A 57671-nucleotide genomic window follows, 5' to 3' on the forward strand; every position below is an offset into this window, starting at 1 on the left:
TGCCTCCCCCAGCAGTGTATCTGTGTAGACAGGCATATGAGGTCCATGCTGCTCAATGGCACCTACAGGAAGGACGATCAGCACATCCTCCTTCGGCATCGTTTTGATTTCCTGAGTCGTCAGTCTTGGTAGAAAATGGCGATCAAAAGCATTTCCGTTATATCTGAATCCCAAACTACTCACCTCATACTTCAAATTTTAAATATGTTACATAATATAACATAGTAGCACGAAATTGTTCTCCTATTCTGGTGAATGCTGATATTTTAAGCTGCATTCAGTATTCGGAGTCACTTAAAATAACATTTGTATATCATATATATCACACAAACGAAAGCTTGCATAGCATTAATTCACATCAAACGAACATAATTTCTCAATTTCTTACTGACAACTGAACATTTGAAAGATATAATTGTTAAAAATACTGGTAAAAATGCGATTATACTGATTTAGGGGAGGAATCATCACATGCTCATGGGAACAAGACAACATGAAATCATGAAGTTGCTTGAGCTTAAGCAACAAGTAACGATCATAGAACTTGCAGAGGTGTTCAAAGTCTCGCAGATGACTATACGCCGTGATCTGGACCAATTGCATTCTGAGGGCAGAATTCAGCGTTCCCACGGTGGAGCGGTTAAGGTCAAAAGATTTATGGGCGCCGATTACGATCAACGGGCGAACGAAAACAAAGCTGAGAAACTTGCCATTGCAAGGGAAGCCGTGAACCATATCGAGGATGGGATGAGCATTATTCTGGATGCAGGGACAACGGTCGCGGGGATGGTGGAAGAATTAGAGAAGTTCAAAGGTCTAAAAATCATTACCCGTGATTTGCACACGGCACTGCTTCTCTCCAACGAAGAGAGATTCGGCAGTTTCGACGTCTACTGTACGGGAGGCCGGTTAAGCAAGTGGGCTTACAGCTTAGACGGCATCTATACGGAGAAGATGCTTGCTTCTTTGACAGTGGATGTGGCCTTCCTTACTTGTGAAGCCATTTCTCATGCCAAGGGAGCTATGGCCTGGTCGCCCGTGCTAGTGGGTGCTAGACAGAGCGCGATGAACGCGGCTGATAAGAATATTCTACTGGTCGATTCGACCAAGTTCAGTTATAACTCACTCGCGATCTTCGCCAGTCTTGACTCATTCGATGAGATTATTACGGAGAGTGGACTTGATGAAGACGAAGCAGATGTTTATACGAATGCTGGCTACCCGCTTCGCATCGTGCCTGTCACGTAGTCGCCCCAACAGAAACTAAACCCAAAAGAAGACTGTAGACAAATAGGGTATTCAGAACTTGTCCCTAAGTGCTGATACCCTACAAAATGAGGAAAATGACTGTAAAAGCACATATGGTGAAATCCTGCGAATTCATGAGCCTGAGTGAGAAAACTAAATCATATTAAGGGAGCTTAACATGAATAAGCAGATAGTTTAGTTTAGTGTCGGACACAGTAAATAGGCACGAGGCGACCCACATATTTTTCTTATTTCACGTTGTGTTTCAGTCGGCTATGATAGTTGTTCATGTTCTGAACGCCCGCCATGAATCCGTACTAAGTACGTTCTAATTTGATAAATGACCGCCAATCGCTTCATCCATTATTTAGTCCGAATATGTCCTCCTCCTCCCCCAACTCCCAGAATGGCTTCTGTAGTATCAGCAAGCGTTCCCTATCGCAAATCCATATCGTAACATATATGCCATAGTTTATATAAAATAAGCTGAATACGCTTTCGTTCCTCCCGTATGATATACAGTCTGATCTTATCAACAAGACAATAAGGAGGAGAACGAATGTCGTTTAGCCTGAAAAAGCTTGGCAAGGTTCTTTTAGTATGTGTGCTGCTTGTAGGTGGATACGCCTACTCGGGAAGCAGCGTTAAGGCTGAAGGTGGCGAGGGGTACTATCACACCGTAGGCAACAAAATCGTGGATTCAGCCGGAAACACGGCTGTATTTAACGGACTGAACTGGTTTGGTTTTGAGACCGGGAATTATTCACCGCATGGGTTATGGTCGCGCTCTATGGATGATATGCTGGATCAGGTGAAAGCGAAAGGTTATAATCTGATCCGTCTACCTTTCTGCAGTCAGATGTTCGATGCCAGTTCACAAGCTAATAGTATTGACTATGCCAAGAATCCCGATCTGGTAGGATTGAAGCCCATTGAGATTATGGATAAATTGATAGAAAAAGCCGGCAACCGCGGTATACGGATCTTCTTGGACCGTCACCGTCCAGACTCCGGCGGACAATCGGCATTGTGGTATACCCCTGCCTATCCGGAAACGCGGTGGATCAGCGATTGGGTCATGCTGGCAGGGCGGTATCTTAACAATCCAACAGTCATAGGGGCGGATCTGCACAATGAACCGCACGGCGATGTCAGCTGGGGCACCGGGGATACCGCGACCGATTGGCGTCTCGCCGCCCAGCGGGCGGGCAACGCGATTCAGGCCGTCAATCCACACTGGCTGATTATAGTCGAGGGCATCGAGAAGAACGTGCAAGGCAATACCAGCAGCTATTGGTGGGGCGGAAATCTGACCGGAGTACGGAACTATCCCGTCGTGCTGAATGTGCCCAATCAAGTCGTATACTCCCCGCATGACTACGGTCCAGGCGTCTCTTCACAGACCTGGTTCAGCGATCCTAATTTCCCTGCCAATATGCCGGCACTGTGGGATGCAACTTGGGGATATATCAGCAAGGAAGGCATCGCGCCGCTGATTGCCGGCGAATTTGGTGGCCGCAGTGTAGATACCGCTTCGGTGGAAGGTCAGTGGCAAAATAAGCTTGTTGATTATATCAACACAAACCATCTGTACTGGACCTACTGGTCGCTGAATCCGAACAGCGGTGATACCGGCGGGCTGCTGCTTGATGACTGGGTTACCTGGAATGCTCCCAAGCAACTGATGTTAGACCGTATCATGAAGCCGGTTGTATTTAATCCAGTCGGCGGCATTCCCGGCGGAGAACCGCAAACGGATGTGGTTCATGTCACCCCACTCTACCGCATCGGTGAGACCGGAACCACTGTCAATTCAATAAGAGCCAACCTGCAGCTTAGTAGCAGTTCAACGATCTCGATTCCGCTAAGCGAGCTGTCCGTCCGCTACTGGTATACGAGCGATGGAGGCACGGGCCAGACTGTAGAAATCGACTACGCCGCTATGGGAAAAAGCAATCTCAACACATCTATCGTTCCGCTAGGCACGCTGATTACCGGAGCAGATACTTACGCTGAGTTTTCTTTTGGAACGGGTGCGGGTACACTTTCGGCTTCAGGCAATAGCGGTGATATCCAATTCCGCATTTATAAAAATGACTGGTCTAACTATAATCAGGCCAATGACTATTCCTTCGCTCCCACTTTGACGAGCTATACCGCCAACAATCGGATTACGATTTACCACAAGGGTGTTTTGATTTATGGCGAAGAGCCGAAATGAAACAAACGTTGTTGAGCAAAAGGGCACCTGCTAGTTCCAAAGATAGCGAGAGTCTGATGCGGCTGCAGAATCTGTATGACAGGTGCAGCCGGAGGCCGTGTTTGTGGGAGGCGTCCACTGACTCCGATCGGTATGACGGTGGCTGATTTTTACTCCTATAATTAAAAAAACCACGCTAGGCGTGGTTCACAAAAGAGATATATAAGTTACCCGCAGGCATAAACGCTCACCTCCCTGGTGTGCTGCCTGCGGGTATTACTATTTTCCAGCAATAAAATCTAACTAGAACAAGGTCAACTGCGTTATTTTCTGCGACTTTGCCGTCCTGTCGGTAACCAAATGGTCAGGGTTCGGCTCCCCAATCAAAATGGGTGATTTTTTATTGTGTTGCCGCATATTTTTCAACACGGTATCTTGGCTTGTCGTGGCGTAGCAATACATACAGCCGTAGGAGCAGCTGTCATAGCTGCCTATATCAACACTTTCTACACATCCGCAGGCCATACGTTGATTTGGGTCTTTTTTAGCACGAATGGGGCAGCCGATTATCTCCTCCACCATACTTTGATCAATACAAGCAGCATGAGAAATTCCGAATGAGCTAAGATCAATCGTCTCCGAACAGGTAGATAAGCTTAGCTGATATTCACTTGCGATTGTGGAAAAGCCTTCGGCGATGCGGTTCATATTCAACTCATTTACCTCATCCTCCACTATGCCCTTCACCCTCTTCTGAACCTTTGGATAAAGGTCAATATAGCTGAAAATACACCTGTGGGTATACTTTCCAAGCTCATCAGCCATCTTCCCAAAGGCATCCAGATGATACTCCACACTGAACTCCGTATTAATTATCACAGGATCATAACGCCAAACTATTCGCTCGGGACCGATCTGGTCACTAAGTCTTTTGAAGGTTTCCATAAGCTCAGCTTTAGGAGGCAAACCTTTCTCAACCTTTGTATCATAGGGTGTTAGCGTATATTGAAAGTAAAATGGGTAGCCCATTTTTTCTATGATATCCAGCTTTTTAAGCATCGGTTTTGGATTTTTCGTCCAGAACACGAGGCAGTCTATTACTTCAGGGTTTAAATTGATCCGACTGGTGCGGTTTGGATTTCTCGGATTTTTCACTAGAACATACCCTTCCTGGAGCCGATTCATGAACCAATCTGAATAAAAACCAGGAATATCTGTTCGTCTGCTCGCACTAATGATCAGTTTCATCACCTCATTTCATTTCTTTGATTCCGCTGTTGATTTGCGTTTCATGCTGCAAAAGTCTAATAGTTCTCATCTATTTGTTCAAATATCTGTGTTCTGATCGATTTCCCCACTACTATACTACTCCTTGTCATTGATTTCGGCAGCCTTACACTACTTCGTTTGGTCTGATATATGCCGTCCCTTGTTCCAAATTCAGCAGTCGGGACTTCATGTCCAGACCCCCTCGATAGCCAGTAAGGTTGCCATTCTTGCCAATAACGCGGTGGCAGGGAACTGTAATCAGGAGCGGATTTGCCCCAATCGCCGTTCCCACAGCACGGACAGAAGTTGGTTTCTCAATATGCAGGGCAATGTCCGAATAGGACCAGGTCTCTCCATAAGGTATTTCACCGAGCGCTTTCCATACCATTAGCTGGAACGGCGTTCCACGGAAATCAGCCGGAAGTGTAAAGTTCCTCCGCTCTCCTTCCAAATATTCGATCAACTCTCCCACATACGGCTGGAGCTTGGCATCATCCTGAGTCAATGGGCTGCCCGGGAAACGGGGGTTGAGCCATGCTTCCATTTCTGAAAAAGGTTTGTTCTGGGAGCCAATGTAGCTCAACCCATGGTCTGTCGCGGCCATATATAAGTTCCAGTCCTGATATGCCAACAAAGTCCAATATAACTGTGAGTTTATTTTAGTATTCATGATTAGCTACCTCCAATTTTTATTGTATCGCGTTACTCGCTTCCTGCTGGTGCTGCTGACGATACTGAGTAGGCGTACAGCCCGTTCTTTTTTTGAACAGAGTTGTAAAATAGGGGGTATTCGGAATTCCAACCTTCCGCGCAATATCAGTCACAGCCATATTTGTATGGACCAGATACTCGGAAGCCTTCTCGATTCTCTTTTGCTGTATATAGTCCAGGGGAGTCTTTTCCATAATATTCTTAAAGGTGCGGTGTAAATGATACGGACTGCCGTGGCAGGTTTCGGCTAGGATCTCAAGCGTTAGAGGCTCTGTAAAGTTGTGCTCAATATACTCCGTTATGACGGAGACCCATTCCTTGTCCGGTAGTCTTTCTCCGGTTGGCTTACATCGTTTGCAAGGCCGATACTGGGCGCTTAATGCTTCTTGTGCATTCTCAAATATACGAACATGTTCTTGCTTAGGCAGTCTGGACTTGCAGGAGGGTCTGCAGAATATTCCAGTCGTCTTAACCGCATAGAAAAATTCTCCATCGCATGAAACATCGTTATTCAGTATAGCCTGCCATTGTTCCTCGCTCAACTTCTGTTCTCCATTGGTCATCACAATTACCTCCATTGACGACAGTATACCCCTGCCAAGGGGCATTTGTACGCATTTTGGAATGTAAGAGCAAGATAGTGAAATACAAGAATTAGTGTTGTAAAAAAAAAGAAAACCCGCAATTTATGCGGGTTCCAGTAAACACGTGGTAGGAGAACGGTTATGTAGTGTTAATCATTTGGGGGCGTTTTTTTTCAAAGGGTTGTTGAATGATCTTGTGTACGTGCTACTGCCTGAATCCATGCGGCATAAAGGCGACCCATTGCTCTTAGGAACAGCGGCACCAGCAAGACTAGAACCAGCCCGATACCGCCGACTGCCCAGGCCCGTTCGGATGCATCCAGGTCTGTAAACAGAAACGACAGTACAGGGTCGTAGGAATTCAGATCAAAGGGAAGTGACCATTCTGTACTGATCTTGAAGGCTAGAGGGGTCAGCATTACGGCAACCGCCGTAACTGGCAGAACGATGGCAATGGTAAAGCTCGCAATCCCTATAGGAAGTTGCGCTAAACTGTACACAACCGCCCGATATGTCCGTGCTTGACTGAGGACAGTGACTAATGACCGCCATCCCTGCCAACGCAGTTCCGATAGATGATCTGTGGAGGATGGTTGCTGCTCTTTGTTGGTGAGCCACCGTCCCACCTGTTCCCCTTCTTTGGTCATCATCCGTTGACATGTCTTAAGTGTCAATGCCAGTAAAGGCAGTCCTACCCATAACAGGATTAACGGCAAGCTGATACAGATGCCGGCTACCGCGATCACAAAGGCTAAGATTCCCTTCGGCAGGGACATCAAAAGCATCGACCAGCTATGTAGAGCACTTTGTTTCTTCATATACGAAAACCCTCCTCTTACCAGTTAACTTAAGTATAGAGGGGGATTTATGTTAAAGCATCTACCTACAGACGGATCTTATTCTAGACTTAAGTCTAGGATGAACAATATCATCCACTGCTGGATTGAAGTAAAGGATCTATTCGACCTTTCAACAAAAGAGGTCATCGGACGAGTAACTCTTGCAAACGCAAAGATACTCAGATTGCCATTGCAACAGGCTGCACAGCGATGATTAAGCCCAACGAACTTAGCGCAATCCAGACGCAATTAATTACTGAATGTTGTTATTAAGCTACAATCAGTAAAGAAACCCACCAGGACCTGGTGGGTTTCAATGTTACACTATCAAGTTAGCTATTTGTAAAGATTTAACTCCGATACAGACCACCACCACGCGGGTGCTTCCTTCGTTTGAATAATTTTTACATAACGAGCGCTCTGCAGCGGGAAGGTTTCCACGATAGACTTCGAGGCTGCTTCATTCTCCGCTACCAGGCTCCAGTTGACTCCGTCTTTGGACACAAGAACTTGGTAACCCCGGCCGTAGTCATTCTCACTATTGCCAGAGTTTAGAGTCAGTTCACGGAAGTTTTGTAAACTGCCCAGATCTAACTGAATCCATTGGCCTGCCGTTTGTGGGGCTCCGGTAGTCCAGCGGCTGCCCTTATCGGCATCCAGCATGTTAGCTGCTGGGGCATCACTGGCATACGTGGATGCCGTTACTGTCCATGGGGAGCGATCGAGCGCAATTGGCTCGTCAAGCACTTCCTCAGGCAGATCGTCATCCTTAGTAAATACCTTGAGTTCGGAAATGGACCACCAGTGAGAATCTGCTGCCGTTTGTACTACCTTAAGATAGCGGACGGTCTGCAGCGGGAACGCTGCAGTTACGAAGGAATTCTTGCCTTCACCCGAAGCGACAGTACTTCCCCAGTTTTTCCCGTCCTTTGAGACGTAAACCTCATATCCATGGGCATAATCATCGCGATTGCTCCCGCTGTCCATGACGATTTGATCAACCGCTTGTTCACTTCCCATATCAAGTTGAATCCATTGGCCATTGGTCTGCTCATGGCCTGAAGACCAGCGTGTATTTTTGTCACCGTCCAACATAGCGGCAGTACTTTCACCGCTCGTTGTGGATGAAGTCAACAGCCAGCCATTTGATGCAACAAGCTTTTGTTTACCAATGCCATAATTATGGACGGTAAGCTCGGCGACCGACCACCATTTGTTCGCTTCACCCGTTTGCAGGAGCTTAATATAACGAGCGTTTTGTGTCTTAAAGGATAACGCCATCGTACCCGGCGCACCCTTGCCGGAAGCTACCGCAGTTCTCCACTGCTCCCCGTCATCGGAAACCACAATCTTATATCCACGAGGATAGTCATCAGCGGAATTTCCAGGGTCTAAAACGATAGAATCAAAGCTCTGCTTGGACCCCAGATCGATTTGAAGCCATTGGCCATTCGTCTGCTCACGACCGCTTGACCAAAGAGTGGCTGCCGAGCCATCCAGTATATTTGCTGTAATGTCAGAAGCATACGTGGAGGAAGCGGTGATCTTCCAACCTGAACGATCTTCGAGCGAGCTTTCAGGATGTTCGATCAATTTTTTGCCGAATTTGGCAATCTTCAGTTCAGCGATGGACCACCAGTTGTCAGCAGAGTCCTTTAGAGCAATTTTAATGTATCTTGCCGTTTGGGGAGTCATCGCTACTGCCAGACTTGGAGAAGTGCCTTTTCCGTTTGCAACAGCATCCCCCCAGTTCACACCGTCACTAGATACCAACACTTCGTAGCTATTCGCATAATCACCGTAGCTGGTACCTGAATTCATAAACAGTGTGTCAAAGGTTTGTTCAGAACCCAAATCAATTTGGAGCCAATCCGCCCCGTTCTGCGCCCGTCCTGATGACCAGCGCGTATCCAGCTTACCGTCCACCAGATTGCTGACCGGTTCAGAACCTGCGGAAGTGGTGATCACCCAGTCGGAGCGGTCAAGGTATTGAACGCCATTTGACGGATCTGGAGCATCCACAACCGTAACTTTTGTCGGATCAACAGAAACCAATGCGTTTGGATACACGGTTGCAGAGCCTAAGACACCAGTCGCATTGTAAAAATGAATTGTTTTGGAGCTTCCCGAAGGATTCCAGATTTGCGCAGTATAGCTGTCTGCTTTTTTATAGACTGTTACCGCCGGGTCGTCTGCCCAAATATCCATCGTCCGGCTGCCCAGTGTCGCCATGCTGTGAACGAACCAATAGGCGTTAAATGCTTCATTTTGCTGCATGTTAGTCGTATCCCATTTATCCAGTACCGTTTGCGGATCACTAATCGATTCAAAAGGCCAGATAATATGCTGCCATGTATTTTCTGGTTGGCCGAGATCCTTGATTAAGCCTGTATACAAACTTGCAGCCTTTTCAGGCTCACGTCCATAATAGGTCATCCATTCCGCAGGCGGTAGCCAATGAATGCCATATATGCTCTGCGGATCTCCGGAGAAGAACGTACCAAACAGATAGGCACTTCCGTACACCTGCCCAACCGTGGCATGATCATAGCCTTCCACCCAGTTGTCATGGTCATAGTTGAACCAGTATTGCTCTACTGCCTTCTCTTCTGTCGTAAATCCCCAGATGCCAGCATCCCGATAGGTGTTATTCTCGGTGACCAGCCCCCACATGTATTCGCCAACCCAGCTAAACAAGGCTTCACCTGCAGCCTCTTGGTTATTACCGCTGCGGTTGTCGGCGTAGCCACCAGCCCATGAATGGCCTTCATAAGGATCGAAATTACGGAACCATGGGAATTCGCTATCCGTTTTGGACGGATTAGCATAGTCGCGAATCAGTGTTTCTACCATATCGCCATAGTCGTTGAGGAATCCCTTATCATATGTGGCAAGAACAGCAGAAGCAAAGATGTAGTACCCATATGTAAAATGATGATCAGTTAATCCGGTATTTACGCCAAAGCCGCTGGCATAAGGAAATACTGAGCCCCATTCCTGCGAGTAGTGAAAATAATACGAATGAAGCGGCTCATCCGGTGAATAAGTGTACCAATCGGTCAAAATGGTCTTCAAATCAGCAAGATAGCGGTCTCTGCGTTCGGTGTCACCCAGTTGATCGCTTATAAGCACTGCCAGCGATAATGGATGCAGCTTCTTCCCTTGCCAATATGGATCGGCGATCATTAAATTCCCGGTCAAATCCGCATCCAGTTGATCCAAATAAGCGATCAATTGAGCTCGGGAATATGTCGAATCATCGGGTTCCACGAACTGGGGGATTATTCCGTAGAAGCGGTCAGAGGTTGTAAAAGTATTGCCTTCAGCAACCTTGAGAACGCCACGGATGGATGGATACGTCATCTCTGTTAGAGGTGTGGATGAAATTTTCCATTGATGCGGCAGCAGTGCCATGATCGTATCCTTGGAGAATCCCGGCCGTTTCAGTTCCGTAACGGAATGAAAGCTTGTGGATACCATCGAAGAAGCTTGATCATATTGGTAAGCAACTTCTGTATTGGATACGAAAGCATAGGCATGTTGATAAAATTCATTTAATTCAAGAGCAGAAGGTAGCGTAGCAAGCGATAAATAATCGCCATCCCCACTGAGCTTGATTTTAATCGTATTGCCAAGCTTCATAAATACAGTTCCCGGAGGAGCAAATATACCGTAGCTGCGGACGAATGTCTGCGGAGTAGGCGCTTTGTCCTTATTGGTCACTTCGATTCCGATGTGATCTGCTGTCACAACATCACCGTCATTTACCAAGACAGGATTGTTATTGTCGTCAAACAGACGAGTCATTACCGGTGATTGAATAATTATTGCATCGGGATTCTCGAACGTATTGTAGAGAAACGGGGAACCTTTGACAAAAGTAGTACTCATCTTTGCCGTATCGTCATCACTTAAGATGACACTGGCCGAATAATCGCCATAACCGGAAATTTTCGTTTCCATATCCGCCGGGTTAATGGTGTTTGTCGACAAATACAGATCTGGATCGCCATCAGCATCCATCGAACCTCCATCAGCGGAAGCATAACCGGCACCGGGATTCAGTATAGCCAGCCCCTGTTTGGTGTAGCGGTTTTTAAACGGCAGTGTAATCAGACTATTACCATCCCCAAGTTTGGAGATTAGGATCGATTGCCACCAGTCGTTGGATGGAATCGGCGCATCAATGTCTGATGTCCGGTATTTAGGATTTTTGGGTTCAAGCTGGGTGATATCATTAATCTCATAACTGCCTGCTCCGACCTGAACCTTGGAGGCAACAGGAATGTCCGGAATCTCGTAAGTAGATTTTGGATCTCCGTCACGGTATGTATGCACCTCAAAGTCAAACAGGGAATAACCATTAGTACCTGCGCGCCCGATACCCACCATTTTCACATAACGCGCTTTGGCATAAAGGGGGATCGTCTCCTTACCGCCAGATCCATTTAATTGACGGTAAATCGTTGTCCAGCTTTGTGCGTCATCAGATACCTGAATATCGTAGGCGCGACCATAAGCTGCTTCCCAATTAAATACGACGCTGCCGATTTCACTTTTCTTGCCCAAATCGACGTAAATCCACTCATTCTCTTTGAAAATAGACGCCCAGCGGGTATTCGAATCCCCGTCTGCGGCGTTGATAGCCAAATAATCCTTTTCCTTCATCTTGGCTTTATCCTCAGCCGATCGGCTAGGCTCATCAATCTCCAAAGAAGAAGCAACTACTGGCTTATTCTTAGCAATATTGGCAGCATCCGGTTTTGGAGGCAAGTTGATGCCGCCGGTTCCATAAACATTGAACTCCCAAATGGAGATGCCGTAGTTCTGCTGTGCACGTTTCGAGCTGTATACACGGACATAGCGCCCCTTTGCCGAAACAGCCTCATCGGTTAGTCCACCCTTGCCTTCTACAGTGGAATAGATAGGACTCCAGTTGATTTCATCTTCGGAAGTCTGAAATTCAAAAGCTGTGGAATATGCACCTTCCCATTGAACTGAAACTCTGGATATCGAAGCACTGGCTCCAAGGTCCACATAAATCCATTGCGGGTCCTTCTGCCAGACACTTTCCCACCGCGTAGAATTATTTCCATCTACGGCCAAATCCGGGGTGCCCCCGCCAAGTGAAGAAGAAGCATACACGGGCCTGTTCAACGACAGCAGATAATCCGTAGCCTCTGCGTGAACAGCTGTGGCAGGTACAGCTGGGACACTGCCGATCAACAAAAGCAATGTAATTAAAATATGTGCCCACAAAAAGTGGGGCTTTCGCTTGTGTGTAAACGAGTTCTTCATGAGTTCTCTCCTGTATCCAGTAGTGAGCAGTTGATTTCGATGAATTCAACTGCTCCAAAACAGTTTATCGGCTGGCAGGAGGATAATGTTGGTAGTTGAGAGGTTTATTTTGGGAAAAACAGGATATAAGAACTAATAACAGGAGAAAGGAACTATATCTGTTTATCAACCTGTAAAGGGAGCATATTCAAAATGTCTTTTAATCGATCCAGATCAATACTCGTTTTGATTCCTGTAGGGTGCCAATGCTGGATACAGCCCGAATTATGGAGCAGCACACATTGGGGCTGATATCCCATTTCTCTGGCTTTATATCCTCCTGAGATGAGATTCAGTACGCAAGCTATGCCAACAATTCCAACCTCCCCCTCTCGGACACGCTGATGACCGAATGCCGTGGAGGCATGGGGGATAATTAACACCTTACAGTCATATTCTTTGGCCATAGCGGTGATCATATTAACCTGGCAGTCCTTGGAGCAGCTTTTGCAGAGGTATCCCTCCCCTTCTTTTACTGCTTTACAGACTTCACCTGACTTATTTCGCATGCAGACGGGAAGGAACACTCTTTTTTCTTTGGTTGCGGCAAAACTGTCGTGAAACGCCCGATTCATGATCTCCGCACCCACCATATTCAAATGATATTCCACCCTTTTACGGCTGCAGAAGATGCGGTTTTCCTTCCATGTTAGCCGTTCAAGGTTATTCTCAATATAAGCATCTACTCTCAACGTATAACAGCCTAACCGTTCCTCACTTCTCTGTTCAAACCAGTTGGCATGTCGCACAGCTCTTAGCAGCTTATTTTGACTTTCGCGTGGCGTGTTTGCTGTCAAATAACCGAACCAGATTGCCAAGCGTTTGCTCTCTTGTTCAAATTCTCCGCTTGCCTGCAGCCAACCCAGCAGCCTTCCGAATTGCTTCAAATCAATTGTGCATTCATGCTGTCTGTTTCTTGCCAAAATCGTTGTACCCGCAATTCCCTTCAGCCGGTCTATCGCACTTCTTGCAATTGTACTTCTGCTTCTTAGACTATAAACGGATGAAAGCAGCTTACCTACATACATACTTCCTGCAGCTGCTCTACGCCCATACACTTTCCACAATACGCCAATCATAAGGAATTCCAGGCCATATACAGCGGAATCCATCGGTTCCAGTTCTTTTTCAGCAAGGTAATGGTTGAATTCTTCTATCGACTGTTCTTTGCGTATTCTTTCCATGTATTCATCGGTAAACGAAGCAACATCCACGTAATAGCTATCTGTTTCAGTGCCATTTCCGTATAAAGAGTAGGTTACTGTCTCTTTAACCCCTTCACTCACTCTTAGCACCTCCAACCTTCTTGAGAAGTTAGCATTTCCTCTTTTTATTGTCAGTGATATTAAAGATCCATTATAGTTATTCTTAAACTCAGTGAAATATTGTTCGTCGTTTAAAAAAGGGTTGGTATTTCAGGTTTAGCGCTATATAGTACATTTATGAGCAAAACTAGTAAGTATAACTCTATCCATGAGGTGTGAAACTATGAAACTGCAATTTAACCTTTTTCCAGGCGGAATGTCCAAAGCACTCACGATGAGCTATGATGACGGACAACACTATGATATTCGACTAGCGGGTATTTTTGATAAGTATGGAATTAAAGCTACCTTCCATCTGAACAGTTCAATGCTGAATGCCCCGGGATTCTTAACCGTGAAAGACGTACAACGTATTTTCAAAAATCATGAGGTGTCAGCGCACTCCGTTACCCATCCACATTTAGAAAGACTGCCATTGCCAATGGTTGTCGATGAACTGCTTGAAGACCGTAAACGTCTGGAGCCTTTAGTTGATTATCCAATCCGCGGGATGTCCTATCCATTCGGAACCTATTCGCCAGCAATTATCGCTCCACTTCAATCCGCAGGGATCGAGTATAGCCGGACCGTCTCCTCAACTTATCATTTTGACCTTCCGCTCAATTTTATGGAATGGCATCCCACCTGCCATCACAATGAGGATATTCATACTATCTGGGAACGCTTTACGCTGCAAGGACCCTCACAGAAACTGAACCTCTGCTATATTTGGGGCCACAGCTTTGAGTTCGAGCGACAGAGCAACTGGGAACTGATCGAAGCTTTTTGTCAAAAGGCCGGGGGGCACTCGAATATTTGGTATGCGACTAATATCGAGATCTATGATTACGTCACCGCGCTGCATTCTTTGAAGATTAGTGCTGACCACACCATGATTCGCAACAACTCGGCAATAGACGTATGGGTTTCCATTGAAGACAAGCCAGTTCATATTAAAGGCGGCACCACACATTACTCCCATACTTCACATTAGGACAAATAGGCAAAAAAAGATTGATCATCTATTGCGGATGATCAATCTTTTTGTACTTATACTCCGCCGCGGATAAACGGAGCAACCTGATTCTGGTAGAAGCTACTCAAACGGTCCATTTCTTCCGGTGCAAAAGAAGGAACATTCAGTGTTGAGAGGTTATCCTCTACTTGCGCTTCATTCTTAAATCCAGGAATTACACAAGTAACTGCAGGGTGATCAAGAATCCAGCGCATTGAGGCTCTCGCCATATTGCCGCGTCCATCCGCAATCCACTCCAGTTCGCGAGCCAATTCTACACCTTTGACGAATGGAAGTCCGGCAAAGGTCTCTCCCACATTAAATTGTTCACCATTTGCGTTAAAATTCCGATGATCATTCGCTTGGAACGTGCTGTTTTCCTTAAACTTACCTGTTAACAATCCGCTGGCTAGAGGTAGACGAACGAGTATGCCCACCCCGTTGGCCTGTGCCTGCGGCAACAGTAACTCCGCTGGTTGTTGACGGAAAAGGTTGAAAATCACTTGGAGCGCCTTCACACCTGGAGACTTCATGCATAACAGGCCTTCTTCTATCGTCTCCACACTTACGCCATAATGGCGGATCTTGCCCTCTTGCTTTAACTTATCCAGCACAGCGAAAATACTTCCATCCCGCATAATCTCAATGGGTGGGCAGTGAATTTGATACAGATCAATCCGTTCTCTTTGTAAGCGTTTCAAACTTTGTTCGCAATATTCCCTTACCTTTTGCTCTGTATAGTTCTCTGGATCATGAATGTCGCCGAAGCGGCAGAATTTAGTGGCAATATGTATACTGTCCGCTTTACCTTTAGTAGCCTTGGCAAGCAGTTCCTCAGCATGACCGGAGCCGTATACATCCGCGGTATCAAAGAAATTGACGCCCTGCTCCATAGCAAGAGCAAGCCCTTTTATTCCGTCCTCATCCCGATTGGTACCCCAATCACCACCAATAGCCCACGTGCCGAAGCTGACCTCACTTACCTTTAACTCGGTATTGCCCAATTGACGATAGTTCATGTTTCTTATCCTCCTAAAATAAATTTATCTATCATCAGTGTAAGCCAGATGCTGAGATTCAGCAATCCTACGAGGGGAATTGATAAAATCACTATCTTAATACTCTTTTCAATTCCCGTGAGGTGCCCATGCTGAATACAGCCCGAATATTGGAGCAGCACACATTGATATTTTAGTTGTCGATACGCTGTGGCTGTAGAATCGCCTGCAACTCATTTTTATTCAAGAGTAAATCTTGAAGTGTATATTCGCTAAGTACATTTAAATACGCATGCAGTGCTCTGCCAAGAACCCCTTTTAGCCCGCAGACTGGGGAGATCGGGCAGCTGTTAGTGGCAGAGTTGAAACATTCGACGAGGTGAAAGTCATCTTCCATCCGGCGTATGACCTCCCCGATATTAATCTCTTCAGGTGCATGAGCCAGCCGGATGCCCCCTCCCCGTCCCCTAACTGTTTCGATGAACCCCGCTTTGCCGAGTTCATGGGAAACTTTCATCAAATGATTTTTGGAGATATGATACGCCTCCGATATATCCTGTATAGTTGACAGTTCACTTCGCTCTTTTGCCCCGAGGTAAAGTAGAATTCGCAAGGAAAAGTCGGTGTACATAGTAAGTCTCATTTTTTCTCTCCACCTATGGCTTTAGTATGTGATCTATATTACATAAAAGAATATATTATTTGTCTATTTCGTTAAAGTGGTATTTTAAATATATCTTTTAGGTGGAGATAAGTATATATTAAATTCATAGTAATGAAAGGAGTGGTTTATATATTATCCCAAGAAACACGAGATATCGTCAAATCAACCGCACCAGTCTTAGCGGAGCATGGCACAACTATTACAAAAGTGTTCTACCAGAATTTGTTCAACGCTCATCCTGAACTCCTTAACATATTTAATCACGCCAACCAGGCACAGGGCCGCCAGCAGGCCGCACTCGCGAATGCAATATACGCAGCGGCTGTCCATATCGATAACCTAGAAAACATTTTACCTTCAGTTGTCCAGATCGCCAATAAACATGTCAGCCTGGGGATCAAGCCGGAGCATTACCCGATCGTCGGCGAATTTTTACTGAAAGCGATCAAGGAAGTATTAGGCGATGCTGCAACAGCTGAAATTCTTACTGCATGGGAAGAAGCCTACGGCGTTATTGCGGAAGCCTTTATCGGTGTAGAAGCAAATATGTACAAAGAAGCGCGGGAACAAGAAAATGGCTGGAACTTCTTCAAACCGTTTACAGTCGTTTTAAAGAAACAGGAAAGCGACATTATTACCTCATTCTACTTGAAACCGGCAGACGGCTCCAACGTACCGGAATTCAAACCAGGTCAGTACATCTCCCTCCGCGTTTTAATTCCAGGCGAGGAATATACTATGATTCGCCAGTACAGCCTGTCACAGGCAACAAGACCGGACGAATTCCGGATCTCTGTGAAACGCGAAGCCGACAATGATCCGAATGGCGTCGTCTCTGTGTTTCTTCATAAGCAGATCCATGAGGGAGACACTGTCGAAGTGAGCGCCCCTGCCGGTGAATTTTTGCTTGATGTAACACAAACTACACCATTAGCTTTTATCTCAGCTGGTGTCGGCATCACACCCATGATGAGCATGCTCGAAACAGTAGCGACCAGAACGCCGGACCGGCCAACTGTTTTCCTACATGCTGCGCGGAATGAAGCACTCGCCGCTTTTCGTGATGATGTTGAAAAGCATGCTGCGAATATGAACAACGCGAAATACAAAATGTTCTATTCGAGTGAAGCGAATGGCATCATCACACGTGAGGTGCTGGAAACCTATGTCGATACCACCGGAGATGCCTATGTATGCGGACCCGTTTCTTTTATGGAAGCTATGATTCGCGAATTGCGAACCCTGGGAATGACTGAAGGGCAAATTCACTATGAGTTCTTCGGTCCAGCCATGCAATTAGATAACAAGTAACTTTTACAAGACAAGTAACATTATTCATAATAGAAATTCAAAAAGACGACTTTCAATTCAGCAACGAATTGAAGATCGTCTTTTTTTGGGGTGAGTTGAGGAATAAACAGCATGCCCAGTATAGGATTAGCAAATTCCCTATAGAGCAAGAGCTTCCTCAGTAATGCGTTTAATATCAATCGAAGATATCGTTTCTTCATTCACCATATCCGGCAAAACCTGCTCCAGGAAATACTCCACACATTTTAAATCGATATTCTTTATTTTTATTAGGGCATTACGGTACATGACAACAAATTCTTTTTCGGTGTTTCCTCTTTGCAGCTCGGCAAATGCCTCGTAGACCTGGTCCATTTTGTCGGCGACTTCCAGAATCAGACCTTCTACAGAGTCATCTTTTCCTTCACGCAATTGATTGTAAAAGATACTTTTGAACTCTTCCGGAATATGCTCTTCGATGAAATGATTGACCATCCCTTCCTCAACCTGCTGAATCAGCAAACGCAGCTGAATGGAAGAGTGTTTAACCGGAGTCTTAATGTCTCCAATAAAAATTTCACCGTAATCATGACTACTTGTAATTTCATAAAGCTTCTTCCAATCTATAATTGCACCATTTTTCTCTTCGATATCTGCCAATGTCTTTGCATATTGTACTACTTTCCACGAGTGGGCTGCCACGCTATGCTCTTCGAACTTGAACTTTCCCGGACAGCGTATGATTCTTTCCAATTCATTCAGAGACCGGAAGTACTTGTGGATTCCCATTATGTCAGCCATCCTTTAGCATTCATAGTTTGTTCCACTCTAGTATATAGGCACTCTGTAAAGTGTGGATTAACTGCGTGTACGGGATTTATCAACCGCAAAGATCATTATCACAAGCGAGGAGGTAACCATCATCAAGCGTAGTCGGGTTCTCAACCAGTAGTTTGGATCAACGAGCATACGATAGCCGTATGGGGAAGACGAGAAATCGGAATGTTAGAGGAGGATGAATATACGAAAGACAATCTTTCGTTCATGCTAATAATCATCGATGTGCAGACGGGAGAGCGACTTAAGGTTTTTACCCAGATGCCAAGTTATAGCACGAAGTCTTCTATGAAAGAAGTATTTTCTCATCCGCAGGGGAATATGGATACTGGTATTATGGAAACCGCTGAAAAAACAGTTTGCCCTGATTTTTTTCACTGTTATTCTGAATTATTTATAGAAATTGATGAAACAGGACATTTTTGGGGTAGCCGTTTGATATAAAAGGAACATATTCTGATTTTTCATTTCATTATACTTGTCTATTTAAGATATGTTTAGTATTATTCAAGTATATTTAGAGTGTAATTCATGAAGTACATCCAGAATTGCGACATAGATGCTTATAATAAGATTAGGAGAAAAGGATGGATGAGAAATGAAGATCAGCGCCAGAAATCAGTTCGAAGGTAAGGTTATTTCTATTGAAGAGGGACAGGTTAATGCGAAGGTTGTCGTGGAAACTGCTGGCCAGACGTTAACCTCTATTATTTCCATGGAAGCATTACGCGATTTGGAGCTGAAAGAAGGCTCTACGGTTACTGCTGTTATTAAGGCCTCTTCTGTTCTATTAATGGCGTAGGCAAGTACAGACTATAATTGATGTAAATGATGATGGGACCTGAGCACCTGGAATGAAACCGGGGTCAGGTCCTTTTTTCTGGATCGCCTTATGTTGTGAAACATAAGGTTTTTATATGTTCATAAAATGCCAAGGTGTCCTCCCAAGTCGGGAATGCGGCCTGAGCTATTTTATCACTGCCTCCACCTTTTCCGTTAAAAGCACTCAAATGTGTTTTGAAGAGCGCTCCACAGGAAAACTCAGTGCTCCCGTTATGTGCCAATACCAGCTTATTCTCAGCAGCCGTTGCTAATAGAATGAGGAAATCGCTTGCGGCAACCAGCGTAGTGGCTAAGCTTTGCAAATCCTTAAGCGACTTATCCTCGAACACATGCGCAATGATATTGCCTTCAGGATTGGCTAACAGCTCCTGCGCTATATAATGTTCATTCTTTTCTTTAAGAGAAGCCATTTCAATCTGCAGTAGCTTCTGTTCGTTCACCCACTTCTCTATTCGGTCGATAATCTCATCTTTACCCGTATTGAATTTGGTGGACAACACACTCAAAATCCGCAAGCTCTCATTAAATTCTTCCAGAGCGCGGGTTCCACATTTGAAATATATCCGGGTATTTCCCTTTTGCTTCTCAGCCTTCAGCAGCTTGATTATTCCAATTTCGCCTGTTGAGGACACATGAGTCCCTCCACATGCGTTGTATTCCACCTCTTTGATTTCGACAATACGAATATTCTCAGTCACCTTTGGTTGCTTAACAAGCTGTAGTGAGGCCATTTCTTCACTAGTGACCAAATAACTGACGATGCTGTGATTCCGGTAAATCTGTCGATTCACTTCATTTTCAATGGCTGATTGCTGCTCTGGAGCAAGCTCGGGCAGCTCAATATCGATCGTGCAATAATCATTGCCCAGATGAAAGCTTACAGTCATAGCCTGTACAAGATTGCGGCATACTGCCGAGAGCAGATGCTGGCCGCTATGCTGCTGCATATGATCAAATCTTCGATTCCAGTCGAGCTGGCAATCTACCGTAGTCTCTTCGGGCAGACGAGCTAGCTTATGTAATACCTCATCACCTTCACTGATTACATCAAGCACCTGATTACCCTGAATATATCCGGTGTCACAGGGTTGTCCACCCCCGCCCGGATAAAAGGCGGTGTCCTTCAAGATGACATAAACCCCGTCTTCCCTTTCAATCGTTCTGCTGATGTCTGTTTGCCATTCGCGTAGATAAGCTGAATTGTAATAGAGCTTGTTAGTCATGTTCATTCCCTTTCTCGTGCTAAGCCGTCAAACTTGTCTTTATGCATCGTATCTTATATTTGCTTAAGGATCAACGTTACTCCTACATTAAACGCCAAAAACAGCAAGCATCCAGGTTAATGGAAGCTTGCTGTTTGTTGAAGAAGTATGTTATTTATTGATAGGTATTTCGATCGTTCTCTTTAAATGTCTCATCGCTTCTGATCATATCTTTACGCAGGTCTTTTTTCTTCTGACCCATTTGCTGAGCTTGCTGACTGGTGACGGGTTCTTTCTCTAGATCCTTAACCGTATTAATTAAATTCTTATCAGGCTTTGGTGTGTGCTCCAACTCGTACATTCCTCCTAAGTGAATAGCGTTCTTTCACGTTATTGTGGCTATGTAGATGTCAGATTATACATACTCACGAATCCTAATTAGATGCTATTACTCGGAATCCACATTGTGATAAACCTGCTGCACATCTTCTAGTTCCTCTAGTGCATCTATCAATTTAGCAAATTGAGTTTGGTCATCCTCTAGAAGGGTTATGTAATTCTGGGCAAGCATAGTTAGTTCAGCCACGGTAAAATCGTGAATACCTGTCTGCTTAAATACTTCTTGTACCGCGTGGAACTGATCCGGCTCCGCGTAGACAATTACAGCGTCATCCTCTTCCAGAACGTCGCGCACATCAACCTCGGCTTCAATCAGTAGTTCCATGACTTCATCCGAAGTTTTACCTACAAGGCCAATAACTGCGGTAGGCTCAAACATATAAGATACCGACCCATTCACACCCATATTCCCACCATTCTTGCCAAAAGCAGAGCGTACTGTGGAGGCAGTCCGATTAACGTTGTTGGTCAACGCATCTACGATAAGCATTGCACCGCTAGGTCCAAATCCTTCATATCGTAACTCTACAAAGCTCTCTTCCCCATTGCCTCTTGCTTTCTCTAATGCCCGGTCAATGATTGCTTTAGGCACATTGTATGTTTTAGCACGCTCAAGGACAACCTTTAAAGCACGATTCGCTTCAGGGTCAGGTTCACCTTTCTTTGCCGTTACATAAATTTCAACACCAAACTTGGCATATACACTACTTGTTTTGGCATCTTGGGATGCTTTCTTTTCTTTAATATTATTCCACTTACGACCCATAATGTTCCGCTCACCTTCGCTTTAGATATAAACAATCGTTAATTATTATAACCTTGTTCAAGTTATCCCGTCCACTAGCAGAGGTCAGTTGTTAAGGCTGTTGAGGTTGATATTCTCCTGTTTTTTCCGATGATAATGCTGATTCACCTTCACACGGTTCCCGCATGTTTCCATACTGCACCAACGTCTCTGCTGATTACGGCTGGTGTCATAAAAGTACAAAATACACTCAGGATTTTCACATTTTTTTAAATTGTCGGACTTCATAGTCGTGAGAAAAAGTACTGTTTCTTCCAGAAATAAAGCCGGCAATTGTGAAATTGTGTAGTGTCTGGCTATTGAAAATGGTATAACTTCCGTTTCGAACTGGTAATAACCGCTGTATCCTACAAGTTCTTTATTTATATGTTTGATAAAAGCTGCCGGGATAAGCTTTTCTCTATGAAGACCGGCAAAGGTTTGCTCCAATAAATTTCTAAAAGCCAGGATTCGTTCGAACATTTCAGTCTGTCTATGAGGAGGCAGCTCGTCCAGTTCTCCCGAAACATATCGCCGCTTTCCGGCGTGTTCCAGCCACTGCAGCACATCCACCATGCTGTGCAGGAGTTCTGTGCGGATGCCCTTTTTATTTTTTCTCGTATTTACAAAGTCAGTAATGAAATGATTGCCTATAAAAACAAAGCTTGAAGGCTCCAAATTCTCCATCCCCAATCAAAGGTTCTATAACCATATTCTAACCTTCTAAACTAGTGTTTACAAGTTAAAACATTTCGTTGTATTATAATACCTGTAACACCATCACAACGGTTAGGAGTGGTCGAAATGTTATTAGGACATATTGGTTTGAACGTTACGGAGTTGGAACGGTCGATTCGGTTTTATACTGAGGTATTGGGATTTACGTTGAGAACTCATTCGGATGATCCGGACAAAAAATTCGCGCTGCTTGGGGACAAGACACAGAATTTGGTAACCCTATGGCAGCAAAGCGAAGGAACCTTCTCCACTCAGTTGCCTGGGCTTCATCACTTGGCCTTTGAAGTGGAGTCCGTAGAAGATGTGAAAAAACTCAAAGACCGTCTAAAAGCTTATGGAGCAGCATTTATTTATGAAGGAATGGTTATCCATTCCGAAGGTGCAGATTCTGGAGGCATCTATTTCACAGATCCGGACGGCTTACGTCTGGAGATATACGCCCGTATTGGAGTCAGTGCCCATGCGAGCACACCTTCAAACGGACTGGCCTGCGGCTTCTTTTGATGAGCTATCATCCGGATGAAATACGCGTACAAGAACTTGCTGGAGTCCGGCACATTGCTGAGCGTAACCAAGGTATCCATACGGATATTCCGCCCCTAGCCCAACAATTCTTGGAAGCTCAACCCTTTCTGATTGTAGGCGCTGCGCAGGAGGATGGCAGGATGTGGGCCTCCGCCTTATTCGGACAACCCGGTTTCCTACAGGGTTTGGATTCGTATTCATTGCGAATCCAGGCTCTGCCTGCTCCGCAGGACCCTTTCTACAACAGTATGTCTGTGGGAAATAAGCTAGGTACTCTTGCAATCGATTTTGCCACAAGAAGAAGGATGAGAACAAATGGGTTCATCCATGAAATTCATGAGAATAACTTTATATTTCAGGCTCTAGAGGTGTACTCCAATTGTCCAAAGTATATTCAGACGCGTGATTGGTCCATTGACGACAAGTCTAAGGAAGAAAGACATTATACGCGACTAACAGCATTGAATGAGGAAACCAAAGGTTTGATTGCAGCCGCAGATACTTTTTTTATAACCAGCCATCATCCTCAGTACGGTGCTGATGCCTCTCACCGTGGCGGAATGCCTGGATTTGTGCGAATTCTGGATGATCGAACAATATCGTTTCCTGATTATAAAGGGAATGCGATGTTTAATACGCTTGGTAATCTGAGCGGCTATCCTCAAGCGGGGTTATTGTTTCTGGATTTCAACTCGGGGAGAATGCTGCAATTAAGCGGTACAGTTGAAGTACAATGGGAATTAGACGACACTAGTGGATCTCCAATGATAGAGCGGACTGTTTGTTTTCATATAGAACAGGGAATGTTAACCGCCCACGGGATGCCTTTGAGTTGGAGTTTTGGCAGCTACTCTCCGGCAAATCCGCAAATTGAATAACATCCCCTCCGTTTCAGCAAAAGGTGTTGGTCTCTTGCCAATTCCAGCATTGTTAACAGCCAGATCCAGTCGACCCTATTTGTCTACGCTCCACTGTATACCCTCACGGACATTAGCCTCATTGTTCACATCCATTTTCAAATATACGGCTGCTCCACCCTTAGTACGAATTTCTTCGACAAGTTGATACGCAAAAAGGATCACACCCAGTGCTTGCTTAGGTGTGATCCTTCTTATGTTAAATCCATATCTCGTTAGCGGTTTCAGTAATTAAACGAATCTTATCCCACTGTTCTTCTTCGGTTAACATGTTCCCTTCCTCTGTCGAAGCAAAACCACATTGCGGGCTCAAACATAACTTCTCGATGTCTACATACTGCGCCGCTTCTTCAATACGCATCTTAAGCAGTTCCTTACTTTCGAGGCCGCCATGCTTGGTGGTTACCAGTCCTAATACGACGAATTGATCCCGAATAAACCGTAAGGGTTCAAAATCTCCTGAGCGCTCATTATCATATTCCAGGAAAAAAGCATCCACTTTAGCATTGGAGAACAACTCCTCAGCAATGGGTTCATAACCACCGGTGCCAAACCAGGTAGAACGAAAATTGCCCCGGCAAACATGAAGCGCAATGGTCATATCGTGGGGACGGTCAGCAATACTCTCATTAATTAGCCGAACATAATCCTTGGCGAGCTGATCTGGATCAATTCCCCTGCTGCGAAGATGGGCGCGATGCCTGCCACTGCACAAGCTTCCCCAGGTTGTATCATCTAGCTGAAGATAGCGGCAGCCTACCGCATATAAGGCATGAATTGCTGCACGGTAAACTGTAATAATATCCTGATAAAGAGTCTCCTGATCTGGATAAACCTCATTACCGTTATAATCCTCTACAAAGTGAAACAGGGCTGGAGAGGGAATCGTCATTTTCGGTGTTCGATCACCGGCCAACCTCAACAGGTCCGTAAATTGTCTAAGCATCGGATGATTGTCAAAAGAAATCTTGTCGACAATACGAAAGGTTTCTGCGCGTTGAGTGACCTCCGTCCGTCCGGCTCCCGAATTTAAGTTGATTTTCTGTGTACCTTTAATACCCAGAAAGAAATCAAGATGCCACCAGGAACGGCGGAATTCGCCATCCGTTACCCCCTGCAGGCCGAGTTCTTTTTCGATCTCCAGAAGGTTGGTAATCTCTACGGTCTCTATATCATATAATTGCTGAGCTGTAATTTGACCATGTTCATATTGCATACGGGCTGCTTTAATCTTGTCTGTGCGGAGGAAACTGCCGACGATGTCGTAGCGAAAAGGTGGAGCACTTCTTCGGGTTCCAATGACTGGACTAATCATACGTTCCTCCTGCCGTTATAGTAAGAAATGATTTAAATCGAAACTGTTTCGGGAAACCAGGTCATTCAGAATCTCTATATATGTAGATGCAATCTCACTCGGTCTTCGGTCTTTAAGAGCAATCCAACCCACCGTAAATACTTCCGTGCTGTCAAAAGGAATCGTCAACAGATCATCCCCATTTAAGTCGGATACCAAAATACCAGTACCAATCGTATAACTATCCGTACCCATCAATAAATTAGTCAGGGTGGCCCGGTCATTCACTTTGATGTTCTTCTCCATTTGCACAAAGCTAAGCATCTCTTCCGAAAAATGCAAGGAGTTGTTCTCTCCCTGTTCAAAGGTGACATAGGCATAAGGAAGAATATCATAAATGGAAAGGCTCTCCCTATGGGCAAGTGGATGTCCAGCTCTAATGTACACATGCGGATTGGTAATGAACAGTGGTGTAAATTTAAGATTGCCATCGCTAAAAAGCTTATTCATCAGCTTATAATTACTCTCGTTTAGATACAGAACACCTAAATCGCTGCGCAGGGTTCGCACGTCTTCAATGATCTCATAGGTCTGCGTCTCTCTAAGACCAAAATTAAATTCGGCCAAATCACGTTCCTTCATGAGCTTAACAAAGGCATCGGTCACAAAAGCATAATGCTGAGTGGATACAGAAAAGTAGATCGGACTGCGTTTTTTTCCGGTATAACGGTTCTCCATCAACTCGGTCTGCTCAATAATCTGGCGGGCATAACCTAGAAACTCCATTCCCTCAACAGAAATGCTGATTCCACGATTCGTCCGCTCAAATATCGTAATTCCAAATTCATTCTCAAGCTCTTTAATGGCATTGGACAGACTCGGTTGAGAAACAAAGAGCTTTTTTGCCGCCTCGTTCATGGAACCGCTACTAGCAATTTCGATAGCGTAGCGGAGCTGCTGCAAGGTCAATCCCATTCCCCCTCTTCCAAACCTGCTGTTCCTGCGTAAGTGGACACCCGTTCTTACTTGGAGAATATCGTAGCATAGAATCATATTTCATTCCAAGCAAATCAATCAGACTTGTAGAATATTTAGTTTATTTACTTCTTCCCAGCGTCAATGTTTGCAGGATCGAGACCTTCCCATACATTGGGGATATCAATCTGCTCAGGATGTTCAAATACCAAAAATGCAGTTGGAAGATACCGTTCACCATATTGAGATGAAGGTTTATTGATAATAGTATTGTCTTTAACCAGCACGGTAGATGAACCCCCGTCTAAATTTGCGGCAATTACCGCTCCATGTTTAAGCAGGATTTGCTGCACATCATAAAGGTTCGCGCCAATGCTGTAGCCAGGCTGTCTCCCATCAATGACAACAAAAAGTATAGCTCCGTCCGCTCGTTGACCCATAGCGGTCCTTGGAGCAATTCCCCAGCCTTCGGCTGCATTCTTGATCAGTCCTTTACCGTTGACGATGATCCGTGGCTGAAACGAAACAGCCTCTTGTATTCCCAACTTGCTAAGCTCTTCAAGCGTGTAGTTCCCGGCAAGCATTTTTCCTTGTTTATCAATGCCTACAATCTGCGTGGAGTGATCTCCGCTCAGTCCATTATAGTATAGCTTTCCTTGGGAAATAACGACGCCAATGGGCTTGAAGCCGTTACCTTTCCAGTTGGGATCAGCAAACCCGCCGCCGTTGACCCCGGCAATGGCACCTGTCCGCTCCACCATGCTGGATACTTTTTCACCGGCCCCCTGCTTGTTAGGGATGCCGAGCCGAACCTTCGTCGGATCATTAACGGTCATCACGAACCCTTTATAGCCAGTTCCTGAGATGTTCTCAATTTCAACAAGCGGTTTCGTTTGTTCCTCAGGAGTAACCACTATGGAGTGAGTATCTTTTTCGTCGCCCATATGTGTAAAACGGGTATTATACTCTGTAACTCTATCCTTCAATTCCGCTTCACCGATAATATATTCAGCCAAATAGCGATGCTGGGACGAAATCAATGTATCTGCAATGATATAACGATAGTTTTGAGCCGAAGGGGCAAAGTACAACCAGCCAGCCCCCGCAAATAACAGAATGATGAAGAACAGAAATAATCGTGATAAGGTACGAAAGAATCCCCTTTTCTTACGCTTGCGATTTGGTTTCTTCTTGCGTACTGTAGCACGCTGGGGTAATGATGAAGAGTTCATTCCTTTGGTTCCTCCCTGAATCTTACCTTCAAATTAGAAAGAGTATAAGTTTATCTATTTTATAATAATCGAAAAGCAGAAATGAAAGGTTTCATTTTATTAAACTCTAGTTAAGAAGCAGAAATTACAAAAGCTCTCTATAAAAGAGAGCTCCCGCAACCTCGAGTAAATTTGTCAGCGCTAATGTCTTCCCGCGCCACCACCACTGCTGGCACTGCCGCCTCCGCCCTTGGAAGAAGAACCTCCACCGCTGCTGCCACCGGAATAACTGCTACCGCCGGAGGACCCAGAGGAGCCCGAGGAATGCCGCCCTGCACCGCCTCCACTGCTTGAGCCACCGCCTCCTTCGTTCTCATCATGTGAGGAATGTCGGCCCGCTCCACCGCCATTTGTGGAACCGCCGCCTCCGCTATTCCCGAAGAAGCTGTTCTGCGCAGGTGGTGGTGAATGTCTAAGGTGTTCACGGCGATTATACCAGCGGCTGCCATAGCCATAGTCTGCTTGACCGTTCCAATTCCCATAACGCCGAATACTGCGATGGCTGTATGGATCAAGCGGAATTCCGTACAATCCCAGGTATCTGTTGCGACGTGAAGTAGTAATTCCTGCGATTACTAAGATCATAACTAAACCAACAATTATAGCTACACCGATAATAACTGCAGGCATGTTGGTTTCACTATCACTTTTTGTGGAACCTGAGGCTCCAATTGCTTGAGAAGAATTCCTTGTATTTACCGTAGTTCCTAGTGGCTGATCAGCCCGAGATAAAAAGAAATTATAAAAGGCATTGGCGGTAGCGGTAGCGCCCGTTCCATAGTCTTTTTTCACAAAAGGGGCTTCGAGGTTGGCATCCAGAATTGTGCTGATATACTCATTGGTCAGCATCGTATCGATATCCTTACCTTGCAGTACATGGTAGTTGTCCCCACCAATATCTAGCACCAGCATTACATCCTTCGGGCCAGCACCGATTGAAGCAAACTTCATATAAGCATATTCCTGCAGGTTCTTATCACCGGTATTTTTGACCGTCACCACATAGATACCATTTCCGGTTGTGGCCACATAGCGGTTGCTTGCTTCATTCAGATAATCTTTAGTAACTTTTTTGAATACGCCAGCGTTATCAGAGACGTAGTTCTTGGCATTAACCTGTTCTGCCCATGTTCCGCCCATGCTTTGAATAAATGCCCCGTAGGCTTTACGTGCTCCATTGCTATAGGCTTTAACTGCGAAATCTGGTTCAAGTGACTTGGAGAGAATTCCTGAGATTGTATTGTTGCTTAAAGATGTCTCCAGCCCTTTGCCTTGAACCGCCCAGTAATCATCATCTTTAATGGAGAGCAATAGCAGTAGACCGTTATTTTTCTCGGCGGAGCCAATTCCCCAGCTATTAAACAGTGAAGTAGCGTACTCCTCAATCGGTGTGCCTCCAGTAGAATCGACAGTAACCAATACAACCTGTGCTCCGGAGTCCTTGTGTAATCGAACACCATAGTTCACCAAGTAATTTTCTGTCTTCTGGTCTATCACATTAGCGAAATCGTTAACATAGAAAGAGTCCGAAGGACTTGGAACAGCGTTGCTGGCCAAACTTGATGCGGGTAGAAGCAACACTGCTAACAATAGGGTAATCAAAGTAATTTTTAGAGTTTTATAATTCATTAGTACCTCCTAAGCTTTCTAAGAACCTATCTTCTTTATCGGTTACGTGTGTCTGGCAGAATAGTTCCAATTTATAAGGCTACTAGTTCCTCTTGCGAGAAATCCATGAAAACTTCGGCCATCCTCTTCTAGAAAATAAAAGTTCGATCACCCTTTGGAGAGTTGTACTTTACTGATATCATGCTGCAGGCCGTTGCCATTGCCACAGGATGAATCAGTCATATCTGCGAGATCAAGTCGCTGCTGAATGGAAGATTTTGGGTGGATTTACTCATAGGAAAATGGTACATTATTTTGGGATCAATAGTGTAAAGTGTTCGATAGGTATTATTGGGATAATACGCAAGTCGGGATATACGTTTTGGCTCATATTATTTATATTGGGAGAGGGTACCGGCATGGACAAGAACTCGGTTAAAAGAACAAACATTATTGGTGCTGGCGAGGTTGGCAGCGCTATCTCGGTCGACATGGACAAGAATTCTATACATAAAACAAACAGCATCTTTTGGGATACAAAAGGAAATGAAGTCTTAGGAGCCACCGCGCTTCCTTTATATGGAGCATTTGTCTCAGAAGAACAATGCCAACTTTTTGGCGATATCTCAGGAAAAAAGATGCTGGAAATAGGCTGTGGAAGCGGCCAATCCTTACAGTATCTGGGGGACCGCAAAGCATCTGAACTATGGGGTATGGATATATCAGAACAACAAATCGAAAAGACAAAGCAACATTTAACGTCGTGCGGTCTTTCCGCACAATTGATCTGTTCTCCCATGGAAGATGAATGTGGTATACCGGAAGATTATTTTGACTTCGTGTATTCGATTTATGCCATAGGCTGGACCACCGACCTTGAGGGTACTTTTCGCCGGATCGCTTCTTACCTAGAAAAAGACGGCGTATTCATTTTCAGTTGGTCTCATCCTATACACAAATGTGTTGTTGCAGAAAATAATATGCTTGCTTTTAAAAAATCTTATTTTGATGAATCTTGGTATTCGGTATCGCTTGATGAAGCTACGCTAACATTATCGGACCGTAAACTATCAACCTATGTGAACGCGCTCTCAAAAGCGGGATTTGTCATTGAGCAAATGATTGAGCAAACGGATGATGAAATTATGCAATCGTGGAACGATAACAGTGATTTTGCAAAAAAAGCAAAGATGCTTCCTGTTACTTTTGTAGTCAAAGCAAGAAAACTATAGTGTCCCAAACAAAAGAGTCCTATAATTTAAAAGAAACCAGCTAGTGCATAACAGCACCAGCTGGTTTCTATATTTTAAGTTATACACATATTCTCATGCGGCTTCAGCGTCCTAGAAATTAAAAGTATCCGGGTTCGAACCAAAACGATGGTTTTGATTCAAGGCATCTATGCTGGCAATCTCCTGAGCGGACAACTCAAAATCAAATACATCCGCATTTTGAATGATGCGCTGCTCATTCGTTGATTTAGGAATGGTTACAATGCCATTTTGCAAATCCCAGCGAATAATGACCTGTGCTAATGATTTATTATGCTTAAGAGCGATTTCTTTGATCACTTCATTATCAAGTAAATGTCCTTGTGCGAGCGGTGCCCAAGCTTCGATCTGTATGCCCTGCTTAATTGAATATTCGCGCAGCTCCACTTGACTGAGCAGCGGATGCAATTCAACTTGGTTAACCATAGGTTTAACGGTCGCATCGGCCAGTAAGTCTTCAATATGATGAATTTGGAAATTGGATATGCCTATAGCACGGGCTTTGCCCTCGCTGTATAATTTTTCAAGCGCTCTCCAGGTGTCTTTATATTTGCCCTTTACCGGCCAATGCACCAGATACAGATCAACATAGTCCAATCCCAGCTTGTTTAGGCTTGTATCAAATGCGGCAAGTGTTGACTCATAACCTTGGTCGGAATTCCATACTTTGGTCGTGATGAACAGCTCATCCCGTGCAACACCAGATTCCTGTATAGCTTGTCCTACACCCTCTTCATTCGCATAAAGAGCTGCTGTGTCGATACTTCTATATCCGGCTTTAAGTGCGGCTTTGACCGAATCGATAACCTCTTGACCTGCCTTCACTTTATAGACGCCCAGTCCTAACCACGGCATCTGCACACCATTTGCTAGTGTAGTTGTTGATTGTAAATGTTTCATAATGATCTCGCCATCCTCTTCATGATTTTGTTGTCAAATCTAATCGCTAAAATTGATTAGAATAATGCCAATGGGTTCAGCTTTCGTCCACCCTTAATCAGCGTAGATTCCAGCAATTCGCCTTTGTTGCCTCCGAAATACAATTGCCAGTACACGCCAAAGCGGATGCTGACATCATTCTTCACAAGCTCGGGTGGAGTGACGATCAGCCACTGGAACTTCAATGCTTTGGAGATTTCAAATACCGGATCGAGTACGTTATTCGAGACCATTTCCCCAAAAGGATTGTCATATAAAAAGACGGTCCAGCCTTTATTTTCACGATTCACTCGTTTATGCGTCATAATCATCATCGCTACAAGCAGTTGTACCGATTGTCGCTGACCCCCACTGCCGATCGCCTCATCCATAGCTCCACGGTTAATGACTTCCCAATCTGAATAATGGTAATCCTCCGGCTCGGCATATAAGAAGTAGTTCTCTGTAACCGGCTTGTATACCTGTAGAACAGGAAAGCGGTTCTGCATAGCAGCATAGACGATCCGGCCATCATTAATGATCTCTTTAATCGCCAGAACAGGCACCTGCTCAATCTTCGGATATTTACCCAGCAGCTCATGCACAGAACGATTGAAGAATTCAGTCACCAACGGCTCAATATCATCAGTTGATCTAGGAACGTTTATGTTCTTATAGTTCACCCTAACCAACGGGAAGGCAAAGTTGTTCTCGTTATGAATGATCATTCTTCGTTCCATGCGCTTCATGATATCAATGATCTGCACGACTCTTTTGGAGGCTCGTCCTACCCATAGTTTGCGGGACAGCTCCATCCCTTCCTTGTCGCTCTGGATGCTCTCAATCTGGTCACGCGAGCTGCGCAGCATCGAATCAAGTACCTGTTGCGCAATAGAGAAGTCCTCCCAGTGGATGGTATTCAGACGATCCTGAATTTTGGTCTCCAGTTCGGAATTCCAGCCACTTTTGGTTAGCCTGCTGCTCAAAGAATTTTTTTCTTCCTTCACTTTTCTGGAGAGATCGGTTCTGATTGCCCGACTATCCTTAATTTGAAGCAGCCAGTCAGCTACTAGAGGTTCGCAACCTTCTCGCACACTTAAAGTGATCTCTTCAGGCACATCGCGCAGCAATACATACTCTTCGACATGCGTATTCATAATTTTGCTTTGATTGGACAGGGTCTGAATAAGAACATCGATCCCTGATATAGCTTGTTTACATTGATTGAGCAGATGTTCGTTCTCTATCGTACGCTCATTGATTTCTTCTTCTTTAGTAGTTAACGAGTCCCGCCAAACTTCCACAGGTCGTTCATGCTTTTCCTTGATTGCTTTTTCTGATTTGCGCAACTCTTTCTGCAGGTTGTCCAGTTCGGTCTCGCAGCGAATCCAAGAGTCATGGATTCCCTGATAGTCCTCTTCAAGCATAACCGTGTCAGATTTCTGGCGAGCTTTGGCAGCCAAAATAGACTCGGCCGATTCCTGTGGGTCAGCGGCCTTCCGCCAATCTTCATCTAAGTGGTTGAGGCTGACCTCAAGCTCTGTCAGATTCTCTCTGGCTGCTTTGATCTGTGCCGCGCGTGTGCGGATTTCCAACTCATTCTCCGTAAGTGATTGCTGTAGACTATCCAGCCTGCTTAGCAGTTGCAGCAGTATATTCTGTTCATCAGGAGCTAATGCTTCTCCGTCTTCTACGACAGAGGAGGGAAGATCAACCGGAAAGGCAATCTCGGGAAACCAATGCTGAAGTTTAGGGAAAAGGGTATACTTAACGTCCCCCATCCAGGTTTCCCGCTCACCTTTTAAGCTTTCAATTTGTGCTTTGAGCTGTTCGAGCTGCTGCTCCTTGCTTAAGATCTCTTTATTTAAAAGACTCTTTTGTTCTACCGTCTTTTGCTTATCCTTATAGTCCTGTTCTTGCTTCTTGGTCCGCAGCTCCCAATTCCGTAAGGCGACTGATTTCTGCTCGTACTCCGTTCTCTTGAGCTCACAATCAGCAAGCGCTCTGCTAAGGCGGGTAAGCTGCTCTTCGTTCTCTTCAATATCCGTATTTAAATCAGCAAGGATCTTCTCCAGCTCCTGCTGTTGTTGCACTAGATTATTTATCTTGGTTTTAAGCACCTTGCTGTTGTCCATGTGGAACAAGCGCTCGAATTCAAGTCGCGCTGATTTCAGCTTAGCGAGATATCCCTCGGAATCTTTAAGCTCTTGTTCCTGTTCCTTGAGCTTGGCTTGAATTCCGCTTTTCCACTCGTGAAACCGATCCGGCTGCAGGACCATTTGTGGCCCTTGATTCGCTAGAATTGTGAAGGATGCTTGATCAGATGCTGCCATCTCTTCCCGAATAAAGATTGGAACAGCTGACTTCAGGAGAGCGTTCTCCAGCATATCCCCTTGAATTTTATCAGCTTCGCGTCTTGTTACGATCAGGCCATAAGGCAGCAGTGGATGACGCTCCAATTCTTCTTCACGGTCAATATAAGCCAGATCGTTTAGATAGGAACTGCCTGGGACCGAGTTGATCTTAAGGGAGTCAAGGGTGTCCTTGACCGTAAGAATATCCGCATTAGGGAGCCAATAGGCTTGATTCTGCAGCTCCACATCCATCAACTGATGATAATAATCTCTTCTAAGGCGTTTGTTCTGCTGCTCGATATCATCCATTTTGCGGATAAACCGTCCCATAATGGCTTCCTGCGCTTCAAACAAAGCGGTAGCGCCTAGGCGGTTATGATCTTCATACATTTCCAGAAGTACCACGAGTTGTGACCAGAGCTGTGATTCTTTAGCCGTCTGTCCTTCAAGAGAAAGCTTATGCTCTTCCATTTCTCGTTCCTGTGCGGAGCGCTGTTCACTAAGCTTGGAATGCTCCTTATGAAGGGATAGCTTGTTGACTTCAGCGTTCTTGCGCTGCTCGTCCAAGCTGGCAATATTATCAATAATCCCCTTGGCGGCTGCCAGTGTACGCTGCAGCGCTGAGCCAGGTGAGTTGGCGGCATCCTGTCCATGCTGGGCAGCGAATTTACCCATATCCTCGGTATATTCCCGGATAGATGATGTTAAATCACGGATGACAATATCCAGACCGCCCAACTCCAGCAACAGACTTTCCCTAGTCTTGCGTAGTCCGTTCTCATCATCCATTAGGGAGTGCAGATTCGTCCCAAAGCCTGATAAGGTCTGCTGCCAAAGCTGGAATACGATCTTCCATTGCTGGCGCAGCTCTTCCTTCGCCGTATGAATAACTTCCTGGCGTTCTTTCATCTCCAAAGAGCCTTCTATCGCTTGAATCTCCTTTTGCCATTGCTCCATTTGTCGGGTATGAATAATACGCTTCGCTAAGTAGTGGGACACTTCAAGCTGCTTTTCTTTAAGTCTAGAATCCTCTACCCGTAGCTTGGCCCGGCTCTGATGATCACTTAAGTTCTTAAACTCTTCTGCCTTCAGATCAGCTTCTTCCTTGCTGCGCAGATATTTAACATTATCCGTCTCAAAACGCAGCTGCTTGGCCTCCACATGATGCTGAACCAGCTCGTTAGCAATCTTACTCCGCTTGGACTCGGCAGTTCGCAGCTCGTCGTGGATAACCGTGTACATCTGCCGACCATACAGTTCCGTTTCTTGAACCGCTCTGTCCGCGATACTCCCCTGCTGTGCCAGCTCGTATAGAGGAGCGGCAATCCCTAGAAATTCGGCATAAGCCTTCTCACGCTGCTCCAGCATGGGCAGGCGCTCGGCAACAATCGCTGCGTCGATAAACATCCGCTGCAGCGATTGATCATCCTCCTTCAGCCCTTCATTGAGGCTTGCCCCAATCTCCGGAATGATCAGTTTTTCGAACAGATTGTGGTTGGTGAAGGCTTCATTCTTCTTGAAATAGCCCTTAATTCCACCCTCTTCGCCATTGATCCTTCTCATGTTCCGCCATTCACCAATATGGATATCCCGCACAGCCAAGAAATCATAATATTTCTTCAGGTCTGGGCTATGGCTGCCGAAGACCATGATCTCATTACGCCGCTCTCGTACATATTGTTGAATCGTCTCAAAGGATATTGCTTCATTCTCTAACGGATCATAGAGCGGCAACGTTGATAAGGTAAGCTCTGCGTCCTCGCCGTATTCCAGAAGGGTATACAGCAGATAATCCACTTTGATATCCTGCTGATCCAACGAATTGTGAGCAGTCATAGCGATGCAGGTTGTTATGTATTCATTGCGTTCACTGTTATCGAGGCGCCATTCAATGGCAACGTGGAAGGTGTAGGGCTTCAGCTGTTTTTTGTGATTATGAAAAAAAGCCTCAACTTGGTTCTCATTGTCTTTACCCCAAGCCGCTTTGGGAATGAGCAATTGAAAGATGGATTGCAAAAGCACACCCTTCCCCCCGCCGTTCATCAGCGTAATCAGCGTGTTGGCCGGACCTTCTTCGTTACAGAGGTCAAGGAGCATATCATCGTACTTTTTAAGCATTTTCTCGTACTTGAGTCCAACTATGCGAATCCGCTCAATCCGTGGCATGAATGACACCTTCTTTCTCTGCTAACGTCCGTCCGATCAGTGCTTTTAATTCCTTATAACGGTCCACATCATGATAAAGATAGCGCATTCGCTCGTATAACTCATCCCGGGGGAAGATCCGTTTCTCATTATCCGAGATGAAGACCAGATGCTCCTCCTCCAGAATCTTCATCCCTTCATGAATCAGACCGATGCGTGAGCCTGCCCCTCTCGATAGGAGGTCACTCTCTTCCTGACTTTTGGTCTGCATATACAGACTGGTCCATACCTTATTCATCGCTTGAATATCCAATTGCCACTGCTTGCTGAAACGTCCATCCTCATCCATCTGAATCCAGACTTGAAATAGCGAAGATACCTGATCGGCAATTTGAATGTAAGACATACTATCTTGTCCCGGCTTAAAATGTGTCTCATCCTGATCCATCTCGGCCAGAAAGACCAAAATGATTATATTAATGGTATGTAAGTGGGCTTTACGTTCAATTCGTGAATATTTATTCTTCAGCTGTGTGAAGTTGGTGGCAAAAACCGAGCCTAGCGGATTTACCAGTAAATGAAGCCGTTGGCCGGAATTCATCACGCGGCAGCCGCCTTCTTTGGCCACGTACTGAAGGGCATCATAAGCTCCTGCATCCTGCAGACATTCGGTAGCTGCCGGGTCATCTAGGGATATTACTTTTCTGCGCAGCAGATCAAAAAATAGCCGTGAGGCTTGCTGCAGTTGTTCTAATGAATAACTCATGCTGTTGGTTCTCCCTCCTCTATGATCGTTATCGTATATGAGCTCATTTCGAGACCCGGCCAGCGCACACTATCCGCCTGCTCATCCTCAATGGTTGTACGGAGCCGCTTACTGCGTAAGCTTTCCAACTCCGGATGATCTGCGATTAGCTGTCCGATCAGCATCTGACATTCATCTTGTCCGTGAGCCTTGTCCTCATTCTGTTCCTGCACAATAATCTCTGTATGAAAAAATTGCACCCAGAGGTCAATGGCATTCGGTGTGCGGGCCCATTTAAGCTGTTCCTCTTCCGTAAAAGCATCTGCTGCAAACGTAAAACTACCTTTTTCCGCTAGAGCCATAAATACAGGTCTCCATAGATCAGTAACGTCTCCCCATGGGATGCCTTTAGGGATAAATTGCACAGATAATGCATCCAAATCGTCTTCCACCTCATCCATAATCGTCTCCGGCAGGAAGCCGACATCCTGTTCTTCCCAGGCCCAAGGCAAGGGATATACAAAGTCCTGATTAGGTGAGAATAATCCGCTGATCAACAGTTCAAGGCTATCGCCACTGGGCAGACCTTCATCTTTAACCCATTCTTCCCACACGTGGGTGCGGAAGTTGAAGCCTGCAGCGCCCCAGAACAATTCGGGGAAGTTCAGTCTTAGATTCGTTTCTGCCTCAAAGATGCTTAAGACCACTTCGGCTAACTCATCATGCACTCGTCTGGAGAGTTCCACCCGTTCAGAGAGCATCCGCAGCTCATTGAAATCAATTACATCCTTCTCGTCATTCGCCAGCCGGGCCAGCGCACGATGGATATTATCAAAGTGTGTGCGCTCTTCATCAAACTGCACCTGAATTTCCTCTAACCGCTGATGCCGCATCACTCCATATTCACTAAAAATATGTTTGGGATTACGACGGAGCGCATTGCGGTATTCCTGCTGCTGCTGAGTCATTTTGCGTACCCGCGAGATCAGTTCATTCACATCCTGCAGCGCCCGCGTGACACGGCCATGCTTAATATGCATCTGGATCTCCAGCAGCTTAATGCTGATCTGGAACTCCTCAATAATCTCATGACTCATAAAGATAAGCTCCATAGCATATTCAGAGAGTCGGTAGATTGTAGTGCCGCTCTCCTCCCAGCTGTTCCGGGTGGCATCCTCGTCTACTGTAAAATACTTATATTTCTGCAGCTCCATCTGGCGGCTATTATCGTCGTAATAAAAGGATTCAAAGTCGCCGCCATTCCCGCTCCATAACAGACCGTCTACTAGACGCTCCACAGATTCGGGTGTACCAAGCTTGGCAATATTGAAGCGTTCAAGTGAGCTCCAGCACAGTTCCACAATATCCTCTTTGGATCTTCTTTCATTGGACTCCAGCTCCAGATAATAGACCTGCAGCAGGACGCTTAATGCGATCATCTCTTTATAGGGCTGTAGCTCGCCAAGGTTCATGCCTGCACCCAAATTCCACAGGGGATTCAGCCGTTTATTTCGTTCACCAAAATCTGACCAGTTCATGCGTGCGCCAACCTCACCATCACTTCATAATTTAAGACTTCTTGTGGGATTCGTTTATTATCACTGAGCAGTCTTTCAATAAAGACTTTAAGATCCTTAACGGCCGAAACCTCTTGCAGCACTATTTCTAAATGCTTAGGATTACAGGTTTGCTCAGGGATGAAATCATAGACTTGTTGACTTTGTTTCATCATGTGCTCATATATCGGAAGCGCCAATTGCAGATTCAAATGGGAGTATTTAAGTTTCAAATTCCCATAGATATCCCATCCGGCCTTATCCAGATCACCAACGTACAATAGAACAGTCTGATACGGATCAATATTCAGTTCTTCCAGAAATAGCAAACTACTAGTGATCTTCCAGCCTTCACCGTAGATCAGCATGTCAGGGGATATGCCACATATTGAACTAGCACTTTGCATCAATCTTTTGCCAGAATGAAAAAAGGATTTATTCTCTGCGATCAGAATGGTACGGATTGGAGTTGTTTGGTATGGAGCAAAGTAAACAAAGGGTTCACGGGAATTCACAGCTTTTAAACTATCAAGTGTCAGACCCAAATTGTGAAGAAATTGTTGACCCTCAGAATTGGAAAGCCATTTTTCTTGATCGAATAACTCCAAGGAACGTTCTTCTTTCGTAATAAACTCCCTATCTTTCACCGTTCGTAGAAAAGCATATACTCGTTCTATCTTATTCCAAGTATCTGTGGTCTGTTTCTCAGGATGATTAGCATAATAATGCAAATCTATCCCCTGATCATGAACCCTCAACTTGTTAGCTTCACTCCACCCGTAAGATATAGGAGCAGTTGCTGGCAACCAATAAACTGCATCTAGGAAGGAAGCTTTATATTTCTTCGACTTGATAATTGTGACTAAATATCCATCAGCCAACAGTTCCTGAATAGCGGAAGCAAACGCATTAAATCCCCCTACATCCTCATAATCACTTAGAGACATGTACGCCGTAAGTTTTACTTTTTCCTCTAGCTTACCAATTTCTATTCTGTGCCTATTTCTACGATTAACACCGTACTTGCTCTCTATAACACTCACAATTTTTGTTCTCAATGAATCACCCTCACAAAATAACATAAACCCATATCTGCCCCTCTAAGGGTTAAAATATGGGCTCGTTTTCACAATTGCTTCTCTCAATAACAGGGAATATATGTTTCCATTATAACAATGGTTTATTAATTATGCTATATCATCGGTTGGACTTTAACCTTTAATCAATAGTTACTCTCCTACGCTTGAGTGAGAATACTGTAAAAAATCCAACAATAATTATTGAATCTACTCCGTTGTTAGTAAATGTTGGATCAAATCCAACTTTGGCTACCTGTAGAGTTCATTTTGAAATGAAATGTTGGATTTCATACAACAATTTAACTCTAGTAGGTGTTTTCAGAGAGGAATATTGTAAATAATACAGGATTTAGTCATAACCTCCTATAAACTTTCTCAACATTCTTGAATAGCTGCTAATGTGAGTTAGAAATCCCTAATAAATTTATCTATATTTACTATTCAACAAATACTGCAAATTTGCCTTCACCGCGGGCCACTCGTTATCCAGTATGCTATACACTATATTATCCAGTATCGTCCCATCCGATTTGATTCGGTGCTGACGCAAGATACCTTCTTTGGTGGCACCAATCCGTTCGATTGCTCGCTGGGACCTCAGATTATCCCCAACAATAGAGAATTGCACACGGATCAGCTTTAATTCTTCAAAGCAATAATGAAGCAGGAGATTCTTGGATTCTGTATTTACTGAGGTTCTCCAAAAATTTGGAGAGATCCAGGTACAGCCAATTTCAGCATTTCGATGAACAAGATCCGGATGCATGATGCGTGTTGTGCCTATGATTCTCCCGGATGCTTTCTCGATTATAGTAAAAGGAATTTGTGAACCATCCTTTTTGTCGGCTAACGCCGAGCTTATTAAATGCTGCAGCTGTTCAGAAGACGTAATTCTTCTCCAGGTGAATTCCCAGATTTCGGGATTTCCCAGCACATGAACCAGCTCAGCAGCATGGTGCTCTTCCATAGGAACAAGCTTGATTGCTTGTCCTTCTAGTACTTTAATCGCATTCGTATTCAGACTCACCCCGCACAACGCTCCCTTGTGATCAAATCGCTAATTTCCTCTACCCGATAGGCAATCTGGTCTGCACCCGCTTGTCGCAGCTCTTCCTCTGATCCATAGCCGAAAGTGACACCAAGGCATTCTAGACCGCAGCCTATAGCTCCAATAATATCATGTTTCCGGTCCCCGATCATCAGCGCATGTTCAGGTTGAATCAGATTCTGGTCGAGCACGTATTGAATGACCTCTTGTTTCTTGGAGCGTGTGCCATCCAGGTTGCTGCCAACAATATGCTTGAAGTAGGAGTCCAGCTTGTATTCTTTAAGGATCTCTTCAGCAAAAACCGTGGGTTTAGAGGTAGCTACATATAAGCTGTAACCCAGATTCTTCAAATCCTCCAGCAATTGCGGAATGCCGTCAATCACTTTATTTTCGAACAAACCTATAGAACTGTAACGTTCACGATAGAAAACAACAGCCTGTTGAGCTTGCTCCGCTGAAAAGGCATGAAACTCCATAAAAGAGTCGACTAAAGGCGGGCCGATATACGAAAGTAGCTCATCGAGATGCTCTACTTGAATATTGAATTTGTTAAGCGCGAATTCCACGCTTTTGGTAATGCCCTCTTTAGGGTCCGTTAATGTTCCATCCAAATCAAATAAAATACTTGTAAATCTACTAGTCACGTTGCCGTGCCCCCTTCGTTTCTCCATACTTTCCACACACTTTCCACATACTATTCGTCTACTATCGGTGCTGAAGCTATTTTATCATATTGGAGGACTTATTCATGAACATGACACACTACATGTCTTTGCTTACGGACAATCAGCCTTGGAACTTGATTCTATTCATGGCAATCCCCGTTATCTTCGCAGAGACTATTACTGTTACAGAATTCATTATTCTATTCACCAAAAATCTCAAGGGTCCATTAAGAGCTTTTAACAGAGTTTGCAGTATTTTGGCCGGTTTGTATTTTACAGGAATTTTCCTCTATTTGCTCTTTACCGCGTTTATCCCTTTAACGGCAAATGGTGAATGGCATACATGGGTAGATGTACTCGCCGTATCGTCCTATTTGAGCGGAGTCATCTTTTTATTACCGCTTGCTCTGCTCGATCTTGGTTTAATTGCCCGGAAACACTCAGATGAGAAAAAGCTGAAATTGCACTTTATCCTAATCAGCGGATTTTTAGTGGTAGCACATATAGCGATGATTTTTGGTATGGTCAATCCAGAGATTATGGGCAGTATGGGAAGCATGAATCATTAAGGTCCATGAATGATCTGATAAAAGAAACAGCGGTGGACAAGGACTTGAAATAAAGTCTTTGACTGCCGCTGTTTCTTTTTTAAATAGTCATCCCTTTATCAAACGGCTGAGGCACCATCTGATTGCGTTCCATCAGCGCCCATAATTGTTCGACTACTTCCACATCTGTATAGGGCATCGAGTTGGTAATCCACCATTCAATCATTCCAGCGATAGCCGAGGTCAGGAACTGTATCAACATCTCCTTGTTCATATCCCGATTAATACCATTCATATCAATTTGTTTGTCGAGACCTCGGAGCAGCGCGGCCTGCAGACGGTATCTGAACATTGGAACTCCCTTATTCGCCAAGACAGCAGCATAGAAAAAAGCATGTTGTCCCAAATATTGAAAAGTGTGCAGCAACGAAGCTTTGGAAGGGAAAATACCAGTAGCTCCGCAGGGCAGGAAGCTCTCAATTAATTCTACCAGATGAGATTTTATACACTGATCCAGCAAATCGAACTTATCCGTATAATGCAAATAAACAGTACCTCGGCTTACATTGGCCCGCTCAGAAATTTCGTTTATCGTTATTTGCTCGAAATTCTTCTCTGCCATCAGCGCAACAAAAGCCTCGACAATGGCTTCCCGCGATTTAAGAATTCGTCTATCCATAGGTTACTCCTTTTAGGGTGAATATAACTGTAAACTGATAATTTCATATTAATGAACAATCAGCGGAAGTTTGTTTACTAATGAACGAATCCAGCTATTTTAGCAATTGAAGCGAGATCATAGTGCTGGTACGATCATTATATTGAACGAATGTAATTAAATCAACAAGCGTTCAACAAAAGATGTTAGGGGGAAAAATTCATGAAAGCAATCGTTATGCAGAATTACGGAGGTCCTGAGGTTTTCGAGGAACAAGATATAGCTGTACCCAATATAAAAGAAACCCAGGTGCTCGTGGAAATGTATGCTACTACGGTAAGCTCGGCAGATGAGCTAATTCGTTCAGGGGCATTCCAGCATGTATTCTCGGTCCAGTTCCCACATGTACTCGGTGTTGAATTGGCGGGTGTGGTGAAAGAAATTGGTGAGAAGGTTACGTATGTGAAGGTGGGAGACCCTATCATGGGACTGGCTAGAAACGGGGGCGGCTATGCGGATTACGTGGTACTGGAAGAGAGCGCACTCACTATTATTCCACCCACTATTTCGTTTCTGGAAGCCGCTGCGCTGACAGCGTCTGGGCTAACTGCCTGGCAGTCGTTATTTCAATATGGCAAGTTGCAGCCGGGACAGCGTATTCTGATTCATGCAGGTGCGGGGGGAGTAGGGCATATCGCTGTTCAATTAGCCAAACAGCATGGTGCCTACGTGATCGCCACTGCGCGTGGACACAATCACGAATTCGTGCGGAATTTGGGTGCTGATGAGGTCATTGATTACACCACAACTGATTTTGCAAAAGCTATTAGCCCTGTAGATATCGTGTTGGATATGGTAAGAGACAAGATTGTCGAGCTGGATACGGGTATCGGAGAAACGGAACGAAAGAACTACACGGTATTAAAAGATAGCGGCAAACTCATATCCCTGGTAGCCCCATCGATTGCGGATCATCCACAGATTCGTGGAATCGAAGCCCAATTTGCCTATATAATGCCGAATCACAAGGATTTAACAGCAATTATCCATAGCGTTGAGGAACAAAAGTTGAAAGTTCATCTGGATGGGCTATTCCCTTTTACTGTAGAGGGAATAGCCGATGCGCATCGTCAGAATGAAGCCGATCCTAAGAGAGGCAAATTGGTGATTCAGCGAAAAGCTCATTGTTAAAGCTTTAAATGAGGACAGTGTTTAATAATTTCAGCAACATTTTCGTCCGGATGTTCAATATCGAAAATCACATAGTGGTAATGCTCATGTTCCTTCAGTTCAATGATGACATGTGGTCCACGATGCTCGTAAGACAAGAAATACCATTCACCTTTATGGTGGAAAACCCCTTCGTACACATCAAATCCAGGCAATGCGGTTCCAGGCATCTTGAGCATCCAAAACGGTGCATCAAAAGATCCAACATGAACCTTTTTGATTGAACTGTAGGGTATGGTTACGTTTCTTTTTAAAGCTGCTACACTATGTAACCCAGATAAATGTAAATCTAGCTCTGTCCGTCCAAATTCGAGTTGTTTGCTCATATCTACCATCTCCTCTATTTTCTCTGAATATCTGGAAACCGCACCTCACAGCGTGTTCCCACCCCGACTTTACTAGTGATTGCAATTGTTCCGCTGTGCAGTTCCACCAGCATCTTAACAATAGAAAGACCTAGTCCCGTGCCACCATACGCTCTGGAGCGGGATTTCTCCACCCGGTAAAACCTTTCAAAAATGAACGAGAGTTCCTCGGCAGGAATGCCAATTCCGGAATCCTCAACAATAAATACAGCGGACTCGGTTTCGAAGTTTACCTGAACATTGATCTCACCTACATCGGTATAGCGGATCGCATTTTCCAGCAGATTCATTACAATCTGTTCCATGCGTTTCCCGTCACCGCGGATCATTTCTGCTGTCCCTCGATGATGAACCTTCAGCTTAATATTCTTTTCCCGGGCCTTCAGTTCAACTTTACGGACGGCCTGATCAGTCATTTGGGCGAAATCAATCCAGTCCAAGCTTAGTGATATTTTACCTTCCTCCATCTTGGCTAGATCAAAAAGATCATCGACCAAGTGCTGTATCCGATGCGCTTCCTGATAGATAATATCTAAATACAGATTTTTCTCTTCTTCGGTCTCATAGAGCCCGTCTTTCACTACTTTAGCATAACCCTCCAGATAAGTAATTGGTGTTCGCAGCTCATGCGAGATATTCGCGAAGAATTCCTGACGAGTATCTCTGTAACGCTGTAGATCTACAGCCAGATCATTAATCGCGTCAGCCAGAAATCCGATTTCATCCTTACTGCGGATGGTAAGCCGGGTCTCCAATTCACCAGCGGCAATGTTGCGGGTCGCTTTCTGCATCTGCACTAGCGGACGGGATAAGATTTGGGAGATGATCCAAGTGATGCCTAAAGCCAGAATAAAAGCGCCAAAACCCGATAGCAGCAAGATATTCCGGACTGCAGAAAGCGATTGCTCCATGTTGGTGGTAGATGACATAACGTAGAGCGCTGAACCGACAGACTTCCCTTCATAAATAGGTTTCCCTGTTACGAAATAGCGATGTCCAGTTGGATCTTTATACACAAAGCTCATCTCTTTTCCAGCAAAGATATCCTTCAAACTGGAAGCCTGTAAAAATGAATGGTCGGCTGAATCATGTAGACCCGAATGAAGCTTAACGCTCCCGTCCCTTGAAACATTGAAGATACTTACATCCGAAAATTCAGCGAAGGTACTCATCATTTGCTCAGTTGTTGTGTCAGGTGATTCGGCCATTACCGCAAAATGTGAGGTGAGCTCCTCCGTTTCCGTACGCATCTCACTGGAATAAAAATTAGTGAACATCCGATCGATAGCAAGGCCAAGCGATAGCAGCACGATCAGAAATACGGACATGATTACTACTCCAAGCTTGAATCCGATACGATTGTTCCTCATTCGCTCTCACCAGGAGGCTGGAATTTATAGCCTAACCCCCATACCGTTTGAATAGGGCTATATCGGAGCCCCGCCTTCTGTAATTTCTCGCGGATATTCTTAATATGGGTATCCACCACACGGGTTTCTCCACCATAATCATTGCCCCATAATCGTTCCACCAATTCTTCACGTGTAAAGACATGCTGTCCAGATTGCGCTAACAGAGACAAAAGATCAAATTCTTTGAGCGTGAAATCAACTGGATCGTCTTGAATAAGCACCTCTCTCGCTTCTAGAATAATCTTTAACTCAGGATAGGTCAGAACGTGCTGCGTTGGCTTGAAGTTCTGTGTCAGGGTTGAGCGTCGGAGCAACGAGTAGATACGTGCCAATAATTCTTCCGGTTCAAAGGGCTTAGTCAGATAGTCGTCCGCGCCGATTCCCAGACCCCGCACCTTATCCTTAGTTTCAGAACGGGCTGTAAGCATCAGTATGGGGACTGAATTCGTCTCCCTGATCGCTTGGCAGATCTGCCAGCCATCCATATCGGGCATCATGACATCCAACAGGATCACATCAAAGTCATGCTTCTCTAGCAAACTCAGGGCTTCTTTACCAGTTGATGCATCTTTTGTGGCAAAACCTTCTTTCATTAAATAAATGCGCAGCAAATTCCGCATATTCCATTCATCGTCTACGATCAGAACCTGAAGTTTAGCCAAGTCATCCACCCTCTTCGTTGCTAATCTTTCATCTTATTATACCTATTGATGTCAGCTAGCGGTATTAATGTCCGGAATGAGGATTGTCTCCCGAGGCAGATGATATTTCCAGCATATCATCCATTTCACTCTGAGTGCCTGCTGTAATTGCACTGTTATCTCCGGTCAGCCAGGCATGATTATAGGGACCTTCTGCAGGTGAATCCTTAAATTTAGGCTGCAGAGTCATCATGTATTCCATAACGGCATTGGGTAATCCGTCTTTTTTTGTAAATATCAGCGGTGCATGTTTCCCTAAATGTGAAAATGGCGCAGCCGCAATGACCAGCATTGTTGAATCCGTAGTTACCAAGGAGAGATTATGTCCTGGAGTGGTGATTCCCCAGCCGAATCCGTTACTGGAATCCTTGAATTTGGCAAAAGCAATCGCATTTTCATAAGCATCATTTCCATAAATACGTGTCACTGATCCGTATTGTTGTAATTGCTGTTCAACCGCTGCCGAGATTACCTTCTTGGGACCGAGGATATAGATCGTGGCCTTGCCACCACGTTCTTTCAAGGCAGCTACTGTTGGAGCTGGAATCTCGTCTTTGGTTACATACAGCAAGGGCTCGGGCATATGGGCGATCCAGTTCACAGCTGGCAGAGTGAACTCGGGACTGTCCATGGAGCCGATAATGACGGCTTGAGGCAGCTTGCCGGAGGCTTTTGCATAATAAGCATCAATCGACTGGGCTATAGCTGCCGGCTCTTCCCCTGTAATCTTGTCGACCTTCAACTTAAGGGTCTTTAGCTGTTCTTCGACGTTGGCCGCCATCGGTCCAACGAGCACAACCTGCACTTCATTGTTACCAGCGGCACCCAACGGGTTCAAGCGCTTGAGCTCTCTCAATGTGGCCTCAGGGATTCCATCTTGTGTGACATAAAGGACTGGACCATTGCTCGGATGATGAATCAAATCGGTACTGGCTGCGGCAATCTGCCAATTGCTGAGATCGGTTAAGACTACACTTGAAGGCGTATTATTCTTTGTCTGGGCTGACCACAGCGTTTGAGAGACCAGAACCGCCGCCTGAATAGGATCAGAGCTATTGATGCGGGTCGTATTTTTGGTTGCAATCCACGGTATATCAATTGAAGGTTTTGCACTTGGGTCATTTGCAGCGGTAGATGCTTCTTTCCCCGCTTGGCAGCCTGTTAGGACAGCACTTAGAAGCAAGGTTAAGGTGCTTACCAGTAGTATTTTTCTCATCATTAATCCTCCAATGTAGATTTCTCTCGATTTAAGTAACAGTTTAGGATATAAATGTGTAGAAAGAATGAATTGAATTCATAAGAATACATATCAGATCCAGATTCCGTATTTAACAACTGGTTTTATAATTGCCCTGAACGAATTGGTGCTTTTGTCACGGTGAGAAAAGAGTTGGAGGTTGTGTTAAGTAAATTGAACTATGAGAGTTCGGCAATGACTATAAAGACTCCTCACTGGTGAGTGTGATCTCAGCATTTCTGCACAAATACAGGTTTTCAAGGGGGAGCAAGAAGAAATAATCATCAAGCAAATCCTTCTATTGAACATTTTACAGATCAAAGGATTAGGGCCAGCTGTGGCTAATATTCTATATTTCCTGCATCATACCCTATTCCCGCCCTTTAATACGGCAATTGTCAGAGGCTTTAAAGAGATAGGTTTAGGTAAGGAGAAAATAAAACTTGGCTCCTGGCCTGACTATCTTGATATGCGCACTGCATTAATAGAAATGAATAAGGAACATATTGCGCGGCTTTCTGATGATCTGGGAGCCATAGGTGGCTTCATGTATGAGATGGGCTGCCGGCGGTTTGTGGTCAGTTAAGATCAGGATGATCTTAAAATAATCAAAAAAAGCAAAAAGCTGACCGGATAAATTCTCCGACCAGCTTTTTGCTTTTGCTAATTTTCAGTTTACCAATGTTTCTTAATAAAAGTATCCCGCCCGGACTGCTCACGGTCTTCCTTATAATGCTTAGGATTCTTGATGTGATAATTCTGGTGATAGTCTTCAGCAGGGTAGAAGGTTGGCGCTGGCAGAATGGCAGTCACAACTGGACCCGGGAATCTTTTGCTAATAATCACCTGACTCTTGGAGGCCAGTGCTGCTAACCGCTGTAGTTCGTTATAATAAAATACGGCTGTCCGGTACTGCGTTCCTCTATCCTGAAACTGTCCACCGTTATCCGTAGGATCGATTTGCGGCCAGTATAATTCAAGTAACTTCTCATACGAGAAAAGCGCCGGATCAAAGGTAATTTGCACGACCTCATAGTGTCCTGTCGTTCCCGTCTTGACCTGTTCATAGGTCGGATTCTCTGTGGTGCCCCCGGCATAACCAGATACAATACCGTGTATTCCCGGCAATTCTTCAAAAGGGGTGACCATACACCAAAAGCAGCCTCCCGCAAACATTGCTTGTTCCATATCTTCTAATTCCTCTCTCTAAACAAAAGTCTGTGTATACTATTAAACACATCTTTGCCTATTGAGGTCAATACCTGTGTATAAAACTATCCGCTAATAAATTAACTTTATCGGGTACTGGAGGAATTATAAATGTCCATGACCAGCTGCAAGGCCTTAATCCCTTCCGTACCGTTGATCCAGAAATCCCGGTCTGACTTCACATGCTCATAGAAATCCTCTATAAGCCTATTATGTCCTGTGCCCCAATAGGATTTACTATTTGTGATAGTGGTAAAGGGTTCGAATAACAAGGTTTCCTTTCCCTCCTTGAAGAGATACAGACAATTTCTGCGTAGCAGTAGTGTCCCTTGCTCAAACACCAGCTCCAATTCAACAGGAGAATTCACGAGGTATGCATTGGTGCCGTAGAATAAGGCCCGTACGTTATTCCGGAAGACAATCACCGCATGTGCTGTATCCTCCACCTCAATGACGTCACTCAATACGTCTGTCGTTACACTGCCTTGTACGGAAGCAATATCTCCCCCAAACCATTGGAGCAAATCCAGCGTGTGGATCGTCTGGTTGATCAGCACACCGCCGCCTTCTGTCTCCCATTTCCCTCTCCAACCACTATTGGTATAGTAAGCATCATTCCGGTTCCAGGTTACGATGCCTTTCATGCAAATCAGAGATCCTAAAATCCCGGATTCTATCGTCTCCTTCATGCGGACAGAGGGTTCATTATAGCGGTTCTGAAAGACTACACCGAGTTGCCCCTTGTTGCGCTCTGCCGCTTCCAGCATCCGCCATGCTGACGGCAGGTTCATCGCTATGGGTTTCTCGGTTAATACATGTTTTCCTGCGTTTAATAAGTCGATAGCCATCTCAGCATGCAGGTAATGCGGCGTGCACAAGTGCACAACATCAATATCTTGTCTGTTCAGAATTTCATTGTAATCCGTGAACGCCTGGCAACCATATTCCCTTGCTGCCTCCGCGGCTTTGTTCGCATCTGTATCTACAACTGCGAGGAGCTTTACTCCTTTCAAGGTGGCGATTGCCTCCGCATGTTTCGTGAAAATAGAACCGCAGCCGATGATGGCTGCTCCAAATTCTTTCATCTAATGCACCATCCGATCTTCTTAGTGCGCTCCTAAGCGCTATCTTAATGTAGCTGGTGTAAGATTAACCGCATTGGCTTGTGCGATCAGACAGAGCTCTGCTGCTTTAAAGGCATGCGCTTGTGTCATGGCCAATTCCGTCCGGTGAAGACAATCCAGGATCAGCTCTCCAAAGAAAGGAAACCCTATTTTGCCAGCCACATGTTCGTAGTGCTCTCCTTGCCCATTTACCCAGTACACATGATCCGTTGTGTTCGAACGTCCGATATCAGTATATTTACGCAATTCGATATAACCTTCGGTTCCCAAAATCATGGTCCGGCCATCTCCCCAGGTAGCCAATCCATTAGGGGTGAACCAATCAACGCGAAAATATTGAGTAGCACCGTTATCACCTACTAATGTTGCATCACCGAAATCCTCCAATTCAGGGTAGGCGGGATTGTTATAATTGGCCACCTTGCTATGCAGCACGGAAGCCTCTTTGCAATCAGCATAATATAGAAACTGCTCGATCTGGTGACTGCCGATATCACAGAGAATGCCACCATATTTCTCGCGCTGAAAGAACCACTCCGGACGGCTTGTGGCACTTAACCGATGAGGTCCAAGCCCTATTACCTGCAACACACGGCCGATTGCGCCTTGCTGAACAAGCTGTCCGGCATATACCGCACTCTCCACATGCAGACGCTCACTGTAATAAACCATGTACTTTTGTTTACTGCTCTCCACGAGCGTGCGGGCCGCTTCCAATTGCGCAAGTGTTGTAAAAGGAGCCTTGTCCGTAAAATAATCCTTGCCATGCGCCATTACCGTAAGGCCCAAAGGCCCTCTTTCTGAAGGGACAGCAGCTGCTGCAACTAGCCGCACTTCAGGATCTTCTAATATTTCAGCGACGGAACGGGCTGCTTGTACTCCTGGATAGGTGTTGATGAAAGCCTTAACTTTCTCCTGATCCGGATCATACACCCATTTTAACTGTGCACCTGCTTCAATCAGTCCATTACACATCCCATAAATATGCCCATGATCCAGCGCTATTGCAGCAATTACGAATTCACCGGGTCTGACGACTGGTTTAGCTTCATGAGTTGGGGCGTACAGCATTCCATCCTTTCGGTTCATAACAATCCACCCAAATATCGCAGGCTGATCTCCAAGCTTTCAAAAGGATCACGTCTACAAACATCCTGTTCAACCACATACCATTCCACACCTGTCTCACGGCAACCATTAATGATCTCAGGATAGTTCATATTTCCTTCACCAACTTCAGCAAACACCTGGGTTCTGTCGATAATCGCCATATCCTTCAGATGCACGACCTGCATTCTGCCATTAACCTTGCGAATCCAATCGATCGGATGGGCACCACCTGCCTGTACCCAATACAAATCCAGCTCGAAACTAACAGAAGGATCTGTCTCGTTCAACAGCACGTCCATCCCGGTGCTTCCATCAAAACGTTCAAATTCAAAATTATGATTATGATATACGAACTGTAGATCATATTTCTCCTGTAAAATGAGCGCGATCGCTGAGATCTCTTGGGCAAAGGTCCGGTAACCTTCCAAGCTAGTCCGGTACTCTTCGGGTAGCGCTCCCAGACCTATGTACTTACAGTTCCATAGCTTATGCTCAGCAGCAAGATTATCCAGGTCATTCTTTAACCGGTCCCAGGAGACATGAGTCGCGCAGATCGTAAGGCCTGCTTCATCGGCATAATCCTTTACCAGTTGTGGATCTATGGGGCCGATTGCCGAAACCTGAACAGCTTGATAACCTAGGGCAGATATCTTCTGAAAGGTAGAGTGTAATCCCTCTGCGGTTTGGGTGAAATCGCGTACTGTGTACAATTGAGCTGCAATGTTAGACTTTATCATATGATCGATCCTCTCTCCTTGGATTGAATTTAGTGGGTTCCTGTAACATCAAGCGTCTTGCTGACAGCGTTCTCTATTTGAAAGGTGGAGCTATTCACTTTTTCCATTAGCAACTCATAATACAGATCCTCATTCAATGGCAGGTCGACCCAATTATCCGTCCACGAGGATAGATACATGGCATTGGAAAGCGTTAAACCATGAATCCCTTCTTCTCCCGGGGCAAGCAACGGCTCGTTGTGCAAGATAGCGTTAGTGAAGTTCCGCAGAATCCCTTTATGCTGCTGGCCACCCCCACTCTCAACCGGAATTTCGCATTTCCAGCATTCCGGGCTGCCAAAACCTCCCGTGAATTCAGCATTGAATTGCGGTTCCGGTGTGCGCAAGCGCCAGAAGCTCAGCGTATCGTCCTCGACAACGATTTTTCCGTTATCGCCAGTAATTTCAAAGCGGTTAGTTCCCGGTGCTTCACCCGTGGTAGTAATAAAAAGCCCCGTCGCTCCATTCTCATACTCTACATAGGCAGTTACATCGTCTTCCACCTCTATATTGCGGTATTTACCGATATGACAGAAAGCTCTGACACGCTTAGGCATCATCCCAATCGTCCATTGCCACAAATCCAGTTGATGCGGATCTTGATTTAGTAGAACGCCGCCACCTTCTCCCGCCCAAGTAGCCCGCCAGCCGCCAGAATTATAATAGCTCTGTGAGCGATACCAATTGGTAATAATCCAGTTCGTTCTGCGAATCTCCCCAAGCTCACCGGTTTGGATTAAGTCTCTGAGCTTTTGATAGAGCGGATTTGTGCGCTGATTATACATGATTCCGAATTTAAGGTCAGTTTGTGCAGCAACATCATTCATTTCCTTTACGGCTTTGGTATACACCCCCGCAGGTTTTTCAATCAGCACATGATACCCATACTGAAATGCTTCAATCGCCAGGGTAGGATGATCATAATGGGGCGTGGAGATTAACACTGCATCTATTGATTTTGACTCGAATAACTCCGTAGGGGTGGCGTACCGCTGCACACTTTCCGGCAAATTCGCCTCTGCCCACTCCAGACGTTCTGTCCGGGTATCACATACGGCCACCAGCTCAGCACCTTTAATCTCACTGAGTAAACTAAGCGCATGGGCGTGACCCATATTTCCTATTCCGATAATTCCATAACGAACTGTCTCCATCTCTCTAACACATCCCTTAAATCAGTTTATGTTATGAGAATATACTTTTTTCTCTGAAGTGAACATGACCGGGACTAAGGAATATTTGTATATAACTAAGATGTAATAGATAAATGTGCACGTTTATTATAAAATGTAAACACTACCATAGGGGGGATTGCATGAATAATCCAGGGAATATCAGCGGCCGCCTACTCCAGAATCTATCGGTTATGGTGACGCATGCCCAGCTCAGTACCAGGTATCCAGGCTGGAATCGCACAAAAGAAACCCCCTCCTTCAATCGACTCTATTATATAGACCGCGGTGAAGGTAAGGTGATTCTCAATGGTGTCACTTATTATCCAAAGCCTGGGCAATTGATGATTATGCCGGCTGGCAGCACGCAAACTACGGAAACTTCTCACGACAATCCATATGCTCGCTATTTCTGTCATTTCGATGCCGACATCGGAGAATGGCCTTTATTCCATGCTGCAAATAAGCTATATATCAGCGATGCACCAGACCCAGATGCCGTGCGAGCAATATTTACAGAGATGATCCAGCAGTTTCAGAATAACGATATGCTCTCCACCCTTCGTATTCAGGCCTCTTTGCTCAATCTGCTGGCCTTATGTCTCGAATCCGGTGGATATACCGACTTTATGGGAGAATTCATGCAAACGAGCGACCAGGGGAAGCTGGCTAATGTTCTCCAGTATATTGATCAGCGGCTGAAACAGCCGATGGAGGTCGAGGAATTGGCAGAGCTTGTCCATCTGCATCCGAATTATTTTATTCCCTATTTCAAGAAGTTTATGGGTGTTCCTCCGATGCATTATGTACAACTAAAGCGTATGGAGCTTGCCAAGAAACAGCTCTCTTATTCCGATTTCAGCATCTCCGACATTGCCGAACAAGTAGGTATGGAGCTGGCACATTTCTCAAAATATTTCAAGAAGACCACTGGGGTCTCTCCTTCAGCTTACCGGAACAGTACGAAATAGTAGAAAAGAAGGCAGCATCACAGCACGAAAGGACTGTGCGGTCATGCTGCCTTTTTTAAAAGATGGAAATTTGTTGCTTAGATCCGTATTTCCTTATCTTCGCTTTGAATCGTGATTGAAGATAAATCCCCGTCAACAAAAGCTAGAACATAACCTTTGATTCGATTCGATGCGGCCCTGGAGCCTGCTAATTTGCGAACCCATTTATAGGGCTTCAGAATAAACGGGAAATCGGTAAAAGTAAAGTGTGTCGCATCAGCAATTTGTATCCAGCGATACTCTGAATCAGAGTTCTCCAACAACGTTTGAATTCGCATACCGTAATCTTTTCCTAAGGCTTGACCAGGACTGTTAATATTGCTTTCTTTAAGCCAGCTGGCATCAAATTGTTGTGACTGGCTAAGGTGAAGTTGTGGAACAGCAAGTCCATGCTCCAAGGCTGGCGACAGCAGCGTACCATCCAGATTGATATATTTGTGCACATGAAGCTCGGGATGATTCACAGCATAATTCAGTATGACCCCTGCACCTAAAGAGTGTGCCATAAGGATGACCGTCTTGCCCTCCCAGGTTAGTCCATATTCCTGTTGTACATTTGCAAGCACATCATCAAGCTCCATAGCTACCTTGGGGGCGACAACATTATTAAGCTGCTCCAGAAAAGCAGGCATTTCTGCCATCATCTTTGGCTGCACCAATCCGTTTCTTTCATAATCAATAGTATAGCTTAGCCGAATTATAGTGTACCCCGATCGAATAAGCATTTGATGCAAAAGCGTGTTCTCCTCAGCAAGTCCCCCTGCTCCATGCATATATATCAAAATTTTGTTTGTGTCGATAGATATGGGTTCGTTCGGTTGTTCATATCCGGTCTTAATGTTAAGCAGCGGTTTTAGCATAAAGCGCGGCAGCGGCAATAATTTATGGATAGCTTCCAAGTTCTCCAAATAAGCCAGCGACGTTCCCTTGATCTCCTTGTTAGGGTTCTCGAAGCTGATATCGGCCCGGGTGAAAAATTCCTTATGCTCCAGCACCAAGCGTTGATTACATATCTTGTTACCGGAACTTGTGGTCAATCTATTCTCAAACAATATAATAGGAATAATTTTCCATATAAAGGTAATGATTAAAATAAAACCTAAAATGATAACACCGATGATTGTAGTCATTTAATTCTCCTTCCTTCCCGGAACTAAAAAAGTTGTTAGCTCATATGGGGTTCCACTATTATCTTGTCCCTCTTGTCCATTCAGCAGGTATGTTGCTGTCAGATTCCTTACATCATTAACGAACATCGAGTACTGTTCATCGGACAGGGTAAGTGAAACCGCATTAAACTTTGCTTTCTTAAGTTGCTCAACCTCATTCTGTTTATAGGATTCAAGGGTACCTAGAACATATTGAAAAAATACGGCGTACGCCCCTTTTTTGTAATGATCCAAATCCGCATGCTCCGGCATGGTCATTTGACTTAATGAAAAGTGAATACTGTAGGTGATTTCGACTGTTCCCCTTGTCTTACGCTCATTGACTCGTGTGATCAGACTTGACTGTTCCAGCCTTTTAATAGCTCGATATAAGCTTGCTTGCGAGATATGCGGCAATTGTATCTTCAGTTGGTCAACCGTCGCATCGCCCTTCGAAAGGGCAGCAGCAACAGCAAAACGGTGGGGATGCAGAATAATATCAATATCCATAGAGTCCAATTGTATTCACCTCTTCATTATTATCAATATTGATAATAATACATCTACCGGAATATCACAAGGGTTATTTCCCTCTGCACAACAAAAAGACTACGCAGAATTTCCACGCAGTCTTGTGTGAATGAAGATAAATTTATTTTATCCCGAAATACGCATCAGCATTGTTATAACAAATATTTTCAATCGTGCGCCCAACGTAGGCATAGTCGCGAGGCAAATCTCCCTCTTCCATCCATGTACCGAACAAGTTACAGAGAATCCGGCGGAAGTATTCATGTCTCGTAAAGGAAAGAAAACTTCTGGAATCCGTCAGCATCCCGACAAAAGTGCTGATCAGGCCGATGCTGGACAAGGCCTTGAGTTGCTGCAGCATGCCATCCTTCTGATCATGGAACCACCAGCCTGAGCCGAGCTGTACTTTTCCTTTGATGCCCACTCCCTGAAAGTTTCCGATCGTCGTAGCTATCATTTCATACTGTGATGGATTTAAAGTATATACAATAGTCTTGGGTAATTGTCCGCTTCCATCCAGTTCACTTAGCAATGCATTAAGCTGACGCGCCATATTGAAATCCAGAATGGAATCATATCCGCTGTCTTTACCTGATACCGCAAACATCCGTGAGTTATTGTTGCGAATGGCTCCGATATGTAGCTGCATGCTCCAGCCGTAACTGTGATATAAGTGACCCAGCTGAATCAAGGTGAAGCTCTGGAACTTTATTACCTCTTCTTCAGAGACTGCTTCTCCTTGCTGGACACGATTAAATATACCAGCCACTTCATTCTCATCCGTCGAGATAAAGAGCAACTCACCAAAACCATGGTCTGATAAACGGCAGCCGTGTGTATGGAAATAATCAACTCTCGCTGCTATAGCATTAATGAACTGTATATAATCTGTTACCTGAGTTCCACTCACTTCACCTAATAGACTGACATATTCATTGAACTGTCCGTGCCGAATATCCAGCAGACGATCCGGTCTGAACGTTGGTGCCACCGTCGTCTGTATGCGATCATCCTTGGCAATAGCACTATGGTGCTCTAGGGAATCCGTTGGATCATCGGTTGTACATACGACCTGCACGTTGAACTGTTTCAGAATACCGTTCGTGCGCAGCCCCTCTCCTTGCAACTGCTCGTTACAGCGTTCCCATATGCTCTCGGCAGTCTCAGCGTTCAGTAACTCATTAATCCCGAAGTAACGTACTAGCTCCAGATGTGTCCAATGAAAAAGCGGATTACCGAGCATATCCGGCACGGAGCGCGCCCAGGTCATAAATTTATCTTTATCAGAGGCATCACCGGTAATGAGCCTCTCCTCCACACCAAGCCAGCGCAGCGCTCGCCACTTGTAGTGATCTCCGGACAATGCGAGATCTGAAATGTTAAGAAACTGCTTGTTGACAGCGATTTCGGCCGGGTTCAAATGACTATGGAAATCGTATATTGGCATTTCCTTCGCATAGTCATGATACAGAATTTGCGCACTTTTACTTGTTAACAACCAGTTTTCATGAATGAAAGACGATGTCATGAATGGTTCCTCCAGTGGCTCATTATTTGAATGCTTATTAGCACTACCATACTACCACACTTGTATGGTAGTATGGTAGTGCTTCTTTAACTACTATTCAGGAGGTCTACCTTGTGGATTTGAATCTCACAACTCAATCTGTATCAACCCGCGATGCAGTGTACCGTGTACTGAAGAATCAGATTCTTCTATTGGAGATTCCTCCCGGTACAAGCCTTTCGGAAAAAGAAATTTCTCTTAAATTCAACGTCAGCCGTACACCGGTTAGAGAGAGCTTCGCTCGCCTAGCTCATGAAGGACTGCTGGAAATCTACCCACAGCGTGGAACCGTCGTCTCGCTAATTGATTCTGAGCTGGTGGAAGAAGCGCAATTCATGCGCGAGCATTTGGAAAGAGCGGTTATCAGTCTAGCCTGCAACAGCTTCCCAGAGAGCAACCTCCGTTCATTAAAGATCAATCTGGCGAAGCAAAAGCTCGGTATTGAAGAACAGGATTATAAGTCGATGTTTCAGCTCGATGAGGATTTCCACCATATTATTTTTGAAGGCTGCGCGAAGAAGAACACGTGGGATGTTGTGCAGCAAATTAAAGTACATCTGAACCGCAGCCGTATGCTGCGATTAGCTGCGGATCATGATTGGGAGCATTTATACAATCAACATCTTCATATGTACGAGGCCATTCAAGCACATGATGCTGCACGGAGTGATCTACTAATGAAAAAGCATATGGAACTGACCCTTTCTGACCAAGATATGCTGAAGCAAAAATTCCCCACTTATTACAAATAAATCACGAGGAAGGGAGCGATATTCAATGGCTGAGCTAGCTTTACTTCCTGCTCTTGCAGGTAAAGTCGCTGTCATCACAGGCGGGGCCGGTTTATTGTGCCGGGCAATGGCAATAGAGCTAGGACGTCAGGGAACTAAAGTCGTTATTCTTAATCGTACACTGGAAAAAGGCAATCAGGTTGCCGACGAGATTACAGTTGCCGGGGGGCAGGCAGTCTCCTTAGCTTGTGACGTTACAGATAAAGATAGTGTGCTTAGCGCTGCTGAGAAAGTCCTGAGCCACTTTGGACCCTGCGATCTCTTAATTAACGGAGCCGGGGGAAATGATCCTTCAGCCAATACAACGAACGAGACTTTCAAGGCTGAGGACTTGGATAACCCGGATATCCACTCCTTCTTCGATCTCAGTGTTCCTGGATTTCGCCAGGTGTTGGACCTGAATCTGATTGGCACATTGATCCCTACCCAGGTGTTTGCCAGACAAATGC

The 57671-nt window shown here is 45.0% G+C and carries 53 protein-coding genes (2 of these 53 only partly in view); 15 read left to right on the forward strand and 38 right to left on the reverse strand.

The window, feature by feature from the left end:
• A protein-coding gene (locus GJB61_RS18860) for a creatininase family protein (protein ID WP_338115942.1) crosses the window boundary here: on the reverse strand, positions 1-183 show its start. Its footprint begins 630 nt before the window's first position; only the first 183 of its 813 coding nucleotides appear in the window; the start codon lies at positions 181-183; the stop codon falls past the left edge of the window.
• A gap of 288 nt (positions 184-471) precedes the next feature.
• On the opposite strand from GJB61_RS18860, the gene GJB61_RS18865 reads away from it, so the two are divergent.
• Together GJB61_RS18865 and GJB61_RS18870 are read left to right on the forward strand one after the other, a co-directional pair.
• The gene (locus tag GJB61_RS18865) at positions 472-1248 is read left to right on the forward strand and encodes a DeoR/GlpR family DNA-binding transcription regulator (RefSeq protein WP_154120568.1); all 777 of its coding nucleotides are present in this window, start codon (positions 472-474) and stop codon (positions 1246-1248) included.
• 559 nt (positions 1249-1807) lie between these two features.
• The gene (locus GJB61_RS18870) at positions 1808-3469 is read left to right on the forward strand and encodes a cellulase family glycosylhydrolase (protein ID WP_154120569.1); all 1662 of its coding nucleotides are present in this window, start codon (positions 1808-1810) and stop codon (positions 3467-3469) included.
• A gap of 282 nt (positions 3470-3751) precedes the next feature.
• Here GJB61_RS18870 and GJB61_RS18875 read toward each other — a convergent pair whose 3' ends face one another.
• From GJB61_RS18875 to GJB61_RS32230, 6 genes are all read right to left on the reverse strand, one after another.
• Positions 3752-4696, reverse strand: a complete 945-nt coding sequence (locus GJB61_RS18875; RefSeq protein ID WP_229522009.1) for a DUF1848 domain-containing protein — start codon at positions 4694-4696, stop codon at positions 3752-3754.
• Between the two features lie 145 nt (positions 4697-4841).
• Positions 4842-5387: a methylated-DNA--[protein]-cysteine S-methyltransferase gene (locus GJB61_RS18880; protein WP_154120570.1), complete on the reverse strand. Its 546-nt coding sequence runs from the start codon at positions 5385-5387 to the stop codon at positions 4842-4844.
• A gap of 19 nt (positions 5388-5406) precedes the next feature.
• Positions 5407-5991, reverse strand: coding sequence for a bifunctional transcriptional activator/DNA repair enzyme AdaA (locus GJB61_RS18885; RefSeq protein WP_154120571.1), 585 nt, complete (start codon positions 5989-5991; stop codon positions 5407-5409).
• 194 nt (positions 5992-6185) lie between these two features.
• Positions 6186-6830 (reverse strand): sensor domain-containing protein, encoded by a 645-nt coding sequence (locus tag GJB61_RS18890; RefSeq protein WP_154120572.1) that lies wholly within the window; start codon positions 6828-6830, stop codon positions 6186-6188.
• A gap of 357 nt (positions 6831-7187) precedes the next feature.
• On the reverse strand, positions 7188-12149 hold the full coding sequence (locus GJB61_RS18895; protein ID WP_154120573.1) for a discoidin domain-containing protein: 4962 nt from the start codon (positions 12147-12149) through the stop codon (positions 7188-7190).
• Positions 12150-12301: 152 nt separating this feature from the next.
• On the reverse strand, positions 12302-13474 hold the full coding sequence (locus GJB61_RS32230; protein WP_154120574.1) for a DUF116 domain-containing protein: 1173 nt from the start codon (positions 13472-13474) through the stop codon (positions 12302-12304).
• Between the two features lie 202 nt (positions 13475-13676).
• On the opposite strand from GJB61_RS32230, the gene GJB61_RS18905 reads away from it, so the two are divergent.
• Positions 13677-14486 carry a polysaccharide deacetylase family protein gene (locus GJB61_RS18905; protein WP_154120575.1) on the forward strand — a complete coding sequence of 270 codons (810 nt, stop codon included), beginning with the start codon at positions 13677-13679 and terminating at the stop codon, positions 14484-14486.
• A 56-nt stretch (positions 14487-14542) separates the two neighbouring features.
• Here the strand turns inward: GJB61_RS18905 and GJB61_RS18910 are convergent, their stop codons facing one another.
• Positions 14543-15526, reverse strand: a complete 984-nt coding sequence (locus tag GJB61_RS18910) for an aldo/keto reductase (RefSeq protein ID WP_154120576.1) — start codon at positions 15524-15526, stop codon at positions 14543-14545.
• Between the two features lie 172 nt (positions 15527-15698).
• The gene (locus tag GJB61_RS18915) at positions 15699-16148 is read right to left on the reverse strand and encodes an RrF2 family transcriptional regulator (RefSeq protein WP_154120577.1); all 450 of its coding nucleotides are present in this window, start codon (positions 16146-16148) and stop codon (positions 15699-15701) included.
• A gap of 150 nt (positions 16149-16298) precedes the next feature.
• Between GJB61_RS18915 and hmpA the strand changes: the two genes are divergently transcribed.
• A complete protein-coding gene (gene hmpA / locus GJB61_RS18920) occupies positions 16299-17480 on the forward strand; it encodes an NO-inducible flavohemoprotein (RefSeq protein WP_338115971.1) in 1182 nt (393 codons plus the stop codon).
• A gap of 138 nt (positions 17481-17618) precedes the next feature.
• On the opposite strand, the gene GJB61_RS18925 is transcribed toward hmpA, so the two are convergent.
• Positions 17619-18248: a YfbR-like 5'-deoxynucleotidase gene (locus GJB61_RS18925; protein WP_154120579.1), complete on the reverse strand. Its 630-nt coding sequence runs from the start codon at positions 18246-18248 to the stop codon at positions 17619-17621.
• 255 nt (positions 18249-18503) lie between these two features.
• On the opposite strand from GJB61_RS18925, the gene GJB61_RS18930 reads away from it, so the two are divergent.
• On the forward strand, positions 18504-18740 hold the full coding sequence (locus tag GJB61_RS18930) for a hypothetical protein (RefSeq protein ID WP_195724394.1): 237 nt from the start codon (positions 18504-18506) through the stop codon (positions 18738-18740).
• Positions 18741-18894: 154 nt separating this feature from the next.
• Positions 18895-19098 carry a TOBE domain-containing protein gene (locus GJB61_RS18935; RefSeq protein WP_154120581.1) on the forward strand — a complete coding sequence of 68 codons (204 nt, stop codon included), beginning with the start codon at positions 18895-18897 and terminating at the stop codon, positions 19096-19098.
• 88 nt (positions 19099-19186) lie between these two features.
• On the opposite strand, the gene GJB61_RS18940 is transcribed toward GJB61_RS18935, so the two are convergent.
• From GJB61_RS18940 to GJB61_RS18955, 4 genes are all read right to left on the reverse strand, one after another.
• On the reverse strand, positions 19187-20362 hold the full coding sequence (locus GJB61_RS18940) for an alanyl-tRNA editing protein (protein ID WP_154120582.1): 1176 nt from the start codon (positions 20360-20362) through the stop codon (positions 19187-19189).
• 154 nt (positions 20363-20516) lie between these two features.
• Positions 20517-20693, reverse strand: coding sequence for a hypothetical protein (locus GJB61_RS18945; protein ID WP_229522011.1), 177 nt, complete (start codon positions 20691-20693; stop codon positions 20517-20519).
• 96 nt (positions 20694-20789) lie between these two features.
• Positions 20790-21506 carry a YebC/PmpR family DNA-binding transcriptional regulator gene (locus GJB61_RS18950; protein WP_154120584.1) on the reverse strand — a complete coding sequence of 239 codons (717 nt, stop codon included), beginning with the start codon at positions 21504-21506 and terminating at the stop codon, positions 20790-20792.
• Positions 21507-21590: 84 nt separating this feature from the next.
• Complete coding sequence (locus GJB61_RS18955) at positions 21591-22211, reverse strand: CGNR zinc finger domain-containing protein (RefSeq protein ID WP_154120585.1); 621 nt, start codon at positions 22209-22211, stop codon at positions 21591-21593.
• Positions 22212-22328: 117 nt separating this feature from the next.
• Here GJB61_RS18955 and GJB61_RS18960 point away from each other — a divergent pair, with 117 nt between their 5' ends.
• Positions 22329-22766, forward strand: coding sequence for a VOC family protein (locus GJB61_RS18960; RefSeq protein ID WP_154120586.1), 438 nt, complete (start codon positions 22329-22331; stop codon positions 22764-22766).
• Positions 22766-23665 carry a pyridoxamine 5'-phosphate oxidase family protein gene (locus GJB61_RS18965; protein WP_154120587.1) on the forward strand — a complete coding sequence of 300 codons (900 nt, stop codon included), beginning with the start codon at positions 22766-22768 and terminating at the stop codon, positions 23663-23665. The genes GJB61_RS18960 and GJB61_RS18965 overlap by 1 nt, the downstream gene beginning before the upstream one ends.
• Positions 23666-23903: 238 nt before the next feature.
• Here GJB61_RS18965 and GJB61_RS18970 read toward each other — a convergent pair whose 3' ends face one another.
• The 4 genes from GJB61_RS18970 to GJB61_RS18985 all read right to left on the reverse strand — a co-directional run bounded on the left by GJB61_RS18970 (position 23904) and on the right by GJB61_RS18985 (position 28873).
• The gene (locus GJB61_RS18970) at positions 23904-25019 is read right to left on the reverse strand and encodes a 5-methyltetrahydropteroyltriglutamate--homocysteine S-methyltransferase (RefSeq protein ID WP_154120588.1); all 1116 of its coding nucleotides are present in this window, start codon (positions 25017-25019) and stop codon (positions 23904-23906) included.
• Between the two features lie 15 nt (positions 25020-25034).
• Positions 25035-25967, reverse strand: a complete 933-nt coding sequence (locus tag GJB61_RS18975) for a LysR family transcriptional regulator (protein ID WP_154120589.1) — start codon at positions 25965-25967, stop codon at positions 25035-25037.
• A gap of 131 nt (positions 25968-26098) precedes the next feature.
• Positions 26099-27205 carry a phosphodiester glycosidase family protein gene (locus GJB61_RS18980; RefSeq protein ID WP_154120590.1) on the reverse strand — a complete coding sequence of 369 codons (1107 nt, stop codon included), beginning with the start codon at positions 27203-27205 and terminating at the stop codon, positions 26099-26101.
• Between the two features lie 180 nt (positions 27206-27385).
• Positions 27386-28873, reverse strand: a complete 1488-nt coding sequence (locus GJB61_RS18985; RefSeq protein WP_154120591.1) for a TPM domain-containing protein — start codon at positions 28871-28873, stop codon at positions 27386-27388.
• Between the two features lie 398 nt (positions 28874-29271).
• Here GJB61_RS18985 and GJB61_RS18990 point away from each other — a divergent pair, with 398 nt between their 5' ends.
• Entirely contained in the window at positions 29272-30084 is an 813-nt protein-coding gene (locus tag GJB61_RS18990; RefSeq protein WP_154120592.1) for a class I SAM-dependent methyltransferase, read from the forward strand.
• Between the two features lie 111 nt (positions 30085-30195).
• Here the strand turns inward: GJB61_RS18990 and GJB61_RS18995 are convergent, their stop codons facing one another.
• The 7 genes from GJB61_RS18995 to GJB61_RS19025 form a co-directional block, all read right to left on the reverse strand.
• On the reverse strand, positions 30196-31023 hold the full coding sequence (locus GJB61_RS18995) for an aldo/keto reductase (protein ID WP_154120593.1): 828 nt from the start codon (positions 31021-31023) through the stop codon (positions 30196-30198).
• A 56-nt stretch (positions 31024-31079) separates the two neighbouring features.
• Positions 31080-35561: a hypothetical protein gene (locus GJB61_RS19000; RefSeq protein WP_154120594.1), complete on the reverse strand. Its 4482-nt coding sequence runs from the start codon at positions 35559-35561 to the stop codon at positions 31080-31082.
• Positions 35548-36306 (reverse strand): DUF6063 family protein, encoded by a 759-nt coding sequence (locus GJB61_RS19005; RefSeq protein WP_154120595.1) that lies wholly within the window; start codon positions 36304-36306, stop codon positions 35548-35550. The genes GJB61_RS19000 and GJB61_RS19005 overlap by 14 nt, the downstream gene beginning before the upstream one ends.
• Entirely contained in the window at positions 36303-37823 is a 1521-nt protein-coding gene (locus tag GJB61_RS19010; RefSeq protein ID WP_154120596.1) for a hypothetical protein, read from the reverse strand. The genes GJB61_RS19005 and GJB61_RS19010 overlap by 4 nt, the downstream gene beginning before the upstream one ends.
• Entirely contained in the window at positions 37820-38788 is a 969-nt protein-coding gene (locus GJB61_RS19015; protein ID WP_229522013.1) for a Wadjet anti-phage system protein JetD domain-containing protein, read from the reverse strand. Before GJB61_RS19015 ends, GJB61_RS19010 begins: the two co-directional genes overlap by 4 nt.
• Before the next feature lie 556 nt (positions 38789-39344).
• Positions 39345-39947, reverse strand: coding sequence for a GNAT family N-acetyltransferase (locus GJB61_RS19020; RefSeq protein WP_338115944.1), 603 nt, complete (start codon positions 39945-39947; stop codon positions 39345-39347).
• A complete protein-coding gene (locus tag GJB61_RS19025) occupies positions 39944-40612 on the reverse strand; it encodes an HAD family hydrolase (RefSeq protein WP_338115945.1) in 669 nt (222 codons plus the stop codon). The genes GJB61_RS19020 and GJB61_RS19025 overlap by 4 nt, the downstream gene beginning before the upstream one ends.
• 104 nt (positions 40613-40716) lie before the next feature.
• On the opposite strand from GJB61_RS19025, the gene GJB61_RS19030 reads away from it, so the two are divergent.
• Positions 40717-41202 (forward strand): DUF6803 family protein, encoded by a 486-nt coding sequence (locus GJB61_RS19030; RefSeq protein ID WP_154120599.1) that lies wholly within the window; start codon positions 40717-40719, stop codon positions 41200-41202.
• A 79-nt stretch (positions 41203-41281) separates the two neighbouring features.
• Here the strand turns inward: GJB61_RS19030 and GJB61_RS19035 are convergent, their stop codons facing one another.
• Positions 41282-41860, reverse strand: a complete 579-nt coding sequence (locus GJB61_RS19035; protein ID WP_154120600.1) for a TetR/AcrR family transcriptional regulator — start codon at positions 41858-41860, stop codon at positions 41282-41284.
• A 201-nt stretch (positions 41861-42061) separates the two neighbouring features.
• Here GJB61_RS19035 and GJB61_RS19040 point away from each other — a divergent pair, with 201 nt between their 5' ends.
• The gene (locus GJB61_RS19040) at positions 42062-43030 is read left to right on the forward strand and encodes an NADP-dependent oxidoreductase (RefSeq protein WP_154120601.1); all 969 of its coding nucleotides are present in this window, start codon (positions 42062-42064) and stop codon (positions 43028-43030) included.
• On the opposite strand, the gene GJB61_RS19045 is transcribed toward GJB61_RS19040, so the two are convergent.
• The 4 genes from GJB61_RS19045 to GJB61_RS19060 all read right to left on the reverse strand — a co-directional run bounded on the left by GJB61_RS19045 (position 43027) and on the right by GJB61_RS19060 (position 46766).
• A complete protein-coding gene (locus tag GJB61_RS19045; protein ID WP_154120602.1) occupies positions 43027-43395 on the reverse strand; it encodes a hypothetical protein in 369 nt (122 codons plus the stop codon). The genes GJB61_RS19040 and GJB61_RS19045 overlap by 4 nt on opposite strands.
• Positions 43396-43409: 14 nt before the next feature.
• Complete coding sequence (locus tag GJB61_RS19050; RefSeq protein WP_154120603.1) at positions 43410-44804, reverse strand: sensor histidine kinase; 1395 nt, start codon at positions 44802-44804, stop codon at positions 43410-43412.
• Positions 44801-45508, reverse strand: a complete 708-nt coding sequence (locus tag GJB61_RS19055; protein WP_195724396.1) for a response regulator transcription factor — start codon at positions 45506-45508, stop codon at positions 44801-44803. The genes GJB61_RS19050 and GJB61_RS19055 overlap by 4 nt, the downstream gene beginning before the upstream one ends.
• A 64-nt stretch (positions 45509-45572) precedes the next feature.
• Entirely contained in the window at positions 45573-46766 is a 1194-nt protein-coding gene (locus GJB61_RS19060; protein ID WP_154120604.1) for a cell wall-binding repeat-containing protein, read from the reverse strand.
• Positions 46767-47085: 319 nt separating this feature from the next.
• On the opposite strand from GJB61_RS19060, the gene GJB61_RS19065 reads away from it, so the two are divergent.
• Positions 47086-47370, forward strand: a complete 285-nt coding sequence (locus GJB61_RS19065) for a hypothetical protein (protein WP_195724397.1) — start codon at positions 47086-47088, stop codon at positions 47368-47370.
• 89 nt (positions 47371-47459) lie between these two features.
• On the opposite strand, the gene msrA is transcribed toward GJB61_RS19065, so the two are convergent.
• The 5 genes from msrA to GJB61_RS19090 form a co-directional block, all read right to left on the reverse strand.
• Positions 47460-47972 carry a peptide-methionine (S)-S-oxide reductase MsrA gene (gene msrA / locus GJB61_RS19070; protein ID WP_154120606.1) on the reverse strand — a complete coding sequence of 171 codons (513 nt, stop codon included), beginning with the start codon at positions 47970-47972 and terminating at the stop codon, positions 47460-47462.
• A gap of 107 nt (positions 47973-48079) precedes the next feature.
• On the reverse strand, positions 48080-49078 hold the full coding sequence (locus GJB61_RS19075) for a Gfo/Idh/MocA family protein (protein WP_154120607.1): 999 nt from the start codon (positions 49076-49078) through the stop codon (positions 48080-48082).
• Between the two features lie 39 nt (positions 49079-49117).
• Positions 49118-50206, reverse strand: coding sequence for a Gfo/Idh/MocA family protein (locus GJB61_RS19080; protein ID WP_154120608.1), 1089 nt, complete (start codon positions 50204-50206; stop codon positions 49118-49120).
• Entirely contained in the window at positions 50203-50964 is a 762-nt protein-coding gene (locus GJB61_RS19085) for a sugar phosphate isomerase/epimerase family protein (protein WP_154120609.1), read from the reverse strand. Before GJB61_RS19085 ends, GJB61_RS19080 begins: the two co-directional genes overlap by 4 nt.
• Positions 50965-50993: 29 nt before the next feature.
• On the reverse strand, positions 50994-52157 hold the full coding sequence (locus tag GJB61_RS19090; RefSeq protein ID WP_154120610.1) for a Gfo/Idh/MocA family protein: 1164 nt from the start codon (positions 52155-52157) through the stop codon (positions 50994-50996).
• 161 nt (positions 52158-52318) lie between these two features.
• Between GJB61_RS19090 and GJB61_RS19095 the strand changes: the two genes are divergently transcribed.
• A complete protein-coding gene (locus tag GJB61_RS19095) occupies positions 52319-53146 on the forward strand; it encodes a helix-turn-helix domain-containing protein (protein WP_154120611.1) in 828 nt (275 codons plus the stop codon).
• Positions 53147-53223: 77 nt separating this feature from the next.
• Here the strand turns inward: GJB61_RS19095 and GJB61_RS19100 are convergent, their stop codons facing one another.
• From GJB61_RS19100 to uxaC, 3 genes are all read right to left on the reverse strand, one after another.
• Positions 53224-54315 carry an alpha/beta fold hydrolase gene (locus GJB61_RS19100; RefSeq protein WP_154120612.1) on the reverse strand — a complete coding sequence of 364 codons (1092 nt, stop codon included), beginning with the start codon at positions 54313-54315 and terminating at the stop codon, positions 53224-53226.
• A complete protein-coding gene (locus GJB61_RS19105; RefSeq protein WP_229522057.1) occupies positions 54316-54843 on the reverse strand; it encodes a winged helix-turn-helix transcriptional regulator in 528 nt (175 codons plus the stop codon).
• 142 nt (positions 54844-54985) lie between these two features.
• Positions 54986-56392, reverse strand: a complete 1407-nt coding sequence (gene uxaC / locus GJB61_RS19110) for a glucuronate isomerase (protein ID WP_154120614.1) — start codon at positions 56390-56392, stop codon at positions 54986-54988.
• Between the two features lie 113 nt (positions 56393-56505).
• Here uxaC and GJB61_RS19115 point away from each other — a divergent pair, with 113 nt between their 5' ends.
• Together GJB61_RS19115 and GJB61_RS19120 are read left to right on the forward strand one after the other, a co-directional pair.
• Entirely contained in the window at positions 56506-57183 is a 678-nt protein-coding gene (locus GJB61_RS19115) for a GntR family transcriptional regulator (protein ID WP_338115947.1), read from the forward strand.
• Positions 57184-57208: 25 nt separating this feature from the next.
• Positions 57209-57671, forward strand: partial view of an SDR family oxidoreductase gene (locus tag GJB61_RS19120; RefSeq protein WP_154120615.1) — the 5' portion only. Its footprint extends 392 nt past the window's final position; only the first 463 of its 855 coding nucleotides appear in the window; its start codon is at positions 57209-57211; its stop codon lies off the right edge, out of view.

Origin of the sequence: Paenibacillus monticola, assembly GCF_009664975.1 — a bacterium.
Taxonomy (GTDB): Bacteria; Bacillota; Bacilli; order Paenibacillales; family Paenibacillaceae; genus Paenibacillus_AQ; species Paenibacillus_AQ monticola.

What these genes read in the sequence shown, in the direction of transcription:
- GJB61_RS19085 (WP_154120609.1), bottom strand. Translation starts at nt 50,964, where the DNA reads ATGATAAAGTCTAACATTGCAGCTCAATTGTACACAGTACGCGATTTC.
- GJB61_RS18940 (WP_154120582.1), bottom strand. Translation starts at nt 20,362, where the DNA reads ATGACTAACAAGCTCTATTACAATTCAGCTTATCTACGCGAATGGCAA.
- GJB61_RS19040 (WP_154120601.1), top strand. Translation starts at nt 42,062, where the DNA reads ATGAAAGCAATCGTTATGCAGAATTACGGAGGTCCTGAGGTTTTCGAG.
- GJB61_RS18890 (WP_154120572.1), bottom strand. Translation starts at nt 6,830, where the DNA reads ATGAAGAAACAAAGTGCTCTACATAGCTGGTCGATGCTTTTGATGTCC.
- GJB61_RS19080 (WP_154120608.1), bottom strand. Translation starts at nt 50,206, where the DNA reads ATGAACCGAAAGGATGGAATGCTGTACGCCCCAACTCATGAAGCTAAA.
- GJB61_RS18995 (WP_154120593.1), bottom strand. Translation starts at nt 31,023, where the DNA reads ATGAAACATTTACAATCAACAACTACACTAGCAAATGGTGTGCAGATG.
- GJB61_RS19010 (WP_154120596.1), bottom strand. Translation starts at nt 37,823, where the DNA reads ATGAACTGGTCAGATTTTGGTGAACGAAATAAACGGCTGAATCCCCTG.
- GJB61_RS18895 (WP_154120573.1), bottom strand. Translation starts at nt 12,149, where the DNA reads ATGAAGAACTCGTTTACACACAAGCGAAAGCCCCACTTTTTGTGGGCA.
- GJB61_RS18950 (WP_154120584.1), bottom strand. Translation starts at nt 21,506, where the DNA reads ATGGGTCGTAAGTGGAATAATATTAAAGAAAAGAAAGCATCCCAAGAT.
- GJB61_RS18970 (WP_154120588.1), bottom strand. Translation starts at nt 25,019, where the DNA reads ATGATTAGTCCAGTCATTGGAACCCGAAGAAGTGCTCCACCTTTTCGC.
- GJB61_RS19015 (WP_229522013.1), bottom strand. Translation starts at nt 38,788, where the DNA reads ATGTCTCTAAGTGATTATGAGGATGTAGGGGGATTTAATGCGTTTGCT.
- GJB61_RS18915 (WP_154120577.1), bottom strand. Translation starts at nt 16,148, where the DNA reads ATGAGACTTACTATGTACACCGACTTTTCCTTGCGAATTCTACTTTAC.
- GJB61_RS19095 (WP_154120611.1), top strand. Translation starts at nt 52,319, where the DNA reads ATGAATAATCCAGGGAATATCAGCGGCCGCCTACTCCAGAATCTATCG.
- uxaC (WP_154120614.1), bottom strand. Translation starts at nt 56,392, where the DNA reads ATGACATCGTCTTTCATTCATGAAAACTGGTTGTTAACAAGTAAAAGT.
- GJB61_RS19075 (WP_154120607.1), bottom strand. Translation starts at nt 49,078, where the DNA reads ATGAAAGAATTTGGAGCAGCCATCATCGGCTGCGGTTCTATTTTCACG.
- GJB61_RS18885 (WP_154120571.1), bottom strand. Translation starts at nt 5,991, where the DNA reads ATGACCAATGGAGAACAGAAGTTGAGCGAGGAACAATGGCAGGCTATA.
- GJB61_RS18935 (WP_154120581.1), top strand. Translation starts at nt 18,895, where the DNA reads ATGAAGATCAGCGCCAGAAATCAGTTCGAAGGTAAGGTTATTTCTATT.
- GJB61_RS19050 (WP_154120603.1), bottom strand. Translation starts at nt 44,804, where the DNA reads ATGAGGAACAATCGTATCGGATTCAAGCTTGGAGTAGTAATCATGTCC.
- GJB61_RS18905 (WP_154120575.1), top strand. Translation starts at nt 13,677, where the DNA reads ATGAAACTGCAATTTAACCTTTTTCCAGGCGGAATGTCCAAAGCACTC.
- GJB61_RS18990 (WP_154120592.1), top strand. Translation starts at nt 29,272, where the DNA reads ATGGACAAGAACTCGGTTAAAAGAACAAACATTATTGGTGCTGGCGAG.
- GJB61_RS18930 (WP_195724394.1), top strand. Translation starts at nt 18,504, where the DNA reads ATGCTAATAATCATCGATGTGCAGACGGGAGAGCGACTTAAGGTTTTT.
- GJB61_RS19060 (WP_154120604.1), bottom strand. Translation starts at nt 46,766, where the DNA reads ATGATGAGAAAAATACTACTGGTAAGCACCTTAACCTTGCTTCTAAGT.
- GJB61_RS18865 (WP_154120568.1), top strand. Translation starts at nt 472, where the DNA reads ATGCTCATGGGAACAAGACAACATGAAATCATGAAGTTGCTTGAGCTT.
- GJB61_RS18870 (WP_154120569.1), top strand. Translation starts at nt 1,808, where the DNA reads ATGTCGTTTAGCCTGAAAAAGCTTGGCAAGGTTCTTTTAGTATGTGTG.
- GJB61_RS18960 (WP_154120586.1), top strand. Translation starts at nt 22,329, where the DNA reads ATGTTATTAGGACATATTGGTTTGAACGTTACGGAGTTGGAACGGTCG.
- GJB61_RS19035 (WP_154120600.1), bottom strand. Translation starts at nt 41,860, where the DNA reads ATGGATAGACGAATTCTTAAATCGCGGGAAGCCATTGTCGAGGCTTTT.
- GJB61_RS19105 (WP_229522057.1), bottom strand. Translation starts at nt 54,843, where the DNA reads ATGGATATTGATATTATTCTGCATCCCCACCGTTTTGCTGTTGCTGCT.
- GJB61_RS18880 (WP_154120570.1), bottom strand. Translation starts at nt 5,387, where the DNA reads ATGAATACTAAAATAAACTCACAGTTATATTGGACTTTGTTGGCATAT.
- GJB61_RS18965 (WP_154120587.1), top strand. Translation starts at nt 22,766, where the DNA reads ATGAGCTATCATCCGGATGAAATACGCGTACAAGAACTTGCTGGAGTC.
- GJB61_RS19030 (WP_154120599.1), top strand. Translation starts at nt 40,717, where the DNA reads ATGAACATGACACACTACATGTCTTTGCTTACGGACAATCAGCCTTGG.
- GJB61_RS18985 (WP_154120591.1), bottom strand. Translation starts at nt 28,873, where the DNA reads ATGAATTATAAAACTCTAAAAATTACTTTGATTACCCTATTGTTAGCA.
- GJB61_RS18955 (WP_154120585.1), bottom strand. Translation starts at nt 22,211, where the DNA reads ATGGAGAATTTGGAGCCTTCAAGCTTTGTTTTTATAGGCAATCATTTC.
- GJB61_RS19090 (WP_154120610.1), bottom strand. Translation starts at nt 52,157, where the DNA reads ATGGAGACAGTTCGTTATGGAATTATCGGAATAGGAAATATGGGTCAC.
- GJB61_RS18925 (WP_154120579.1), bottom strand. Translation starts at nt 18,248, where the DNA reads ATGGGAATCCACAAGTACTTCCGGTCTCTGAATGAATTGGAAAGAATC.
- GJB61_RS18980 (WP_154120590.1), bottom strand. Translation starts at nt 27,205, where the DNA reads ATGAACTCTTCATCATTACCCCAGCGTGCTACAGTACGCAAGAAGAAA.
- GJB61_RS19045 (WP_154120602.1), bottom strand. Translation starts at nt 43,395, where the DNA reads ATGAGCAAACAACTCGAATTTGGACGGACAGAGCTAGATTTACATTTA.
- GJB61_RS19100 (WP_154120612.1), bottom strand. Translation starts at nt 54,315, where the DNA reads ATGACTACAATCATCGGTGTTATCATTTTAGGTTTTATTTTAATCATT.
- GJB61_RS18875 (WP_229522009.1), bottom strand. Translation starts at nt 4,696, where the DNA reads ATGAAACTGATCATTAGTGCGAGCAGACGAACAGATATTCCTGGTTTT.
- msrA (WP_154120606.1), bottom strand. Translation starts at nt 47,972, where the DNA reads ATGGAACAAGCAATGTTTGCGGGAGGCTGCTTTTGGTGTATGGTCACC.
- GJB61_RS18910 (WP_154120576.1), bottom strand. Translation starts at nt 15,526, where the DNA reads ATGAACTATCGTCAATTGGGCAATACCGAGTTAAAGGTAAGTGAGGTC.
- GJB61_RS19000 (WP_154120594.1), bottom strand. Translation starts at nt 35,561, where the DNA reads ATGCCACGGATTGAGCGGATTCGCATAGTTGGACTCAAGTACGAGAAA.
- GJB61_RS19005 (WP_154120595.1), bottom strand. Translation starts at nt 36,306, where the DNA reads ATGAGTTATTCATTAGAACAACTGCAGCAAGCCTCACGGCTATTTTTT.